Origin of the sequence: Streptomyces sp. NPDC126497 (genome assembly GCF_040302425.1) — a bacterium.
GTDB lineage: Bacteria > Actinomycetota > Actinomycetes > Streptomycetales > Streptomycetaceae > Streptomyces.
Map to the genome: position 1 here is coordinate 1 of NZ_JBEORT010000010.1, position 57,671 is coordinate 57,671.

Here is a 57,671-nt window from a genome sequence, read left to right on the forward strand (position 1 = left end):
CGGCCGTCCGCGAGGGGGGCGGGGGCCGGCCGCCACACGACGTCGTGCAGCAGACCCGGCGCGGTGGGCCCGGGCCAGTACCGGCGCCGGCGGTACGGGTAGGGCGGGAGCGGCGTCCGGGGGTGCGCCCCGGCGTGCGAAGGGCGGTCCAGCGGCACGCCCCGGACCCACAGACGTGCCACCGTCTCCATCAACTGCCGCGCACCGCCCGGCGCTTCGACGGCGGGCAGGACGAACGCGCCGGCGGTGGGCGGGACCGTCCGGGTCGGGCCGAGTTCCACGAACGTGTCGTAGCCCTCCTCCACCAGGCGCGCCACCGCGCGGTCGAACCGCACCGGACGCAGGGCGTGTTCGCGCAGGTGTTCCGGGGTCATAGGCGGCTGCCACGCGGCGGTGAGCGTGCTCATCACCGGCGTCGTGGGCGCCGTCGGGGCCAGCGCGCGGGCCGCGTCCGCCAGGGCCTGTGCGACCGGCTCCATCAGCGGCGAGTGGAAGGCGCGCGCCACCCGCAACGGGCGGACCGTCGCGCCCTGTCCGGTCAGCCGCCGCGACGCCCGGCCGACCGCCTCCGGGGTGCCGGAGATCACCAGCCGGCCCGGCCCGTTGTACGCCGCGACCGCCAGTTCGCCGCCGGAGGCGTCCACCAGGGCGGACACCTCCGGCTCCGCGGCGCCCAGCACGGCCGCCATGGCGCCCGGTGCGGTCGACCCGCCCATGAGCCGGCCCCGTTCCGCAGCGAACGTGACCGCCTCGCGCAGGGACAGCGTCCCGCCCACGCAGGCGGCCGCCAGTTCGCCGACGCTGTGCCCGACGACCGCGTCGGGCCGTACGCCCCAGGCGGTCAGCTGCCGGGCGAGCGCGACCCCGTGCGCGACCAGCAGCGGCTGCGCCACCTCCGTCGCGGCCAGGTCGTCCTCGGTCACGTCGCCCTCGACGCACCAGTCCGTCAGCTTCCGTCCGCACACCTCCCCGACGGCCGCCGACGCCTCGTCGAGCGTGGCGCGGTACACCGGCGCCGTGGCGTACAGCTCCCGGCCCGGCCCCGGTCGCAACCCGCCCTGGCCGGGCAGGACGAAGACGGTCCGGGGCCGGTGCGTCACCGTCCCGGTGACCGCGCCCCGCCTCGCGGCGAGCCGCTCCCGCAGGTCGCCGTCGACGACGAGCGCGAGACGACGGGGCCGCTCGTCCCGCGCCGCGCCCACCGCCGCGCAGACGCCGGCCTCGTCCGGCTCCGGGTGGTCGCGCAGGTGCTCCGCGAGGCGCGACGCCCACGCCGCCAGCCCTTCCGCGCTGTCCGCCGAGAGGGTCAGCAGGTGGGGCCCCTCGCCCGCCCGGCGCGCGGTGCGCTCCGGTGCGGGCGGCGCCTCCTCCAGGACGGCGTGCGCGTTGGTGCCGCCGAAGCCGAAGGCGTTGACGCCCGCCCTGCGCGGCCCGTCCGACTCCCACTCGGTCTCCTCGGGGACCAGCGCGAACCCGGCCCGCTCCACCGCGGGGGACGGCGGGGTGTGGTGCAGGGAGGCGGGCAGCCGGCCGTGGCCGAGGGCCAGGACGACCTTCACCAGCGAGGGCAGCGCGGCCGCGTTCAGCAGGTGCCCGATGTTGGTCTTCACCGAGCCGAGCAGCCGGGGCCGGCCGTCCGGACGGGGCGGGAAGGCGTGTGCCAGGGACCGCAGTTCGACCGGGTCGCCGACGGCCGTGCCGGTGCCGTGCGCCTCGACGTAGGTCACCGACGCGGGATCGACACCGCAGTCCCGGTACGCCCGGGTGATCACCTCCCGCTGGCGCAGCGGATTGGGCGCCATCAGGCTCAGCGACGTGCCGTCGTTGTTGACGGCCGTGCCGCGTACGACGGCCAGCACGGCGTCGTCGTCACGGCGGGCCTCCGCCAGGCGCCGTACGACGAGCGCCGCTCCGCCCTCGCCGGGCACGAACCCGTCGGCCGCCGCGCCGAAGGCGCGGCTGCGCCCGGTGGGCGACAGGGCCTGTGCCGCCTCCAGGGACCGGTGCGCGGCCGGGGTCAGGTGCAGGTTGACGCCGCCGACGACCGCGATGTCGCACTCGCCGTCCGCGAGGCTGCGCCGGGCCAGGTGCAGGGCCACCAGGCCCGAGGAGCAGGCGGTGTCCACCGCCAGCGCCGGGCCGTCCAGGTCGAGGCAGTGTGCCACGCGGGCGGCGACGAGGTTGGGCAGGTTGCCGGTCAGGGCGGCCCCGGACGACGGCGCGCCACCGGGGGAGGCTTCGGCGAGGACCTGCCGGTAGCCGCTGTCGCCGACGGCGGCGAAGACGCCGATCCGCAGGCCGCGGCGGCGCGGACCGGCGTATCCGGCCCGTTCCAGCGCCTCGTGGGCGAGTTCGAGGAAGATCCGTGCCTGCGGGTCGAGCGCGCGCGCCTCCTCGGCGCCGATCCCGAAGTGCCCGGCGTCGAAGGCGGCGGGATCGTCCAGGAAGGCGCCCCACCGTCCGTCCTCCTCCCCGGCCGTGCCCCAGCGGCCCGCGGGGACCGTCGTCACGGCGTCGCGGCCGGCGGTGAGCAGCTCCCAGAACTCCTCCGGCGTACCGGCGCCGGGGAACCGGCAGGCCAGACCCACCACGGCGGTCTCCGGGCCCCGGGGGGACGTGCCGCCCGGGGTCCCCCGGTGCTCGGGCGCCCGCTGCCCCGCCGCGTCCAGGAGGTGGTCGGTGAGGGCGGCCACCGTGTCGTGGCGCATCACGGCCGGCCCGAGCGTCACGTCCAGCGCCCGTTCCAGTTCGGCGAGCGCCTCCATCGCCTTGAGCGAGCCGCCGCCCAGCTCGGCGAACCGGTCCCGGTCCCCGAACGACGGCTCCGGCACCCCCAGCACCTTCGCCCAGACCTCCCGCACCACGCCCCGCACCCGCGCGCGGGAACGGGGCGCCGGGGCCGGGTCCCCGGACGGCCGCGGCGGTTCCCGGCGCGCCGGGGCCGCCCCGGAGGCGGCCGTCGGCCGGTACGTCCCCGCCTCGAACCGTGACCGCATCCGCTGCCGCTGCACCTTGCCGCTGGTCGTGCGGGGAAAGGCGGACGGCGGCAGCGCGAACACCCGCACGTCGTCGTGGCCCAGCGCCGCCCGCACCCGCCCCGCCACCCGGTCCAGCACCCCGGCCGCGGAGCGCGGCGGCCGGGCCCAGGCCACGAACACCACCACCCGCTCCCCGCCGGTCACCGGGTCGGTCGACCCGACCACCACCGCCGTCCCCGGCGGCACCCCCGGGGTGGCCGCCGCGACCTCCTCCATGTCCGGGGCGTGGAAGGTGCGGCCGTTGACGAAGAGCACGTCCTTGTGGCGGCCGCTGACGCACAGCCGGCCGTCCCGCAGGAAGCCGAGGTCACCGGTGCGCAGCCAGCCGTCGGCGAAGGCGGCCGCCGTCGCCTCCGGCAGACCGTGGTACCCCCGGGCCACCTGTGGACCGCGCACCTCGACGTGACCCACCCGCCGGTCGCCCAGCGGGCGGCCGCGGTCGTCGGTGACCCGTACCGAGCATCCCGGCACCGGCAGTCCCACGTCCAGCAACTCCACGGCGTCACCGCCCGGTTCGCATTCCACCACCCGTCCCCGGCTGAGCGCGGCACGCTCCAGGACCACGGGCACGGCCACCTCGCCCGGCGGCGGGAACGTGACGGCCAGGGTCGCCTCGGCCAGTCCGTACACGGGCGTCGCCGCGCGGGGGTCGAGGCCGGACGGCCGGGTCCGGGCGGCGAAGTCCCGCCACACCGTCGCCGAGATCGGCTCGGCGCCCACCAGGATCCGCCGTACCGTGCTCAGGTCGAGCCCGGCGAACACCTCCTCGGGGACCCGGCGGACGGTCAGCGCCAGCGCGAAGTTGGCGGCGGACAGCAGGGTGGCCCGGTGCGCGGCGGCCACCTCGAACCACAGCCGGGGGTTCTTCGCGAACGACAGCGGGGCGATCCGCACCTGCTTGGCCCGCGCGGCGAGCGGCGCCAGATGGGTGCCGATGAGCCCCATGTCGTGGAAGTACGGCATCCAGCCGACCACCACGTCCCGGTCGGTGAGCCCGGCGGCCCCGATCAGCTGGCGGAGGTTGGCCAGCACGGCGGCGTGGGTCAGCTCCACGCCCTTGGGCGCCCCGGTGCTGCCGGAGGAGAACTGCAGGAACGCCAGGTCGTCGGGGGCGGCGGTGGCGGGGGACTCCACGGCGGAGGACGTCCGCAGCTCCTCCAGCCGCAGGACACGGGCGCCGTCCAGCCGGTCGGCCACGCCCGCGCAGGCCTCGTCCACCGCGACCGGAGGGCGTCCGAGGTGCTCCCACACGGGGCGGACCCGCCGCACGTCGGGCGCCAGCGGCACCGGCACCAGGCCGGCCGCGAGCGCGCCCCAGAACAGGGGCTGGAAGTCCTCACCGCGGTCCGCGACCACCGGCACGCAGGTACCCGGCACGACTCCCGCGTCACGGTAACCGCCCGCCACGCGCAGGGACTCCTCCAGCAGCTCCCGGAAGGTGACGGACAGTTCGGAGCCGTCGCCCCGGACGTGGACGACCACGTGGTCGGGGTCACGGTGGGCGGCGTCCAGCAGGACGTCCAGCAGCGTTGCGGCGTTCATGGGTCCGTTCGTTCATGCGCGGGCGACAGGGCGACAGGGCGACAGGGCGACAGGGCGACAGGGCGACAGGGCGACAGGGCGACAGGGCGACAGGGCGACCGACCCCATTGTCAGTGGCTGCGCCTACGGTTCGAACAGTAGGACCCGGTGGAACGGCCCCGGGTTCAGTCCGGGGAGGCTTTGTCATGTCCGCTGGTGCCACGGTGACGACGACGTATCTGGAGCTGTCGCAGGAGGACGGCGCCGCGCACAAGTTCTACGAAGTGACGGTGGACGGCCAGTCCGTGACGGTGCGCTACGGCCGGATCGGCGCGGCGGGGCAGACCCAGACGACGACGTTCCCCACGGCGGCGAAGGCGCAGGCCGCCGCGGCGAAGAAGGTGGGGGAGAAGGTCCGCAAGGGCTACGCGCCCGCGGTGCCCGGTCAGCGGGCCCCGCGCGCGGTGACCCGCCGCCAGGTGGCCTCGGCCCCGTCCACCGCGCGTGCCGTGGCTCCCGTGCTGTGGCGTTTCGGCACCGGTTCCTCGGCGTTCGGCATCCACGTCGACGACGAGCACTGCTGGGTCGGCAACCAGTCCGGCGACGTCTTCACCCTGGACCACGAAGGCCGGACACTGGCCCGCTTCAGCCTGCCGGACGGTGTGAAGTGCCTGGTCGCGGACGACTTCTGGATCTACGCGGGCTGTGACGACGGCCGGGTCTACGACCTCTCCTCGAAGCTGCCGTTCGCCGCCTACGACATCGCCGCGGACGTCGACATCTTCTGGCTGGACATCCACGAGGGCGTGCTGAACGTCTCGGACCGCGCCGGCCGCCTCACCGTCATCGACCACGAGGACGAGCACCAGTGGACCCGCCGCAGCCAGGGCGAGCACGCGTGGATGGTCCGCGCCGACGACCGGGCCGTCTACCACGGCCACCACGGGGGCGTCACGGCCTACGCGCCCGACGGCGGCGGCGAGTTGTGGCACACCCCCACCCGCGGCGGGGTGCTGTTCGGCTGGCAGGAGGACGACACCGTCTACGCCGGCACGGCGCACCGCGTGGTGCAGCGGCTGTCGAAGGCGACCGGCGCCGTCGAGGCCACCTACGCCTGCGACAGCGCCGTGTACTCCTGCGCCACCTCCCCGGGCGGGCGGTTCGTCTTCGCCGGCGACGCCGCGTCGTCCGTCTACTGCTTCGACCGGGACGGCACGCGCCTGTGGAAGCTCGGCACCGGAGGCGGGTCGGCGCTGTCCATGCAGTACCGCGACGAGCGGCTCTACCTGGTGACCACGGACGGTTCGCTGGTGTGCGTGGACGCGAGCGAGGCGGCCGTCGCCGCGGCGCAGCAGGGCACGGTGCCGGTCGCGCGGGACGTCAAGCTCGCCGCGGCCCTGCCGACCTACGCGCCGGCCACGGCCCCGACCGCGGTGGCGACCGTCGCGCAGGCCCCCTCCGGCGCCGTCGTCGTCGAATGCGTCCAGCACAACGGCAGGCTGCGCGTCCACGTGGTCTCCGACGGCTACGACGGCTCCTGGAACGTGCAGTTCCCGCGGGCGATACGGGTGCCCGGCGCCCGCTACGTGGTGGACGCGCTGCACCCGGCGGCCGGCGGCTTCTACCGGGTGCGCGGCGAGATCCGCCGGCTGCGGTGACCGCCGGCGGGCGCACCCGGCGAACCCGTGAGCCCTGTGTGCGCCCCTGCGGGGGCGAGGACAATGCAGTGCCCGTGACCACCCCGTGAAGTGCCGTGCTCCCCGCTCCCGTCGAGGAAAGCAGGTCGATCGCCGTGCTGTTGCGTCTGCCCACGTCCCTGTCCGAAGCCCGGCGGTGTCTGGCCGAGGGAGCGGTGCCCGTCGGCGGAGCCACCCTCGTGTGGGCCCTCTGGCAGCGCGACGGCTTCCCCGAGCAGGCCATGTCCCTGCGCAGGCTCCCCCAGGCCACCCGCATAGGACGCGAGGCGCTGGGCGCCGCCGTGCTGCTGCACCAGGTGGACGACCGGGTGCCGGAGGTGCTGCGCCGCGCGGCCTCCACGGTGGGCACCGGGGCCGTGCGCCGGACGGCCACCGTCGGCGGCAACATCGTGGGCAGCACCCTGCGCTGTCTGCTGCCCGCGGCGCTGGTCCTGGACGCGCGGGCGACCGTGCTGGACCGGGACGGCGCCTACGAGACCGACCTGCCCGAGGTCGTGGCCAAGCGCCACCTGCTGCTCGGCATCCGCTGGCGCGACCCCGTGGCCAGCGGGTACTACAAGGCGGCCGGTGCGGCGGGCGGGCCGCCGCCCCTCGTCGTCGCCACCGCCGTGCACGCCGACGGCGACGGCGCCCGCCGCCTCCTCGTCGCCGTCCGGGACGGCTACGAGGTGATCAGCGGGACCACGCCCTGCGGCGCCGGAGCCGACGAGGCGCTCCGCACCCTGGACGCCACGGACCTGGGGTCACTCCCCGCGGAGGTCCGGGACGAGGTGCGCCGCGAGGTGACCGCGGTCCTGGACCGGACCGCCGGCCGCTGACGGCGGCGCGCCGCCCGGACCACCCCGGGCGGCGCACCGGCGCGTCCCGCTCAGCGGATCCGCGGCAGCCGTCCCCCATCGGCACCTCCACCACCCGGGTGCCCCCGGGCCCGGCCCGCGCGACGACCGTGCCCGGATGCTCCGCGGCCGCCTCACCGATGACGGCGGCGTCGGCACCCGGGTGGTGCGCCCTCATCGCGGCCAGGACCGCGTCCGCGTGCTCCCGCGGCACCAGGGCGACGAGCTTCCCCTCGTCGGCCGCGTGCATCGGGCCGGGACCCGGCATCGCGCAGGCCCGGAGCGACCGCCGGCATCGCCTTCACGAGCCCGCCGGGCGGCGCGCGGCCGCTCCCGGCCACCGTCTCGGACCGCGGGTCCTCCCGCTCGCCCATGAGGGCCACGCCGTGCACGCCGATGGCGCCGCCCACCAGGACCACGGCGCCGGGAACCACCCGGTCAGTCGACGGGCCAGGTGTGGACCGGGGCGTTGAGGTGCATGTAGTCGATGTACTGCTGCGTCATGCGCCGCAGCGCCTCGTGGCGGCCGCAGTGCGCCAGGTCCTCGATGCGGTGGAACATCTCCTTCTGCCACACCGCCCCGTTGCGGCCGGTGACACAGCGCTGCTCGATGACGCCGAGCAGCGGCTCGCGCCAGGCGTCGTCCATGCCGGAGCGCTCCAGCCCGCGGTGCGCCAGCGGCAGCAGCCGCCGCAGGACCAGTTCGGACGCGGGCACCTCGCCCATCCCGGGCCAGTACAGCCGGGCGTCGATGCCGTACCGCGCCGCCGTCCGCAGATTCTCCTCGGCGGCCGAGAAGGACATCCGTGACCACACCGGCCGGTCCTCCTCCACCAGGGCACGGGTCAGTCCGTAGTAGAAGGCGCCGTTGGCGAGGGTGTCGGCGACGGTCGGCCCGGCGGGCAGCACCCGGTTCTCCACCCGCACGTGCGGTTTGTCGTGGGCGACGGCGTAGACCGGGCGGTTCCAGCGGTAGATGGTGCCGTTGTGCAGGGTCAGCTCGGCGAGCTCGGGGATGTCGCCGCCCTCCAGCGTCTCCGCCGGGTCCTGGTCGTCGCACAGCGGGAGCAGGGCCGGGAAGTAGCGCAGGTTCTCCTCGAAGAGGTCGAAGACACTGGTGATCCAGCGTTCCCCGAACCACACCCGGGGCCGCACGCCCTGCACCTTGATCTCCTGCGGACGGGTGTCGGTGGCCTGCTCGAACAGCGGGATCCGGGTCTCGTGCCACAGCTCCTTGCCGAACAGGAAGGGCGAGTTGGCGGCGAGCGCGACCTGGACCCCGGCGATCGCCTGCGCCGCGTTCCAGTAGTCGGCGAACTGCTCGGGGGACACCTGGAGGTGGAACTGCGTGCTGGTGCAGGCGGCCTCCGGGGTGATCGTGTCCGCGTAGGTCCGCAGCCGGTCGATGCCGGTCACCTCGATGTGCAGGTCCTCCCCGCGCGCCGCGAAGATCTGGTCGTTGAGCAGCCGGTAGCGCGGGTTCTCCGAGAGCGCTCCCTCGCCGACGTCCTCCTGGCGCAGGGTGGGGAGGATGCCCGTCATGATCAGCCGGGCGCCGATCGACCCGGCGCGCTCCTCCGCGTGGTTCAGCGCGGCGCGGATCTCGGACTCCCAGGAGTCGGGGCCGCCCGCCGTGAGCCGCCGCGGCGCGATGTTGACCTCGAGGTTGAACCGGCCCAGCTCCGTCGCCCAGGCCGGGTCCGCGATCGCCTCCAGCACATCGGTGTTGCGCATCGCGGGCTCGGCCCGGTCGTCGACCAGGTTCAGCTCGATCTCCAGCCCCACCTGGGGCCGCTCGGCCTCGAAGCGCGAGTCGCGCAGCATCTGCGCGAACGTGTCGAGGCACTCCTGCATCTTGATCCGGTAGCGGCGGCGGTCCTCGCGGGTGAAGGTGAGCGCCGGGACGTCCCGTCCCATCGGTCTCCCTCCGGTTCTCGTCCTGGGAACCTGTCCACCCCAGCGTCGCACCAGCGGACGGGTCCGACCACGCGAGCCCGGCGGGCCGTCAGGCGTCCTCGGCCAGGAAGGCGGTCAGACTGTCGAGGAGCATGGTGCTGCCCTGCTCGGCCGTGTCGCGCTCCTGTGCCGTGTCGCACGTCTGGCGGAGCGCGATCCGCGTGCGGCCGCCCTCCTCGTCGAGCTCCACGGCCATCACCGACGGCCCGGTCCTCCCGGGCACGTCCATCCCCACCACCAGCAGACGGTTCTCGGCGACGTCGAGGTAGGACCCGGTCAATGGTGGTGCCCCTCCGTTCTGTGCCCCGGCGGGCGGGCGGGTCCGTCGCAGGGGTGGGCGGGCGGGGGCGCGCGAAGTCATCGGCCACGCGTGGAAAATTTTCCGTTGACAACGAGATGTTCATCCAGTGATGCTCGTGCCATGCCTTCGACCACCCCCGCACAGCCCGACGACCCCTTCACACCGCCGAGTTCCGACGCGGCGCGAGCGCGACGGGCGCACGCCTCCCTGTTCCGCATCGCCGAGCGGCACGCGGCCACGGACGCCCAGCGCCGCCGCCAGATGCACCCCGGTGTGCTCGGCCCGCACGAGGCGGTCAGGCTCGTGGCCTTCCTGCTCAGCGGCGCCGCGCTCCCCGAGGACGGCGAACCCGAGGTGGACCGCGCGGACATCACCGCCGCGCTGAGCCTCATGCCCCGCGCCCGCGCGGAGATGGACGAACTGGAGGTCGGCCTCCTGCAGATGGCACGCGGACGCGGCATGACCTGGCCCGAGATCGCCTTCGGCCTCGGCCTGCGCAGCCCACAGGCCGCCCGGCAGCGCTACGAACGCCTGGCCGGCCGCACCGACACGGACGACCGGTAGCCCCCGGTCAGCCGCCGCGGACCGGCTCGCCCACGGCCCGGGCGGCCCGCCGCCAGGCGGCGCTCACCGCCCGGTGCGCCGTCTCCGTGCCGGCCGCCGTGCCCGGCGGCAGGAGCAGGGGACGGCCGATGTGGACGTGGAGGCGCGGCCGGCGCAACGGAGCGGTGAGCACGCCGGCCAGTTGCTTCGCGACCGGTCCGGAGGCCAGCCGCCGGGCCCCCGCCTGCCCCACGGGGACGACCGCGGCGCCGGTCGCGGCCGAGAGCCGCGCCAGACCGGTGCGGAACGGCCGGGGCGCGGCACATCCCGCGTCCCGGCGCGACGGCAGGCCCCCTTCCGCGTAGAGGAGCACATGGCGTCCCGACCGGACCGCCTCCGCCGCGGCCTCCAGCGCGTCCGCCGCGCGGGCCGACCCCCGGTGGACGGGCACGTGTCCCCCCTCCGACAGGGCGCGCCCCAGCACCGGCACCCGCCACAGCCCCGCCGTCGCCAGCACGACCGGTGTCACGCCCGCCCCGCGCAGGGCGGCCAGCACGAGCGCCGGATCGGCCGTCGAATCGTGGTTGGCGACGAAGACGCTGCCCGCGGAGAACGGCCCGCCGGTCTCACGGGTGACGGTGAGCCGCCCGAACAACGGCAGCAGGGCGGCGGCGGCACGGCTGAGCAAGGGACGTCCTTCCGGCAGACGGGGTTCCTGCCGGCCAGCTTCGGGCACGCGGGGCCCCCGCGCCTGAGTACGCGTACCCGGGCCGGGTGGGTGGTGCCGCCCACCCGGCCCGGGACCGGGACCACGGCTGAATCGCCCCCGGGCGCCCTGGGTACCCGCCAGGTCCTCGCGCGGACACGCCGCGCCGCCCCACCACGGGAGGCTGCCATGGCCGACCTCAGCCCGATCGACCTGCAGAAGGCCCTCAAGGGCGCCGACTACCCCGCCGGCCGGGACGACCTCGTCTCGGTGGCGAAGGACAACGGCGCGGACGACAGCCTCGTCGAGAAGCTGGCGCAGACCGGCGCCCAGCGGTTCGACGGCCCCAACGAGGTGCAGAAGGCGGTCTTCGGCAACGAATAGCGCCCTGTCCCGGGGCTGCCCGCACGGCGGCCCCGGCCCTGTCGGACAACCGAAACGAGGGACGGTACCGCGATGACCGAGTACGAGCGTTCACGCACGATGCCCGCAGCACCCGAGCACGTCTTCGACCAGGCGGCCAACATCGACCAGATGGGTGACTGGCTGCCCGAGGACCTGCACGTGCGCGCCGAGGAGCTGCCCGCCGTCACCGTGCACGAGGACCACTCCGGCGAGGACACCTCCGCCCAGCTGCGCGCCCGGCGGGACCAGATGCGGCTCGAGTGGGGCACGCGCGAGCAGGGCGGCTACGCCGGCTGGCTGCAGGTCGCCGGCATCGGCAGCGGGGCCAGCGAGGTCACGGTGCACCTGTCCTTCTTCGGCGACGACCACGACCCGGGTGAGAAGGCCGTGGGCGACGCCCTGGACACCAGCCTGCGGCACCTGGAGGAACAGGTGCGGCTCCGTGTCGACGACGCCGCCGGCTGACCGCCCGCCCGTCCGGGGCCACCCCGCCATGAGCGGTGAACCCGCCCCCGGGCACCGCTGGGACACCGCACTCGGGGCCGCCGCAAGGCCGTACACCCTCCGCCTCGGCCCCCGGCGGGTCCTGCGGGACGTCCTGCGCGAGGCCTCGGCCCCACCGGGGCCGAGAAGGGCTGCGGCCACGGCCGGGGACGGGACCTTCGTCGTCCGCGTCCACGCCACGGGCACGGGCGCCGGGGCCCGCGCCTACCAGTGGGCGGGGCGGCCGAGGGCGGGAGGCAGTGCGGTGGCCGCGTCGCCCCGGGCCGCGTTCAGCTGCGCCTGGGTGAGGAAGAGCGCGCCGGTGAGGTCGGCGCCGCGCAGGTCGGCGTCGCGCAGGTCCGCCCCGCCGAGGTCGGCGGCGACGAGGAGGGCGCCGCGCAGGCTCGCCCCGCGCAGGTCGGCGCCGGACAGGTTCGCGCCGATCAGATCTGCTCCGCGGTGGTTCCTCCTGCGGCCCGGGACCCGGGCGCGGGCGAGTTCGCTGGCCCGCAGCAGCAGCGGGTTGACCTCGCCGCGCAGCGCGTTCACGTCCAGGGCGGTGATCGACTCGGCGCTGCCGCGGGTCAGGCCGTCGATCCGGGCCAGCGCCTTGCGCAGCTCCTTGTGGACGGGACGGGCCGCCGCGAGCCCGAGGGCCTCGGTGACGTAGTGGAGCAGCTCGTGCAGCTGCCGCATCACGGGGAAGACCTCGAACATGGCGCGCGCCGTCTGCGGCGCCCGGCGCCAGTCGGTGCCACCGAAGGTGACCTGTGACACCTTCTGTCCGGCGCCGAAGCAGTCGAAGACGGTGCAGCCGGGGTAGCCCTCGTCGCGCAGCCGGGCGTGGATGCCGCAGCGGAAGTCCTGCCGGAGGTTCGAGCACGGCCGGCCGGCGGGCTTGTCGACGGCGAAGTCGGCCGAGCGGGCGAAGGGCAGGGCCACGCAGCACAGGCCGAAGCAGGCGGTGCAGTCGGCCCGGAGGTCCGTGCGGCCCCCGGAGGAGAGGGGCGCTTCGTGCTGTGGCGACACCGTGCGTACTCCAGTCGTGCGGCGGGCTCCGCGCGTCCGCGGAACCCGGGGGCCGGTCCTCATTCTCGCAGACGGGTCCACGAGGCCCGTCCTCGCCCTTCTCGCGCGATCATTGGGATGTCCGGCCTGTCGTCGACAGCGAAGTTGAAAGCAAAGCTTTCATGGGTGGTGGAGGGACCAGCGCATGAGCAACACGGAGACGCACCCGACGGAGACGGTCTGCGGCGCGGACGCTGACGGACCGCCCCCGCCGGGCATCGAGGTCCTCACCCCGAGGGACGTACCTCTCGGCGGCCCCCGGGCCATGCGGGTGCGGCGGACGCTGCCCCAGCGGGCGCGCACCCTCATCGGAGCCTGGTGCTTCGCCGACCACTACGGCCCCGACGACATCACCGAGTCCGGCGGCATGCGCGTACCCCCGCACCCGCACACCGGCCTGCAGACGGTCAGCTGGCTGTTCAGCGGCGAGATCGAACACCGCGACAGCCTCGGCAGCCACGCCCACGTTCGGCCCGGCGAACTCAACCTCATGACCGGCGGCCACGGCATCAGTCACTCCGAGGTCTCCACCAGCAGCACCCGGATCCTGCACGGCGCGCAGCTGTGGGTGGCGCTGCCCGGCGAACACCGCGACGCGGCCAGGGACTTCCAGCACCACGTTCCCGCCCCGGTCGCGCTGGACGGCGGCGAGGCGCGCGTCTTCCTGGGCACGCTCGCCGGCGACACCTCACCAGTGCGCACCTTCACCCCCCTGCTCGGCGCCGAGATCATCCTGGACCCGGGCGCCCGGGTGACCCTCGACGTGGACCCCGGCTTCGAACACGGGGTCCTCGTCGACACCGGTGACGTCCTCCTCGCCGACACGCCCCTGAAGCCGGCCGAACTCGGCTACGCGCCCCCCGGGCGCACCGCCCTCACTCTGGCCAACCGGGTGAGCGGGCCGGCCCGCCTGCTGCTCCTGGGTGGACCGCCCTTCGAGGAGCAGATCGTCATGTGGTGGAACTTCATCGGCCGGTCGCACGACGACATAGTCCGCGCGCGCGAGGACTGGATGACGGGAACCCGTTTCGGCGAAGTCCACGGGTACGAAGGGGCTCCACTGCCCGCGCCGGAGCTGCCGAACGCGCCCTTGAAGCCGCGAGGAAGGGTGCGCTGACCTGCGGATACGGTGCGCTGTACGCCAACAGGACAGGATCGCTGCTGCGCCTGTCCGGCAACGCGCGAATCCCGCAGCGCCCGCGTCGGCTCCAGCCGCATACGTGCCTCTGAAGCTGCCTGCGACTCCCAATGTATGGGCGTCTGTGGGCAGCTCCAGCCGAACACTTGCTGACCTTTTGCTGACTTTACTGACGAGCCATCAGGTTCGGCTGACGCGGTGCGCTCTCTGCTTGTGTCCCTCGCGAGGCGTGGCCCCAACCAACTGGCGATCAGCTACCCGCAGTTGCTCAAGGTCAAAGGCCGAGACCTCCTGGTCGCCGATCTCGACGCCGTAGACGGAACGCCAGTGATCGACCTGGCCCCGTACTTCGAACAGATGGGACCTCGAGGCCCCATCCGTCAGCCCGCTTGGCCCGGCGAGATGCTTGAACCGAACTACTGGGCGAAGGTAAGTGAACGGCCGTCGGAGCGCCCCATGTAACGAGAGTGACTGAGCCGTGCTGCTCGTCACTCGCATGGTCGGGGACCAGGTGGAGGTCTGACTCAAGCCGCAGCCCTCACGTCCCGAAACTCACACCAGGTTTCCTCGCCGCTGCTCTCCCATGCGTCTGAGAGGCTGTTAAGTCCCGTTCCTGATGATGTGACGCCGCTCGTTCGTGAGGGATGAGACGGTTCCACGCTCGCCTTATGTCGTGTGCATGGTGGGACCGCGGGCATGGAGCGGATGCCGTACGCGACCGACTTGCCCGACGAGCAGTGGGCGTTGATCGAGTCGCTGGTCACCGCGTGGAAACAAGAGCAGGTGGCGCGGTCGACGGTGTTCTGCTGCTTCACTCCGTGGCGCCAGGACGGCCTTGACTGACGAATCCAAGAGGTCCTGCGCTGCCAGGTGCGGGAGCGGTCCAGGCGATGAGAGGACCCGCCCCTGGTGGTCATCGACACCAGTCCGTCCGTGTGTCGGCCGGGGTGCCCAAGGGGCGACGGGACTGGACGCGAGCAAGAAGACGCCCGGCAGGAAGCGGGAACTCGCCGTCGACGTGCTGGGCCTGACCATTGAGTTAGTGGCCCGACGCAACCCCGACGATGATGGCAAGGGCTTCGCTCCGCAACCGAAGCGGTGGGTGGTCGAGTAGGTCAACGGCACCCTTATGCTGCAGCGGCGCCTCGCCCGTGCCTACGATCACCGGCCCGACAATGCGGCTTCCCGCGTCTGCTGGGCCTCCACCGTCGGCATGCTCCGCCGCCTGGCGGGACGACGTGGAGCTGGCCGCGTGAACGTCAGTGAACTCCTGCGGCTGCTGCAGGCCGAACACGACGAGACCGCCGAACGAGTCGGCAACCTGCGCGAGCAGATTGAGCAGCTCACCACCGCCCTCGCCGAGACCGAAGTCTGCCTGGCCGAACCCGCCGACCCCCGCAGAGTCATTGACGGCCTCACCCCTCCCGACCATGAACCGACCTCCGCGGAGACCGCCACCACCGTCTACCAGCGCATCGTGACCACGTTCAACGAGCACCGCGGGAAGGTGTTCCGTGTTCGCGACCTGCACGAGCACCTCAGGCTGCCCATCGACGAGCCCTCGATCAACGTCACCCGCTCCCGCCTGGGACGACTCGTCCGCCAGGGATTCCTCTAACCTCCCGGACGCGGCCGCTACCAGAAACGAACTTAACGCTCTCTCAGTGCTCTGGATCCCATGGCTCTGGTGTAACGGTTTACGCTCCACCATTCGGGCGTCGGCGAGTCCTTCATGCTCTACCTGGGTGTTACTGGCCCGCGTCTTGACGGCTGCTCGGTCGAAGTGCAGGGTGTTGTTCACTCACTGTAGAGAACGTTTTACGCGTTCTCCTCGTGCTGTTCGCCGGGCCTGTTCATTGCCCCGGCGCTGCCTGCCCGTCACTTCGCCTTCTTCTGCAACACCACCTGGGAGTCTTCCGTGTCCATTCGTACGCCTCGTACGCGGCTGAGCCTGTTTGCCGCTGGGACCACCTCGCTGGCGCTGTTCGCCACCGCCTGCGGCGGTAACGGAAGCGGTTCCTCGGCCGCACCCGGGGACTTCAGCTACCTGAGCGCCACTGAGAACACCACCATCAAGAGCACTTTGGCCACGCTGTCGAAGGGGGAGTGCAAGGCGGCGAACGATGCGCTGCCGCTGAAGGTGGAGAATGTTCCGCAGGCGAGCCTGGACCAGAAGCTGCAGCTGCTGGCCGGACAGGACGCGCTGCCGGTGCAGTTCGCGGCGGGCAACGCTCCTACTCTGACCCAACAGTTGGCCGAGTCGGGCAAGGTCGCCGACCTGGAGGAGCAGCTCAGCCTCAAAGCCATCAGCCAGCTGGAGCCGGCCGCCGTCTCCACGGTCAAGGCGCTGTACGGCGGTGAGCTGCAGGTGCTGCCGTACGAGTACAATATCGAGGGGATCTTCTACAACAAGAAGCTCTTCCAGGAGAACGACCTGAAGGTGCCCGGCACCTGGGAGGAGCTGGTGTCGGTCGCGGCGAAGCTGAAGGACCTGGGTGTTCAGCCGTTCTCCGCCTCCGGTCAGCAGGGCTGGCCGTTGACCCGTCTGATCAGCGGCTACCTGTACCGCAGCCTTGGCCCGTACGCTCTGGAGGACGTTGCCGACGGCGGGGCGAAGCTGACCGACCCCGAGTACGTGAAGGCGGCCGAGGAGGTCGCCGAGCTCGGTGAGAAGGGTTACTTCGGCAAGGGCGTCGGCTCCATCGACTACGACACCGCGATGAACGAGTTCCTCAACGGCGAGGCCGCCATGTTCTACATGGGCAGCTGGGCGCTGGCGAACATATCCGACGAGAAGCAGAACAAGGTCGGCGTCGACAACGTCGGCTTCATGCCCTTCCCGGCCGTCCCCGGCGGCAAGGGCTCGGTCGACCAGTACCCCTCCAACGTCGGCCTGGGCATTGCCCTGTCCGCCAAGTCCTTCGACGACAAGACCGGTGACTGGGTGTCCTGCATCGTGGAGAACTACGGTGCCACGGCGCTGAAGGACCATGGCTCCATCTCCGGTTTCAAGGTGAACACGGAGGTGAAGGACGCCAACGAGGTCACCACCCAGGTCCGCGACACCATCAGTGCCTCGAAGCAGAACGTGCTGTGGTTCGAGGCCCTGTTCAGCACCAAGGCCACCACCGTGTCCCAGACCAACGTGGCGAGCCTGGTGAGCGGGAGCATGAAGCCCGAGCAGTTCATGAAGACCGTCCAGGACGCGCTCGATGCCCAGTGACCGGCCGGGGGCGGCCCACGAGCCTCCTCGCGTATCACCGTGAGCCGCCTCCGCCGATAGCCAGGTCTTCTCAACGGAAACGAACGGGACACCCCTATACGCGGCGTACTCGGTGACCGCAGGGCGATCGTGCTCCTGCTCGGTTCCGCCCTTCTCGCCCTTCGTCGATCAAGTTGGTTCCCATGGTGCGGCCTTCACCTCCTCATGCAGACACTTGCGGCCTACGCGACCGGATTCAGGCTGAAACGGCATCTGACTAGCAGACGGAGCCCGCCGGCTTCGTGGTGAGTGCGGCTCCTGCCGTCGGGTGCTTCGGACCCATGGCGAACAGAAGCAGTGCCGCTGCGGCGAAGACGACGCCCGTGGTCACGTACAGGGCCAGTGGTGTCCAGTCGGCGTCCAGCAGCCACCCGGCTGCGGACGGGGCGATGATCGCGCCCACGCGGCCGACGCTGATGGCCGCTCCGACGCCGGTGGCGCGCAGGCGCGCCGAGTAGACGCCGGGTGTGAGCGCGTAGAGGCCGGCGATGCATCCGTTCACGGCCACTCCGATGACCGCGCCGATGCAGAAGGCCAGCGCCAGCGTGTCGGTGGAGGCCGCGAACGCCACTATCAGCGCTCCGGCCAGGAAGAGGTAGGTACGCAGCACGCCGATGAGCGCGTAGCGTGCGGCCAGTGCGCCCAGGAGCGCGGTCCCGAAGACGCCGCCCAGGTTGAGCAGGGTGCCGCCGGTCAGCCCCTGAGTGGATGACATGCCGGCTTCGACCAGGAGGGTCGGCGTCCAGCTGGTGACGAAGTAGAAGGCCGCCATCACCAGGAAGAAGGCCCCCCACAGTACGAGCGTGGGACGGCGCAGGTCCGGTGTCAGCAGGCTGCGCAGCCCGCGGTCTGCCGTGCGTTCCGTTTCGTCGAAGTGGGGCAGTTCGGTGAGCACGGGCTGTCCCATGCGGCGGGCGAGTGAGTTGACCCGCTCAAGGGCGTTCGCGGGTCTGCGGGTGAGGAGGAAGTCGAGCGACTCGGGCAGGAACCAGAAGGCGAAGGGAATGACGGCCAGGGTGGCCAGCCCGCCGGCGAGGAACACCGACCGCCATCCGCAGTGGTCGATGAGGGCGACCGAAGAGACGCCACCGACCGTCGCACCCACGGCGTATCCGGTGGAGTTGAGACTGACGGCCAGGCCGCGCCAGCGGCGTGAGGCGAACTCACCGGCGATGACGTTGCTGCACGCCAGGACCGCTCCGATGCCGATCCCGGTCACCAGGCGAAGCGTCGCGAGCTGCTGCCAGTTCTGGCTTGCCGAGGAGAGCAACATGCCACCTGCGGCAACGGTCAGACCGGCCAGGATGACGGGCCTTCTGCCGACCCGGTCTGCCCGGGGAGCGACGAGGAGAGCACCCAGGGCCATGCCGGCCAGTCCGCTGCTGAGGAGGAGCCCCAGCGTGCCGGAGTCCAGGTCCCATTCGCCGGAGACCGTCTTTCCGGTGAAGGACATGACGAGCACGTCGAACCCGTCAAGGGTGTTGAGGAGTACGCAGATGGCGATCGCGCTCCACTGGAAGCGGCTCATGGGCCCGTTGTCCAGGGCCTCTCTCAAGGGGGCGCTCATCGGTCACCTCGTCGGGGGACACGGCGATCGGGGAACTGGTACATGGCAGCACTCCGTTGTCGACTGCGGTGTAGCCGACGGGGCCCGCAGCGGGACGGACGCTTCGGCCGCCGGCGCAGTCATAGTGCGAGCGACGAGGTGCGGTGACCAGGTGCTTTCCCGCATGCCGGGAAACGAATTGTCGCCGACGGACGCCGCTCAGGCGACGGACGGGTCGAGTGCCCGGGAGATGGCCCGGCCGGTACGGCGAACCAGGTCGGCCAGTGTTCCCACGGACGTCGATCCGTGCCGGACGACGACGGAAACGGCTGCCGCCGCCTCGCCTGCCGCGGTGGTGACCGGTGCCGCCACGGACAGTGTGTCGACGGACAGCTGGCGATCGCTCACCGAGTACCCGTAGGTGCGTACCTGGGCGAGGACCCGCCGGAGCAGAGTGCTGTCGGTCAGTGTGAAGTCGGTGTGGCGCCGGATGGGGACGCGCAGAACGTCGTCCTGCACCGGGGCCGGGGCATGGGCGAGCAGGACCAGCCCTGCGGCGGACGCCGTGACGGCGAGCCGTCCGCCCACGCGGGTCAGCGTGGGCACGGCACCGCCGGCACGGATGTGTTCCACGAAGACGACTTCGGAGCCGTCACGGACGGCCAGCTGCACGTTCTCGCGCGTGAGAGCGGAGAGAGCCTCCAGGTGGGGCAGTGCCCGTTCACGCAGCCCCTGGGTGCGCGGGGCCAGGACTCCGACCTCCCACAGCCGCAGGCCCACCCGGTAACGCCCCTGCGCGTCCCGTTCCAGTGCTCCCCAGGCGAGGAGTTCTCCCAGCATGCGGTGCACGGTGGAGACGGGCAGGCCCGCCCTGCGGGCCAGGTCGCTCAAGGACAGGTGCGAGTGCTGGGCGGTGAAGGCTCCGAGGATCTGCAGGGCCCGGCCGATGACGGGACCGGTTCCGGGGCCCGGGGGATTGGGATGCTGCCGTTGCCCGGGCGGAGCCGGGGCGGGGAGGGGGTGGTGAGTCAAGGCGTGACTCCTTCGTCGATCCTGGACCGGCGGCCAGGTGTGCTCTGGTGCCGCAGGGCGGCAAGGGGCAGGACCGGCCGAGTTCGGCCCGGACCGGTTCACTGCCCGAGCCGTCACGCCTCGCCGTCGAGCGATTCGTCGTCCATGGAGGCGATCTTGCGGAGGATGTCCGTGACCAGAGGTCGCTCGCTCTCCGACAGTGACTCCAGGAGCTGCTCGTTGATCCGTTTCGCCGGAGGGATCAGGGCGTCGAGCAGTTCGGCTCCTTCATCGGTCAACTCCAGCAGCGTCCGCCTGCGGTCCGCCTCGTCCCGTACCTGGCTGACGTAGTGCTGCTCGGTCAGTCGGCGGACCATCTGGTTGACCGTGGAACGGTCCAGTGACGTCCGGCCGGCGAGGGTGCGCTGGTCGATGCCGGGTTCCTGGCAGAGGGCGTTAAGGACGGCGAACTGTTGGGAGGTGATCTCCCGGGAGACGTGCCGGAACCACAGCGCGGTGTGCACCTGTTCCGCGCGCCGGATCAGATGTCCGACGTAGTTGTGCAGGTCCAGTGCGCGCGCCACAGTGCTCCGTTCGTCCGTGGCCCAGGTGCTGCCTCCCGGGTGGGCCGGTCGGCCCACCCGGGAGTTTATGAGTGCGCGGCGCCACCGCGTGCCGTGGGGCCGTCAGCGGGCCCGGCGTCCGGGGCGCTGCTCGTAGGGGACGGCCCGGGAACCGTCGACGCCCACTTCCAGCCGGCCGACCCGCTCGATCTCCAGGACGACGCGGTCGCCGTGGCTGAGCGGTCCCACCCCGGCCGGCGTACCGGTGGCGATCACGTCACCGGGGTGCAGCGTCATGACGGAGGAGGTGTAGGCGATCAGCTCGCGGACGCCGAAGATCAGGTCCGCCGTATTGGTCTCCTGGCGGGTGGCGCCTCCGACGTCGCAGCGCAGACCGAGGGTGTCCGGGTCGGGTATTTCGTCCGCGGTGACGATCCACGGGCCGATGGGGGTGAAGGTGTCGAACGATTTGCGGGTGGAGCGGTCCTCACCGGAGCGGACGGTGATGTCCAGCACGCAGGTGTAGCCGAAGACGTGGTCCAGCGCGTCGTCCGTGCTGACGTGGGAGGCCGTACGGCCGATCACCACGCCCAGTTCGCCTTCCTGGTCGGTGCGCTTGTCGGTGTAGGGCAGCAGGATGTCCTGGCCCGGGCCGATGACCGACGAGTTGGCCTTGAGGAAGACGCCGAGATCGGCAATGGAGGTGGTGTACTCCATCTCGGCTTTGTGATCGAGGTAGTTGACCGGCGCACCGATGATCTTGCCCGGGCGGGGGAGCGGGGCCTCCAGATCCGCCTCGGCGAGCGGGACGCGCGGACAGCCGGTGAGGTCGAGGTGCCCGACGCCGTCACGGACCGTTGTCTCGATGTACCGCTGGAGTGCTCCGGCCGGGCCGGGAGCGCCGGGGCCGGCGAGTTGTTCGGTCACGTCGACGAGGGCGTCGCCGTCGACGAGCCCGAGGCGCCCCTTGTTGAACAGGGCCAGACGCATCTTGGCCTCCTTGTGAGGTGTCGGGGGAAGTGGCGGATCAGGCGCCGGGGTCGGCGTCTTCCGTGCGGTAGAGGCCGAGGGAGCGCATGACCGGCTCGTCGCTGTAGGAGAAGAGCACGGCGTCGTGCGAGGACGAGGTGTTCAGGTGCCGGTAGGACGCCCAGCCGGGCACGGCGAAGGTGTCGTGCTCGGACCACTCCAGCCGCTCGCCGTCGACGATTGTGGCGCCCTCGCCGCGGACGACGCTGAAGATGGTCGAGGCCGTGTGCCGACGCCCCGCGCCCTGGAAACCGGGGCGCAACCGCTGGACGCGGCAGCCGATGGTGGGCATGACCGGCCCGCCCGTCCACGGATTGGTGTACTCCAGGACGATGCCGTCGACGTCGCTGCCCTCTGCGGTGTCGGCGACCGCGTCCAGGGCGCGCCGGGTCTCCTCCCAGGTGTAACGCGTCACGGGGGAGTTCGGTCCGTCCTGGCTGAGCCAGACGGGGTTGAGCCGGCCGTGCAGGAACTGCCGGCTGCCCGCATCGTCGGGCCGGGTGACCGGCTGGAGGCGCTGCGGGTACTGCTCGTAGAAGCCCGCTTCCAGGGCGTTGACGAGCGGGTAGTCGAGCGCGTCGAGCCAGATCATCGGCGCGTCGCCTTCGTGGGTGTGGTCATGCCAGTGCCAGCCGGGGGTGAGCAGCAGGTCGCCCGGGGCCATGAAGACCCGCTCTCCGTTGACGGTCGTCCACGCGCCGTCGCCCTCGAGGATGAAGCGGAAGGCGTTGGAAGTGTGCCGGTGGGCCTGCGCGGTCTCACCGGGCAGGATGATCTGCAGTCCGGCGTACAGGGTGTTGACGGAGGCCGGCGGGTCGGTCAGACCGGGGTTGACCAGCATGAGCACACGGCGTTCGGCCTCCTCCAGCGAGAGCGTCTCGGAGAAGTGCAGCAGGTGCGGACGCAGCTCCCGCCAACTCCAGCGGTAGGGCACGGCGCGGCTCTTGGGCTGGGCGGGGAACAGATTGCCGTAGAAGCGCCACAGCGGCGCCGCCCCCGCACCCTCCAGGGCCTTGTAGGCGAGGTCGTCGGTCGTCAAGATGTCCTCCTTGGTCGCGGTCTCAGAGGGCGGGAACAGCGGCCGTGGCTGGCGTCCACACCCAGGAGATGTCGGCGAAGTCGTCGGCCTTGCGGGACGAGAGCAGCATGTTGCGCAGGGTGGCTCCCATGCCCTCCAGATGACAGATCTCGCCGAAGCGGCGGGCGTTGGCCTGGATCCGCGTCGCCCGTTCCCGGCGCCGGTCGGCGTACGCGTGGAAGGCTTCGGCGGGGTCGGTGAACTGACCCAGCGCGTCCCCCAGAGCCACCGCGTCCTCCAGAGCCTGGCAGGCACCCTGAGCCAGGTACTGCAACATGGGATGGGCGGCATCGCCGAGCAGCACGATCCGGCCGTGCACCCAGTCGGCGACGGGCAGCCGGTCGTACAGCGGCCAGCGCCGGTCGCGAGCGACCAGCGGGAGGGCGTCGCGCACGGCCTGGCAGGTTCCGGCGAAGCGTTCCTCCAGTTCCGCCTCGGTGCCCCAGTCGTCGGAGTCCGGCGTGTAATGGTCGCTCTCGAACACGGCGACCTGGTTGTACAGCTCGCCGCGGCGCACGGGGTACTGCACCAGGTGCATGCGCGGACCTGCCCAGACCATCACCGCTTCCGAGGCGGCGTGCTGGGACATACGACCGGTCATCTTCTCGGTGGGCAGCGCCCCCCGGAACGCCACGTAGCGGGAGCAGACCGGATCACCGTCGCCCACCAGTATCTGGCGCAGGCGTGAGTGGAGGCCGTCCGCGGCCACGACCGCGCCCGCGGTCAGGACCGACGGGGACTCGGCGAAGTGCAATCGGACGCCGGACGTGTCCTGGTCGACGTGGGTGACGGTGTGTCCGGTGTGCAGCGTGACGGAGGGCTGTTCCTGGCAGGCGGCCAGGAGCACGGAGTGGAGATCCGTCCGGTGCGTGACCAGGTAAGGATGGGTGAAACGCTCGGTGTAGACCTCGCTGCGGAGGTCCAGCGACGTGATCTGGTTCCCGGTCAGCGCGTCCATCATCACCAGGGCGGGCGGTGCGACCGCGGTGCGCTGGACGGCCTGAAGGACGCCGAGCTCCTCGAGGGCGAGGGAGGCGTTCGGGGCGAGTTGCAGCCCGGCACCGATCTCACCGAACCGGGAGGCCTGTTCCACGAGCGTCACGCTGTGCCCGGAGCGGGCGACCGCCAGAGCCGCGGCCAGCCCGCCGATGCCGCCGCCGACCACGGCGATGTGAAGAGGGTCAGTAGTCACGGGCATTTGGCCTCCTGGTGTGGAAGGGAGTGGAGGACACCGGGGAGCGAGGGCGGCGGACACCGGCACGACCCTGATGGTCAGTAGACCAATCATTGGTGTGCTGATTATGTTGCGGGGGTGTCACCTCGATGTCAATGGTCTGCGTCGCGCAAAGAGCCGGCACAGCGCGTCGACTTCGTGGAGCGCCGGGGCACGTGTTCAGCAGGCGGCCGTGCGACTGTCCAGGCGCAGGGGTGCGTCGGTACGGGCGGTGATGTCCTCGACGGTGGTGCCCGGGGCGGTCTCGACGAGGGCGAGGCCGTCGGTGGTGACGTCGAGGACGCCGAGGTCGGTGATGATCCGGTGGACGCACCGCTCGCCGGTGAGGGGGAGGGTGCACTCCTCGAGGATCTTCGGGGAGCCGTCCTTGGCGGTGTGTTCCATCAGGACGATGACGCGGCGGGCGCCGTGCACCAGGTCCATGGCGCCGCCCATGCCCTTGACCATCTTCCCGGGGATCATCCAGTTGGCCAGGTCGCCGGTCGCGGAGACCTGCATGGCGCCGAGCACGGCGGTGTCGATGTGGCCGCCGCGGATCATGCCGAAGGAGAGCGCGGAGTCGAAGAAGCTCGCGCCGGGCAGCACGGTGACGGTCTCCTTGCCCGCGTTGATCAGGTCGGGGTCGACCTCGTCCTCGCGCGGGTAGGGGCCGGTACCGAGGATACCGTTCTCCGAGTGTAGGACGACGTGCACGCCGGGCGGGAGGTGGCCGGGTACGAGGGTGGGCAGACCGATGCCGAGGTTGACGTAGGAGCCGTCGGCGAGTTCGGCGGCGGCGCGGGCGGCCATCTGGTCGCGGGTCCAGGCCATCAGTTGCTTACCGTCCTCTTCTCGATGGGTTTGTCGGCGGCTTGCTCGGGACTGAGCGGTACGACCCGCTGGACGTAGACGCCGGGCAGGTGGATTTCGTCCGGGGCCAGTTCGCCGGGTTCGACGAGTTCCTCCACCTCGGCGATCGTGACGCGGCCGGCCATGGCGGCGAGCGGGTTGAAGTTGGCAGCGGCCTTGCGGAACACGAGGTTGCCGTGGTGGTCGCCGCGCCAGGCCCGTACGAGGGCGTAGTCGGTGGTGATGCCGTGCTCCAGGACGTGCGTGCGGCCCGCGAAGTCTCGGGTCTCCTTGGGCGGGGAGGCGACGGCGACCGTCCCGTCGGGCGCGTACCGCCAGGGCAGCCCGCCCGTCGCCACCTGGGTGCCGACACCGGCCGGCGTGTAGAAGGCGGGGACGCCCGCGCCGCCGGCCCGCAGCCGTTCGGCCAGCGTGCCCTGCGGCGTCAGTTCCACCTCCAGCTCCCCGTTGAGGTACTGGCGGGCGAACTCCTTGTTCTCGCCGACGTAGGAGCCGGTGACGCGGGCGATGCGGCCGACGGCGAGCAGGACGCCCAGGCCGCGGCCGTCCACGCCGCAGTTGTTGGAGACGACCTCCAGACCGGTCGTGCCCTGCGCGTACACGGCGTCGATGAGGGCGGCGGGGACGCCGGAGAGACCGAAGCCGCCGACGGCGAGCGAGGCGCCGTCGGAAATGTCGGCTACAGCCTCGGCGGCGTCGGCGCGGACCTTGTTCACGTGAGGGTGTCCTTTCAGGTGGGGACGCCGGGCAGAACGGTGGACCACCCGCCGTCGACGACGAGGTTGGCGCCGGTGATGTAGGCGGCCTCGTCGGAGGTCAGAAAAACGGCGGCGTTGACCACGTCGTCGGGAAGCCCGACCCGGCCGAGCGGGATGTGACGGCCGACGGCGCACATCGGACGGTCGTCGGCGAGCAGGTTGGCGCGCGAGCCGTCGGTGTCGATCATTCCGGGGCTGACGCAGTTGGCGCGTACGCCGTACGGGGCGCCCTCCGCGGCGAGCTGCCTGGTCAGCGCGATCACCGTGCCCTTGGACGCCGAGTGCGCGGTGCGCGGGGCGGCGAGGGAGCCGGTCAGACCAGCGGTCGAGCCGACGGTCAGTACGCAGCCGCGACTGCGTACCAGATGCGGCCAGGCCGCCTTGACGGTCAGCCACACCGAGTCCAGTTCGGCGCGCACCGTGAAGACGAAGTCCTCGTAGGGCTGGGAACCGATTGCGCCGAAGCGGACGGCACCGGCGTTGGCGTAGACGATGTCGACGCCGCCGAAGGCGTCGACGGCCTCCGCCACCCAGGAACGCACGGACTCCTCGTCGGTGACGTCGAGGGGCCGGGAGTCAGAGCGGTGCCGCCCTCACGGGCGATCAGCCGCTGGGTCTCCACGGCCTCCTCGTGCAGCAGGTCGCCGCCGACGACCAGCGCGCCTTCGGCGGCGAAGCGCAGGGCCGCCGCCCGGCCCTGGCCGCGGGCGGTGCCGGAGATCAGGGCCACCTTGCCGTCGAGCCGCTTCATCCGTCGGCCTCGGCGGCGAGCAGGGCGTCGGACACCGACTTGACCCCGCCGTGCGCGGTCAGACCGCCGTCCACGGGGATCTCGGCACCGGTGATGAACGACGCGTCGTCCGACAGCAGGAAGACGACCAGTGGCGCCACCTCGTCGGCGGTGCCGGTGCGCCCGAGCGGGGTCTCCCGGAGGTTGGCCGCACGGAACGCGGGCGCGGCGGAGGCCGTCATCTCCGTCTCGATGTAACCGGGGTGGACGGTGTTCACCCGGATGCCACGGGGCCCGAGTTCGAGCGCGGCGGTCTTCGACAGGCCCCGCAGGCCCCACTTGCTCGCGGTGTAGGCGACCGGGTAGTGGGCGGTGAGCGCGGCCGATGAGCCGACGTTGACGATCGAGGAGCCCGGCTGCATCAGCGGGCTCAGGTGCTGGATGCCGAGGAGCGGACCGGTGACGTTGACCGAGTGCACCCGCTCGAAGTCCTCGGCCCGGACGTCACCGATCCGTGCGCGCCAGGTGATGCCCGCGTTGTTCACCAGGCCGTGGACCTGCCCGTATGTCTCCCTCAACTCGGCGGCCAACTCCGCCCATTCCTCGTCGCTGCTGACGTCGAGGCGGCGGCAACCCCCGTCGGGGGCCACGTCGGTGGCGATGACCCGGGCGCCCTCGCGGGTGAGCGCCTCCGCCTCGGCGGCGCCCTGCCCACGAGCCGCCCCGGTCACGACGACGACCTTGCCGAGCAGCCTCTTGGGGTGCAGGTCGCTCACGGCCGCTCCCGGCTGCGACGTCGGCCGGACGGCAGGGGGACGGGCTCCACGCCGGGGACGACGGTGTTGGTGAGGGTGCCGAGGCCTTCGACGGTGAGGGTGACGGTGTCGCCGGGCTTCAGCGGGGGCGGTGTCTGCTCGCCGCGCCGGCCCCAGAGTTCGGCGAGGCAGCCGCCGTTGCCGCAGGTGCCCGAGCCGAGGACGTCACCGGGGACGACGCGGGTGCCGCGGGAGGCGTAGGCGGTCATCTCCTCGAAGGTCCAGCTCATGTTGGACAGCAGATCCTCGCCGACCTTTTCGCCGTTGACCTCGGCGGTCAGCGCCAGGCGCAGGAAACCGTCGTCGTCCCGGTACGGCTCCAGCTCGTCCGCGGTGACGAGACAGGGGCCGAGGGTGGTGGCGGTGTCCTTGCCCTTGCAGGGGCCGAGGCCGACCTTCATCTCCGCGCCCTGCAGGTCGCGCGCGGACCAGTCGTTGAACACGGTGTAGCCGACGATGTGGTCGCGGGCCTGCTCGGGCGTGAGGTCACGGCCCTCGCGGCCGATCACCGCGCCCACCTCCAGCTCGAAGTCCAGCACGGCCGAACCGGGCGGCACCGGGATGTCGTCCCCGTGGCCGTAGACCGCGTGCGGGTTGGTGAAGTAGAAGGTCGGCGCCGCGTACCACTGCTCGGGGACGCCGCCGGTCCCCTCCACGGCGCGGCGCACGCCTTCGACGTGCTCCTCGAAGGTGACGAAGTCCCGTACCGACGTGGGCCGGATCGGAGGCAGCAGCCGCACCTCGGAGACGTGCGGACCGGGCGGGACGTCGAGCGCCGCCCGGCCGGCGGCGAGCAGCCCGGGTAGGCCGTCGGTCTCGGCGAGCAGCGCGGTGAGCGAGATGACGCCCGGCAGCGGGAAGAGAGTGCCGTCATCCTCCACGACGGCCACACGGTGGCGGTGTCGGTGTTCGTAAGCGGCGAAACGCATGGTGCGGCTCCTGGTGGAGGGGGGTCAGTCGAGGGGAATGCGTATGAGGTCGTGGCCCACGGTGACGCGGCCCTGGTAGCCGGCCGCCCGGGCGGAGGCGCGGGCCGCCGCGGCCTACTCACGTGCGGGGAACCGGGTCGGACCGGTCGGCGCGAGGTGGCTGAGGACCAGCCGGCGCGCCCCCCGCGGCGGCGGCGATGCCCATGCGCTCGCCGTACGGCGGGGGACCGCCCGCCGTACCCGACAGATGCACCACCGTGCGGCTCTTCGGCCGGGATCCCTTCCATGCCTCGGTGTGGGGTGCCGCGGCGGCGGCCTGCGGAGTGACCGCGAGGGCGGTGGCGGCCGCGCCACCAGCCAGTAGACCGCGGCGGGACAGCGGGGTCGTACGAGGGAGGGGGCATCGGACGGTTCCTTCGATCGTCGTTGATGCGGAGCCGTGGGGGAGGGAGGGGCCGGGGGCGCGGCGGCGCGAGTCAGGGCGTGGACACCGCCGCCGCGTCCCCGGGGCGAGGGGGATGGATCAGACGGGCGGGGCGACGAAGACGCCGCGGTCGGGGTCGTTGAAGGACTCCTTGGCGATGAGTTCGTTCATGGGGTTGGCGGTGCCCCACTGGTCGGTGACCTCCGGCTGGGAGAAGTCGTAGACGTGGGGGTGCCAGGTGTCCTCGTCGAGGAGTTCCAGCTCGGTGGTGTACTCGACGGTGTTGCCGTGCGGGTCGAGGAAGTAGGTGAAGGTGTTGTCGCCGGCCATGTGTCGGCCGGGGCCCCAGATCTTCTTGTAGCCGGCGCGGATGACGCGTCCGGAGCCGCGCATGTACTCGTCGATGCCGCGCATCTCGAAGGAGATGTGGTGCAGTGCGGTGTGCGGGCCCTTGGCCAGGGCCATGGAGTGGTGCTGGTTGCTGATCCGCATGAAGTGCATGACCTCGCCCATGTGCGGCGAGCTGAGGGTGTCCGACAGCGCGAAGCCGAGGTGACGCTCGTACCACTCGCGGGTGCGGTTGAGGTCGGGGGAGTTGAGGACGACGTGGGAGAGCTTGACCGGGATGGACTCCTTCTCCTCGATCCTGCGGTGCCGCCTGACTTCGACGTCGGCGGAGACCTCGATGGTGCGGCCGTCGACGTCGAAGAAGCGGAAGCCGTAGCCGCCGCCGGGGGTGTCGACCTTGCCCGGCCGGGTGATCAACTGCACGCCGCCGGCAAGGAGTCGCTCGGCGAGGGTGTCGACGTCGGCCGCGTTCGCTGCGCCGTAGGAGACGAGGTCGAGGCGCTTCTCGTCGGCCTTGCGCAGCCGCACGACGTACTGCTCGGGGGAGCCCTCGGCGGCGAGGAAGGAGATGCCGGAGTCCTCGGCGACCTTGGTCAGGCCCCAGACGCCGGCGTAGAAGTCGAGCTGCTTGTCGTAGTCAGGCACGGCGAGGTCGACGTGGCGCAGGTGGGTGAGCAGACGCATGGTGTCAGTCCTTCCGGAGGAGGGCGGCGGCGTTCGCGCCGCGGACGGCGTCGAAGTCGGCCTCGGGCAGTCGTGCGGCGCGCAGGGCGCCGACGGGGTCCTCGGTGCCCATGTCGAAGGGGAAGTCCGAGCCGAGCAGCACCCGGTCGGCCCCGGCGACGCGCACCAGTTCGCGCAGGACGTGCGGGTCGTGGACGAGGGAGTCGAAGTACAGGCGCTTCAGGTAGCTGCTGGGCAGGTGGGCGCAGCCGGCGCTCGCGTCGGAGCGGGTCGACCAGGCGTGGTCGGAGCGGCCGATGTGGGTGGGCAGGTAACCGCCGCCGTGCGCGGCGATCACCTTCAGGCCGGGGTGGCGGTCGAGAACCCCGGAGAAGATCAGGTGGGAGAGGGCGACGGCGTTCTCCACCGGCTGGCCGACGGTGTTGGACAGGTACCAGCGGTCCAGCCGCTCGTCCAGGGTGCAGCCGAAGGGGTGCAGGAAGAGGAGCGCGCCGGTCTCCTCGGCCCGTGTCCAGAACGGCTCGTACGCGGAGTCGGACAGCTCCCGGCCGGGGGCGTGGCTGGAGATCTCCACCCCGGCCAGTTCCTGCTCCAGGGCGTGGTCCAGGGCACGGACCGCCAGGTCCGGGTGCTGGAGCGGCACCAGGCCGAGCCCGCGCAGCCGGTCCGGGGCGGCCGAACAGTGCGCCGCCGTCGCCTCGTTGGCGGTCCGGTACACCTTCTCGGCCGTCTCCTCGTCCGCCCAGTAGTGGTAGTGCGAGGGCGAAGGGCTGACCAGTTGGACGTCCACGCCCTGGGCGTCCATCGCGGCCAGCCGCACGGTGACGTCGGTCAGCTTCAGGATGCGCTCGCGGACCATGGGGCCGTTGACGGCGAGGGCTTCGGGGCCGTTGCGCCGGGCGTCCAGGACCTTCGCTTCCGCGTGTCCCGGGAGGCCGGCCACCAGCGCCTCGATCTCGGGGAGCAGGATGTGGGCGTGCACGTCGACAGTGGGGGAGAGGCGGGTGGTCACGGCAGCTCCCGGAGCATGGTCATGGTGCGGCCCATCAGGCCAAGCACGTCGGCGTTGCGGACGCCGTCGAGCTGCCACTGCCCGATCTGCACGGACGCCTCCACGACCGGGCGGACGCGGGCGATCCTTCGCTCGTAGTAGGCCTGGAGCAGTGCGTCGTCCCAGGTGTCCGCGGTGGTCAGCATCTGGGCCAGCACCCAGGCGTCCTCCATCGACAGGGCGGCGCCCTGGGCGAGGGTGGGTGGGCAGCAGTGGGCGGCGTCGCCGATGAGCACGACCCGGCCGCGGTGCCAGGAGCCCTCGACCAGCATGCGGTCGAACCAGGTGTAGTTGACCTTCGCCGGGTCGGTGATGTGCTCGGTGATCTCCGGCCAGTGGCCGCCGTAGGAGGAGGCGAGGCGGCGCATCTCGTCGGCGTACGACTCCGGGGGTATGGAGGCGCGGTCGCGGTTGGCCTCGACGACGTACGCGTACAGGGTGGTCTCGCTGGTTGGGCAGTAGCCGGCGATGTAGGCCGGGCCGCCGTAGGCCAGGTCCGTGCGGGTCACGCCGGCGGGCCGCGGTGCGGCGACGCGCCAGATGGCCATGCCGGTCGGTTCGGGCTTCGCCGTGATGCCGATCGCCGCCCGGGTGGTGGAGCCCAGGCCGTCGGCGGCGATCACCAGGTCGTAGCGGCCCTCGGTGCCGTCGCTGAGGCGGACGGAGACACCCTCGCCGTCTTGGTCCAGGATTTCGGCGGTGGTGCCCAGGCGGACCGACGCGCCACTGCCCCGCACGGCCTCGATGAGGATCTGCTGAAGTTGTGGGCGCTGCATGCCGACGGTGGCGGGGAGGTCGTCGCCGCCGGTGCGCAGGTCGTCCTGCGCGTGCAGGACGGTGCCGTCGGGGGCGGTGATGCCGACGGAGCCGAAGCCGTAGCCGGATTCCTCCACCTGTTCCCACACGCCGAGTTCGCGCAGGACGCGCAGGGCGTTGCCCTGGAGGGTGATGCCCGAGCCGGCGGTGGCGTTCCAGTCGGCCTTGGCCTCGATCAGGTCCACGGTCAGACCGGCCCGGCGCAGCAGGACGGTGACGGCGTTGCCGGCCGCGCCGCCGCCGACGACGAGAACCGTGCGGGGTGTGATCATAGGGGAACTCCTTCGTTCCGCTGGTTACTTGACGGCGATCGGGTTGACGGGGGAGCCGACCGCGCCGGTGATGGGCAGGGGTGCGGCGGTGAGCCAGAAGTCGTACCTGCCGTCCTCGGCGCAGTCCTCGGCGAGCGCCTCCAGGTCCCACATCTCGCCGATCAGCAGGCCGATGTGCGGGATGGCCACCTGGTGCAGCGGCTGGAAGGCGTGCTCGAACTCGTTCGGCCGGACCTCGAAGCCCCAGGTGTCGGTGGCGATCGCGGCGATCTCCGTACGGTGCAGCCAGCTGGCCGTGGTGAACGACAGTCCCGGGGCGGGCCCGCCCGCGTACTCGCCCCAGCCCTCGCGGCGCGCCCGGGTGAGCTGGCCGGTGCGGACGAGGACGATGTCGCCGCGACCCACCCGCACACCGTGCGCCTCGGCGGTCGCGGCCAGGTGCTCCTCGGTGATCGCGAACCCGTCGGGCAGTTCCCCGTCCTCACCGACCGTGCGGCCCACGTCCAGTAGGACGCCGCGTCCGGCGACGTGCGGGGCCATGTGCTCGATGCCGGTGACCAGGTCGCCGTCGGAGGTGACGACCTTCTGGGCGGGGCGGCCGTTCCACGCCTTGCCGTGGTCGAAGATGTGCCCGAGCCCGTCCCACTGGGTGGAGCACTGCAGCGGCATCGCGATGACGTCGTCGGCGCCGCCGATGCCGTGCGGGAAGCCCTGGTTGCCGAGGGCCGCGTCGGTGCCGGTGTCCAGCATGGTGTGCACCGGGTTGGTGCGGCGGCGCCAGCCCTTCTGCGGGCCGTTCATGTCGAACCGCTGGGACAGCGAGAAGCTGACGCCCCGCCGCACCAGCGCCGCGCCCTCACGGCGCTTGCCCTCGTCCAGGAAGTTGAGGGTGCCGAGCCGGTCGTCCTCGCCCCAGCGGCCCCAGTTCGAACACGTCTTGGCGGACTCGGCGATCGCGCCCTCCGGGTCGGTGCGGTCCGGGGTCACCGGGTCGCCTCCGCCACGCAGCGGGTGCGCTGGGCACCGAGTCCGGTGATGGCGGCGTCCATGACGTCGCCGTCGCGCAGCAGCCGGCCCCAGTGCATGCCGTTGCCGGCCGGGGAGCCGGTGAGCACCAGGTCGCCGGGGAGGAGGCGGGCGGTCTGCGAGGCGTAGGAGACCATCCGCGCCACATCGAAGATCATGTCCTTGGTGGACTCGTCCTGCATGGTCTCGCCGTTCAGCTTCAGCGTGAGGCGCAGGTCGCCGGGGTGGGCGATCGACTCGGCGGGCACGATCCAGGGGCCGAGCGGGGTGAAGCCGGGCGCGTTCTTGCTGCGCAGCCAGTCGGTGCCGATCTGCGGCATGTCCCGGCGGAAGACGGTGGCGCGGTCGGTGAGGTCGTTGGCGATCGTGTACCCCGCCACGTGGTCCAACGCCGCCTCCACGGAGACCCGGTGGGCGGGCCGGCCGATCACGGCCGCCAGCTCCAGCTCCCAGTCCGGCTGCTCGGCCCAGGCGGGCAGTACGACGTCGTCGTAGGGGCCGGTGATCGCGCTCGGCAGGCCGATGAACACGTACGGCAGGTCCTCCGCCGCCCGCCGGTCCATGACCTCCGCAGCCTCGGCCCGCCGCTCCTCCTCCGGGCGGTCGTCACCCGGAGCCCGGTGCGCGACATGGAGGTCGATCACGTGCTGCCGGTAGTTCGCCCCCGACTGCAGCACCTGACGCGGCTCGACCGGCGCGTGCACCCGGAAGTCCGCCAGCGGCTTCCGCCCCGGCCCGCCGTCGGCGGCCAGCGTCCGCAGCCGCGGCAGCGCCGACTCCCAACTCGCCAAGAGGCTCCGGGTGGTCGATCGGTCGTCGCCGAAGGCGACGCGCAGGTCGACTACCTGGGCGTCAGGCGTGACGAGGGCAGGGAAGGCCGGCCCGTCCGGGGCCGACAGGGTGCCGAGGGCGAAGGGTCCTGCGAACAGCGCGGACGAGGGTGCAGGTTTCACGGACATGTCCTCCTGATTGCGGTGCGACTAATCTGGACCCGCCATCCGAGATCAGGGAAATTGCTTCTATGGATGGCTGCCATCCATGGCGTCGATTAGTCCTGGTCAGCGCCATACCGCAAAGGGAAGACCCGTGAATCTGGCCCGCCTCGACCTCAACCTCGTCGTCGCCCTGCGTGCGCTGCTGGAGGAGCGCAACGTCACTCGCGCCGGACAGCGCGTCGGTCTCAGCCAGCCCGCCATGAGCGCCGCCCTGGCCAGGCTCCGCCGTCACTTCGACGACGAGCTGCTCGCCCGCGTCGGCGGCCACTACGAGCTCACCGCCCTCGGCCAGGTCCTCCTCGACCGCACCTCCACCGCCTACGACCTGCTGGAACGCCTCTTCGCCAGCCAGGCCGCCTTCGACCCCGCCAAGGAGACCCGCGAGTTCAAGCTGATCGCCTCCGACTACGCTGTGGCCGTCTTCGGAGCCGAACTCGCCCGCGTCGTCCACGAAGAGGCCCCCGGCATCCGCCTGCGGTTCGCACAGACTCCGACCACGGTGGTGGACGCCACGGACACGCTGCTGAGCACCACCGACGGACTGCTCATGCCGCACGGCGTCATCAGCGACTTCCCCGCCACCGACCTCTACGACGACCGCTGGGTCTTCCTCGTCGCCGACGACCACCCCAGCGTCGACGACCGCCTCACCCACCAGGACCTCGCCCGGCTGCCCTGGGTCACCTACCAGCGCACCTACGACGCCCCGGCGGTGCGCCAGCTGGGCATGCTCGGCATCGAACCCCGGGTCGAGGTGTCCGTCGACAGCTTCCAGATCATGCCGCTGCTGGTGGCCGGCACCCGGCGCATCGCCCTGGTCCAGGCCCGCCTGGCCCGACTCCTCGCACCGCTCACCGCCGTACGCGTCATGGAGCCGCCGTACGAGGCGGTGCCGCTGCGGGAGGCGCTGTGGTGGCACCCCGTGCACACCCATGACGCGGCCCACATCTGGCTGCGGGAGACGGCCGCCCGGGTCGGCAGACGACTGGGTGAGGCTCCCGGGAGGTGACCACGGCCCGGCGGACGCAGCGTCCGGGAGCCCTCCGGCGGCCTCACGGCAGGCCGTCACCGCCGCTATCCACGGCCTGGATCGACGTCATTCAAAACGCGGATCGCCGCAGGGGTGGGCAGGTCGGTGCCCGGCCCGCATAGTCGTGGCACGTCCCCCGCCCATGCGCCGAGTTCCCTGAAAGCGGGACCCGTCCGCGTCGAGGTGCCGCCTTCCCGCCGTCTGCCCCGGAGCGCCGCCATGCCTGTTTCCGCCGTCTCGCCCTCCCTCGACCGCGGTGAGACCCCCACCGCGCGGGGCGGGCTGCCCGCCGTCCTGCTGATGGCCGGCAGCTGTCTACCCGTCCTCGGCGCGGTGTTGCTCGCTCCGGTCCTGCCGCGCATGCAGGAGCATTTCGAGACCGCGCCCGGTCACGTGGCGCTGGTCCTCCTGGTGCTGACCGTCCCGGCGCTGTCACTGGCCCTGCTCGCGCCCTTCGCGGGTGTCGTCGTCGACCGGCTCGGCCGCAAGCGGCTGCTGGTCGCGGCCACGGTCCTGTACGCGCTGTTCGGCACGGTGCCGCTGTGGCTGGACTCGCTGTACGGCATCCTGGCGAGTCGCGTACTGGTGGGCGTTGCCGAAGCAGCGATCATGACCTGTTGCACCACTCTGATCGGTGACTACTACACCGGCAGGCTCCGTGACCGGTACCTCGCTCTGCAGACGATGTGTGCATCGGTGTCCGCCACGGTCTTCTTCCTGCTCGGCGGTGCCCTCGGGGCGGCCGACTGGCGTGCGCCCTTCTGGCTGTACGCGGTGGGTCTGCTGCTCGCCCCTGCCATGGCACGGGTGCTGCCGGTCCCAGCACCCGCAGCCGGGCGCCCGTCGAGCGAGGAGGACGCCGCAAGCGAACGGGGCCCTTCCCGGTGCGGCGCATGGCCGGCATCTGCCTGCTGACCGTGTTCGGCGCGGTCGTCTTCTACACCGTGCCGGTGCAGATGTCGTACCTCCTCGACGACCTGGGTGTGCACTCCACCGGTGTGATAGGCGCGGTCACGGCGGCTGCCAGCGCCGCCACCGTGCTCGGCTCCGTTCTTTTCACCCGGCTCACCGACCGGCCACGCCGCCGGCTGCCGGCTCTCTTCCTGCTGTGTGCTGTTGGCTTCCTCGTCATGGGCGTCGCCGACAGTCTGCCCCTGCTGATCGCGGGGGTTGTGGTGAACTGCGTGGGCACGGGGCTGCTTCTGCCGTCGCTGCTGACGCTGGCCATGTCCCGCCTCGGCTTCGCCGACCGGGGGCGCGGTACCGGCCTGTGGATGGCGGCCTTCTTCCTCGGCGAGTTCGTCTGCCCGCTGGTCCTGCTCGTTGGCAAGGGAGCCCTTGGCTCGTTGGCCTGGGCCGTCGGACTGCTCGGCCTGGCCGCTCTGCTGGTCTCGGTCCTGCTGGTACTCCTCACCAGCCGCGCTTCGCGAGCCCTGCCCCACCATGTTCCCGAACGGCTTTGACCGGCCCGCGTCACCGCGCCGGCGTCCCCATGGACGACCGGCGCACGACCAGTTCCGGTTGCAGCACGACGTGGACGTGCTCGTGAACGGTGCCGCGGCCGGTGTCCTCGACGAGCAGGCGGCCGGCCTGCCGGCCCATGGCGGCGGCGGGCCGTCGCACCGAGGTGAGCGGGACGACGGCGGACGCCGCGAACTCGATGTCGTCGTAGCCGACGACCGCGATGTCGTCCGGCACCCGCAGCCCGGCCTCGTACAGGGCCTGCATCACCCCCAGGGCGAGCAGGTCGTTGGCGCAGAAGACGGCGGTCGGCCGGGTGGGCAGGCCGAGGATGCGGTGTCCGGCGTCCCTGCCGGCGTTCACGGTGAGGGCCGGGCACGGCACGTCCCGCAGCGAGGCCGCCGGAAGGCCGGCCGCAGCGACGGCGCCGAGGGCACCCCGACGCCGGTCCCGTACCTGCTGGAGACGGTCGGGGCCGCTGACGTGGGCGATGGAGCGGTGTCCTCGCTCGATCAGGTGGCGGATCGCCGCGTGGCCTCCCGCGACGTCGTCGATCCCGACGGAGCAGGCGCCGGGCTGGGACGCGTTCTGGTCGGCCACGACGAAGGGGACCGCGTTGCGGCGGAAGGCGGCCACGGTGCGACCGACCCCCTCACCCGAGGTCAGCACGGCGCCGCGGACCTGGTGGGAGGTGATCAGCGCCAGGTGGCGTGCGGCTTCCGCGGGATCGCGGGCGCCGGTGCAGACCATCACGCCGAGATCGGCTTCGCGCGCGGCCTGTTCCACGCCGGTGGCCAGGGCGGTGAAGAACGGGTTGGCCAGGTCGTGGACCAGGACGGCGATGACGCGCGAGGTCCAGCCGCGCAGTTGACGTGCCCCTTCGGCGCGTATGTAACCCAGCGAGTCGATCACGTCGAGGACCCGTGTCCGCGTGGACTCGGCCACGATCTCGGGACGGTTGAGCACGTTGGAGACGGTGCCGAGCGAGACACCGGCCTCTCGGGCGACGTCCTTGATGCCTACTCTGCGGCGCGCAGTGCCGTCCCGGGCCATGACGGTGTCACGACCGTGTCCCGCCCCGCGAGTCGCGGCGGGTGCATGCCGGCCCATGGGTCAACGGGCCCGCGGGGCCGTGGTGCTGCCGCGCTCCACCAGCCGCGGCGTCATCGTCGTCTGCATGGCCCGGTCCCGCCGGCCTTCCACGCGTTCGATGAGCATGCGGGCGGCGGCGGAGCCCATGGTGTGGCCGGCCTGGTCGACACTGGTGAGCTGGACGGGGGCCAGGGCGGCCAGCGCGGTGTTGTTGTAGCCGACGAGCGACAGGTCGTCCGGAATGCGCAGGCCGAGTTCGTGGGCCGCGCGGTAGATGCCCAGGGCGGCGACATCGGCGCCGGTCATGACGGCGGTCGGCGGGCGGTCGGCCGTCAGCAGGGTCATGCCCACCTTGAACCCGCCGTCGTCGGAGTACGCGGCATGGTGCACGCGCGCGTACTCCGTCAGGCCGTGCCGTTGCATGGCGTCCAGGTAGCCGTCGCTGAGCACGATCTCGGGAGTGCGCTTCCACCGGTTGGCCTTGGTGCCGGGGGCCGACACCAGGGCGATGTCCCGGTGGCCGAGCGAGACGAGGTGGTCGACGACCAGACCGGCGCCGATGTCGTCGGCGTCGACGACCGAGTCGTGGCTGTCCGCGGCGTCGTGGTGGCCGATGACCACGGTCGGTGTCGAGGCGGCCGTGGTGAGGATCTCGTCGCGCGGGGTTCCCGGCGCGATGAGGACCAGTCCGTCCATCTGGCGGTCGACCATGGACCGGATGGTTCTGGCCTGTTCCTCCGGCTCGAATCCGGCTGCGCCGATCAGCACGGTGTACTCGCTGGTGCGCAGTTCGTCCTGGATGCCGTCGAGGATGTCGGCGAAGAAGGCGTTGCGGACGTTGTCCAGCAGGACGCCGATCGTGTACGTCCGGCCGCGCATGCCGCGCGCCGCCGCGTGCGGCCGGTACCCGAGCTCGGTGATGGCTGCTGTTACCTTCTCCCGCATGGCCGGGCTCACACCGTAGGCGTTGCGCAGCACCTTGGAGACGGCGGCGGTGGACACGCCCGCGTGCCGGGCGACATCGGTGATGGTCACACGTCTGTTCTGTCGGGGTGCCATAGCCCGGTCCATCGTCAGCGCTCCGGTTCTTGTAGGCGTAGGTGTAACGGTCTACATGGTAGCCCCCGAGCGTCGTCAAGTCTCCTCGCGTGTGACTCCAGCGTTACGTGGCTGTGTCTTGACGGAACTGAAGGAGAGGTGCAGGGTGTTGCCCACTTGCTCGTAGAGAACGTTTTACACATTCTCCGCCCGCCTTCCGTCGGGCCTGCTCGTCGCCCCTGGCACCGCACTTCACTCCTCTGCTTTTCTCTCCAAGATCCCTGGGAGTCTTCCGTGTCCGTACGTTTGCCCCGTGCCCGTCGTGCGCGCCTGAGCCTGCTCACCGCCGGCACCGCTTCCCTCGCGCTGCTCGCCACCGCCTGCGGCGGCAGCGGCGGCGGTTCCTCGGCCGCGCCGGAGGACTTCAGCTACCTGAGCGTCACCGAGAACACCACCGTGAAGACGGCTCTGACCACCATGTCCAAGGGTGCGTGCAAGACGGCGGACGAGGCCCTGCCGCTGAAGGTGGAGACCGTTCCGCAGGCGAGCCTGGACCAGAAGCTGCAACTGCTGGCCGGCCAGGACGCCCTGCCGGTGCAGTTCGCGGCGGGCAACGCTCCCGCGCTCACCCAGCAGCTGGCGAAGTCGGGCAAGGTCGCCGACCTGGAGAAGGAGCTGAAGGGCCTCGGCGTCCTCGACCAGCTGGAGCCGGCCGCCGTCTCCACGATCAAGGCGCTGTACGGCGGTGAGCTGCAGGTGCTGCCGTACGAGTACAACATCGAGGGGATCTTCTACAACAAGAAGCTCTTCCAGGAGAACGGCCTGAAGGTGCCCGGCACATGGGAGGAGCTGGTGTCGGCCGCGGCGAAGCTGGAGTCGAAGGGCGTCCAGCCGTTCTCCGCCTCCGGTCAGCAGGGCTGGCCGCTGACCCGTCTGATCAGCGGCTACCTGTACCGCAGCCTCGGCCCGGACGCGCTGCAGAAGGTGGCCGACGGCAAGGCGAAGCTGACCGACCCCGAGTACGTGAAGGCGGCCGAGGAGGTCGCCGAACTCGGCGGGAAGGGCTACTTCGGCAAGGGCGTCGGCTCCATCGACTACGACACCGCGATGAACGAGTTCCTCAACGGCGAGGCCGCCATGTTCTACATGGGCAGCTGGGCGCTGGCGAATATATCCGACGAGAAGCAGAACAAGGTCGGCGCCGAGAACGTCGGCTTCATGCCCTTCCCGGCCGTCCCCGGCGGCAAGGGCTCGGTCGACCAGTACCCCTCCAACGTCGGTCTCGGCATCACCCTCGGCGCCAAGTCCTTCGACAAGAAGACCGGCGACTGGGTCTCCTGCATCGCGGAGAACTACGGCAGCACCGCCCTGAAGGACCACGGCTCCATCTCCGGCTTCAAGGTCAACACCGAGGTGAAGGACGCCAACGAGGTCACCACCCAGGTCCGCGACACCATCAGTGCCTCGAAGCAGAACGTGCTGTGGTTCGAGGCCCTGTTCAGCACCAAGGCCACCACCGTGTCCCAGACCAACGCGGCGAGCCTGGTGAGCGGGAGCATGAAGCCCGAGCAGTTCATGAAGACCGTCCAGGACGCGCTCGCCGCCCAGTGACCGGCCGGGGCGGCGCACGCGGCCTCCTGACGCACGCAGCGTGCGCCGCGCCCGCCACCACCAGGCCGGTCTCTTCAACGGAAACGAAGTGGACACCACCCATGCACCGCGTACTCGGTGACCGCAGGGCCATCGCGATCCTGCTCGGTCCCGCCTTCTTCGTCTACTCCCTGATCATGCTCGTCCCGATGGTGTGGTCACTCGGGTACTCCTTCACCAAGGGCAACACCATCGAAGGCTTCACCGGCAACGGCGTCGCCAACTTCTCCCGCCTCCTCGACGACCCGGCCGTCCACGACGCCCTGTGGTTCACCCTCAAGTACGCCGTCGTGGTCACCGCCGGGCAGGTCGTCGCCGGGTACCTGCTGGCGCTGCTGTACGTCTTCTTCCTCAAGCGTGCCTCGGCGCTCATCCGTACGCTGGTGTTCTTCCCCGTGGTGCTGCCCACGGTCGCCGTCGGCCTGCTCTTCCAGAAGTTCTTCCAGGTCGCGCCGCAGACCGGACCCGTCAACTCCCTGCTGAACGCCGTCGGTATCGACTCGATCGACTTCTTCGGCAGCGCCGGAAGCGCCTTCTGGGTGCTGATCGTCATGGACATCTGGCGCTCCATGGGCTTCTACGCCGTCCTGCTCTTCGCCGGCCTGGTCGACATCCCCGACGAGGTCCTCGAGTCCGCCCGCCTGGACGGGGCGACGGGCCTGCGGCTGGTACGCCACATCGTCCTGCCGCTGTCGCTGCCGGTGCTGATGTCGTCCCTGATCTTCAGCATCAACGGCACCCTGAAGGTCTTCGACTCCATCGTCGCCCTCACCAACGGTGGTCCCGGCACCGGCACCACCCCGCTGACCCTGTACATGTTCCAGACGTCGTTCACCTACAGCGACTACGGCTACGGCAGCACCATCGCCCTGCTGCTCACCGTCGTCTGCCTGCTGGTGAGCCTGGTCGTCTACCGCGTCTCGCGGCGCGACCCCACGGAGGGCTGATCCCATGGCCATCGACACATCTGTGAAGGGCTCCGCGAGCCGCCTCGGGCGCCGGCCGTCCGGTGCCGCCGCACGCACCCGCGGGCGCCGGCCCGGAAGCCGGCTGTGGGTGAAGGCCGTCGTCGGCCTGCTGCTGGTCGTCGAGATCTACCCGCTGATCTGGATGTTCCTGACGTCGCTGAAGTCCAACGACGACTATCTGAACAACTCCACCTGGAGCCTGCCTACCACCTGGGAGTGGGGCAACTACACCGATGCCTGGACGACCGGCCACATCGGCCTGTACGTCCAGAACAGCCTGCTCGCCGTCATACCCGCCCTCGCCCTGATGCTGCTCCTCGGTACGGCCGCCGGCTTCGCCCTGCAGATCATGGTGTGGAAGGGCCGCAGCCTCACCCTGCTGATCTTCCTCGCGGGCATGATGGTCCCGCCGCAGATGATCCTGCTGCCGCTGTTCACGGTCTACTTCCAGACCGGCCTGTCCGGCACCCTGTGGCCGCTGATCCTCACCTACACCGGCACCGGTCTGCCGCTGACCGTCTTCATGATGGCCACCTACTACCGCAACGTCCCGCGTGAGCTGTTCGAGGCCGCCACCATCGACGGCGCCGGCATCCTGCGCGCCTTCTGGACCATCAGCGTCCCCCTGGTCCGCAACGCCCTGCTCACCGTCGGCCTGGTGCAGTTCTTCTTCATCTGGAACGACCTGCTCATCGCCCTGACCTTCACCAACGACCAGGACCTGCGCACCATCCAGGTCGGCCTGCTCAACTTCACCGGCGACTTCGGCGCCACCCAGTACGGGCCGCTGTTCGCGGCCATCTGCATCAACGTCTTCGGCACCCTCCTGATCTACCTCTTCCTCAACCAGAAGGTCATGAAGGGACTCACCTCGGGAGCGGTCAAGGGCTGACCACGAGTCAGTCCTACCGCCCCGCGTACGTGACGAAAGGTTTCCCTTGCTGCCCCCTCAGCCTTCTCCGGTGTCCTTCGAACATCTTCCGGACGGACTCGGCATCGGAGTAACCGCTCCCCGCCTCACCTGGACACTGTCCCCGGGTGCCGGCCGCCAGGAGGCGTACGAGCTGCGACTCGACCGCTCTGACGACGTGTACCGCACAGGACGCGTCAACAGCGCCGATCAGGTCCTGGTGGCCTGGCCCGGTGAGCCGCTGGCCTCCCGTGAACGCGTGACGGTCCGCGTCCGCGTCTGGACCCCGGACGCCGACGAGCCGTCGGCGTGGAGTGAACCGAGCACTGCCGAAGCCGGGCTCCTGAGGCCCGCCGACTGGCAAGCCGTCCCGGTGGGCGCCGGCTGGGACGAGGACCCGGAAGCGGAACGCCGCCCGGCCCGGGTCCGTAAGGACTTCCGCCTCGAGAGGCCCGTCACCCGCGCCCGCCTCTACGTCACGGCCCACGGCCTGTACGAGGTGGAGATCAACGGCCACCGCGTCGGCGACGAGATCCTGGCCCCCGGCTGGACGGTCTACCCGCACCGGCTGCGCTACCGCACCCACGACGTCACCGGCCAGCTCACCACCGGTGCCAACACCATCGGCGCGTGGCTGGGCGACGGCTGGTACCGCGGCAAGTACGGCTTCGACGGCGGCACCCGCAACATCTACGGCACCGACCAGTCCCTCATTGCCCAACTGGAGGTGACCTACGACGACGGCACCACCACCGTCGTCGCCACCGACGGTTCCTGGACCGCCGCCCCCGGACCGATCCTCACCAGTGGTCTGTACGAGGGGGAGACCTTCGACGCCCGGCTCGACGATCCCCGCTGGGCGACACCACAGGCATCCGATGCCGGATGGACCCCCGTGCGCACCGGCATCCGTGACCCGGCCACTCTCGTCGCCCCGCTGGGACCACCGGTGCGCTGCACCCAGGAGATCACCCCGGTCACCGTCACCCGCACCGGCGACGGCCGCCACCTGCTCGACTTCGGGCAGAACCTGGTCGGCAGGCTCCGCGTCACCGTCGACGGCCCGGAGGGCGCGGAGATCACGATCCGGCACGCCGAGGTCCTGCAGGACGGTGAGCTTGCCACCGGGCCGCTGCGGGAGGCGTATGCGACCGACACCTTGATCCTCTCCGGAGGGGGCCCGCTCACCTGGGAGCCCCGCTTCACCCTCCACGGTTTCCGCTATGCCGAAGTCACCGGATGGCCGGGTGAGTTGACTCCGGAGGCGGTCACGGCCCGGGTCCACCACACCGACATGCGCCGCACCGGCTGGTTCGAGTGCAGCGACCCGATGGTCAACCGCCTGCACGAGAACGTCGTGTGGAGCATGCGCGGCAACTTCGTCGACCTGCCCACCGACTGTCCGCAGCGCGACGAACGCCTCGGCTGGACCGGCGACATCCAGGTCTTCGCCCCCACCGCGAGCTACCTCTACGACTGCGCCGGCATGCTCGACTCCTGGCTCACCGACGTCGGTCTGGAACAACTGCCCGACGGCACGATCCCCTGGTACGTGCCCGTCATCCCGGGCGAGCCAATGTGGACGCCGATCCATCCCGGAGCCGCCTGGGGCGACGTGGCGACCCTCACCCCCTGGACGCTCTACCAGCGTTTCGGCGACCTCGGCCTGCTGCGCCGCCACTACCCGATGGCCAGGGCGTGGGTCGACCTCGTCGAGCGTCTCGCCGGCCCGAGCCGCCTGTGGGACACCGGCTTCCAGCTGGGCGATTGGCTCGACCCGGCCGCCCCGCCCGACGACCCGGCCGCCGGCCGCACCGACCGCTACCTCGTCGCCACCGCCTACTTCGCCTACTCCGCCCGCCACCTCGCCCTGATCGCCGCAGAGTTGGCGAACAGCGCCGACGCGACGCGGTACGCTGCGCTGGCCGACGAAGTGGCCGACGCCTTCCGGCGCCGGTACGTCCTGCCCTCCGGGCGCATGACGAGTGACAGTGCCACCGCCTATGCCATCGCCCTCGCCTTCGGCCTGCTGACACCGCAGCAACGGCAGGCGGCCGGCGATCGCCTGGCCCAGTTGATCGCCGAGGACGACGCCCGCATCGCCACCGGCTTCGTCGGCACCCCGCTCATCTGCGACGCCCTCACCGGCACCGGCCACCTCGACGTCGCCTACCGCCTGCTCCTCCAGACCGAGTGCCCTTCGTGGCTCTATCCCGTGGCGATGGGCGCCACCACCATCTGGGAGCGCTGGGACAGCATGCGCCCCGACGGCACCCTCAACCCCGGCGGCATGACCTCCTTCAACCACTACGCCCTCGGTGCGGTCGCCGACTGGCTGCACCGCGTCGTCGGCGGCATCACCGCCACCGCGCCCGGCTACCGCTCCATCGCCTTCCGGCCGCGTCCCGGTGGCGGCATCACCTGGGCCCGCACCCGGCACGACACGCCCTACGGAACGGCGTCGCTGTCCTGGGAACTCCGGGCCACCGGACTGACGGCCCGTATCACGGTGCCGGAAGGCTGCACAGCCATCGCCGAACTCCCCGGCTGCGCCCCGGTCGACCTGGGGCCGGGCGAGCACCTCCTGGACACGGTGGAACTCGCCACAGAGGCTGCCTGAGCGGCCGTTCCACCCGACAGCAGAGCCCGGCGCGTGACTGAACGCGCCGGGCTCTGCTGTTTTCAAGAGGAATACGGGAGCTTCCGTATTCGTCCAGTGAATGACTCCCATCCATTGCGTCGATAAAAGGGTGCCTTGCGTGGTCGTTCAATTGAAATTTCAAAACGCCTTTCAACTTGAATCGGCCGATATTCGCTGGTCATGGAGGTTGCCTGGGAGAGTGCTGTACGAGGGTTGACCTGTGACACGACAAGCCATAGTTTTCCCGTTCGTTGGATGAAACGCTTCGCGAGACGGTGCCAACGGGCACTGGAACCGTTGCCGTGGGACGCGGCAGCCGTTGTCTCGAAAGAAGTGAAAAAGAGGGTGCGTCCTTTTGGGTGCGCACCGTGCGTCACCGTATTCAAAGCCTCATCGAACTGAGGCCGGCCGTGTACCTGACCCCTCGGCCGGCCTCGCCTCCCCCACTCCCGCGACGGCGCGTCGAGCAGCCGTCATCTTCGTCCGGAGAGCCGCTGTGAACAGACGAACATTTCTCTCTGCCGCCACCTTCACCGCCCTGGCCGTGAGCATGGCCCCGGCCATGGGCAACCAGGCGGCCGCCGCCTCCGGCCCCGGCCCGCAAGACCGGGCGGACGCGCTGCTCGCCCGGATGACGGCCGCCGAGAAGGAGGCCCTCGTCCGGTGCGACTTCGCCGCCGTCGCCCACCTGGGCATCCCGGCCCTCGCCATGGTCGACGCCTCGGCGGGGCTGCGCGGCGAGAAGGGTGTGACCGCCTTCCCCGTGCCCGTGGCACAGGCGGCCACCTTCGACGAGGACCTGGCGGGCCGCATCGGGCGCGCCATCGGCGTGGAGGGCCGCGCCAAGGGCTACAACAACCTCCTCGGCCCCACCGTCGACATCACCCGCACCTGGCACTTCGGCCGCCAGGCCGAAGCCATGGGGGAGGACCCCTTGCTGGCCGGCCGCCTCGGCGCGGCCCTCACCGTCGCCATGCAGAGCCAGAACGTGGCGGCCACCGTCAAGCACTTCGCCGCCTACACCCAGGAGACCAACCGCTTCTTCACCGATACCGAAGTCTCCGACCGCGCCCTGCACGAGATCTACCAGGCGCCCTTCCGCCGTGTCATCGCAGCCGCACCGGTCACCTCCGTGATGATGGCCTACCCGAAGATCAACGGCACCTTCGCAACCGAACATCCCGCCCTGTTCGACGACTTGAAGAACCGGATCGGTCTCCAGGGCTACACCGTGCCGGACTTCTGGGCGGGCGCCGACCAGGTCGCCGCCGCCCGCGCCGGCATGGACCTCGCAGGACTCGGTCCCGGCGCAGTCAAGATTCCGGCGGGCTCCCTCACCGGCGGCGCGATTCCCGGCACACGTCTCGACGACGCGGCCCGCCGCATCCTCGTCACGATGTTCGGATGCGGCCTCATCGACCACCCCGTCCCCACCCCCGCCGACGACGTCAGCACCGAGGAGCACAAAAACCTCGCCCACGAGGCCGCGGTCGCCTCCACCGTGCTGCTCGCCAACCGTTCCTCGGCACTGCCGCTCCCCGCGTCGCTGAAGTCCCTGGCCGTCATCGGCCCCGCCGGCACCGACGCCTTCCCCGGCGTGGCCGGCTCCACCTTCGTCGACCCCGGGACCTGGAGCACGCCTCTGCAGGCGATCCGCACCCGCGCCGGCGGCTCTGTCGAGGTCACCCACGCACAGGGCACCAAGGGCGACGTCCCCCTCGCCACGATCCCCCCGAGCGTGCTGCGCACCGCCACCGGAGCAGCAGGCCTGACCGGCGCTTACCACGCGGGCGCAGACGCCAGCGGCACACCGGTCACGACCCGGACCGACGCGACCGTCGACTTCACCACCGCGCCGGTCGAGGGCCTGCCCGAGGTGTGGTCGGCGAAGTGGACCGGCACCCTGGTGCCGACCGTCACGGGCCTGCACCGCTTCTCCCTGCTGCCCGCTGGAACCGCGTCGCTGAAGATCGACGGCAGGACGGTCGTCTCCGGTACCCGGCAGATGCGCCGCTTCTTCCTCGGTCCTTATGACTATCCGCTCCAGGGCATCGCCGAACTGACCGCGGGCCGCCCCGTCACCGTGGAGCTGACCTATACCAACGCCACCGCAGAGCCCGGCACCTGCGGCCTCACCCTCGGCTGGCAGCCCGACTCGCTCATCCCCGCAGCCGTGGCCGCGGCCCGCGCCGCCGACACCGCGGTCGTCTTCGTCAACCGGGTCGCCGGCGAGGCCATGGACCACGACCGTCTCGAACTCCCCGGCGACCAGAACCAGCTGATCTCAGCCGTTGCGGCCGCCAACCCCCGCACGATCGTCGTGCTCAACACCGACGGACCCGCCGCCACCCCCTGGCTGGACGACGTGGAGGCCGTGATCCAGGCGTGGTACGGCGGCCGCGGCATGGGCACCGCCCTCGCCGCCGTCCTCTTCGGCGACAGCGACCCCTCCGGCCGCCTGCCTGTCACCTTCCCCGCCGACGCCGGCCAAGGACCGGGCACCACGACCGCTTCCTACCCCGGCACGAACGGCACCGTCTCCTACGACGAGGGCATCGCCGTGGGCTACCGCTACTACGACGCCAAGAGGCAGCAGCCCCGCTTCCCCTTCGGCCACGGGCTGTCCTACACCACCTTCGCCCACGGCTCCCTCGAAGCCTCCTACGACCCGGCGGCCGGGAACGTCACGCTCACCGTCACCGTCACCAACACCGGACGGCGCCGGGGCACCGACGTCGTCCAGGTGTACGCCACCCTGCCGACAGCGGCATCGGCGGAACCGCGCCGCCTGGTCGCCTTCCAGAAGGTCACGCTTCCGCCGGCGGGATCCCGGAAGCTCCGCATCACCGTCCCCGCGCAGGACCTCACCGTCTGGAAGGCGGGCACTTGGACGCTCGTACCCGGGCCGTATGCCTTTGAGGCGGCGCGTTCGTCCCGCGATGTCATCGCACGCCGAGTCCTCACCATCCGCTGAACCGGACTCTACGCACACGCGTGACGCTCCCCTCCCGCGGCGGGAGCGTCACGCGGCCGGTATGAGGGTGCCTGCCGGGTGACCGTCGGCGTGCAAGAAAACCATGGCGTTATTGGAGTTGACGCCTTCGGCGCAGTCGGAAGACGACACGTGCGACGGTGGCCGGCGGTACGTCAACGGTGAGGGTCGGCTCATCACCGGAGGTCGGCACCACCGCCCGGGAGTCCTCGAGGTCGTGCCCGCCCCGCACCTGTCACTGACATGGGTCCCGGGCACGTACGAGTCCCGCAGGGCACAACCACCGGGCAGCGGCGGGGCATCAATCAGGCGGGTGTGCGCCGGGCTCGTTCCCCGCGCCCGCTCGACGGGAGTGCGGTGGACTCGCGGGGTACGAGCCGGCACTCGATGACCGTGCTGCCCTTCACGACATCGTCTCCTCGGATGGCGCGGACCATCTGGACCGCCGCTTTCCTTCCGACTTCCGGGAGGCAGAGGTCGATGGTCGACAGGCGGGGGCGGTTGCCCTCGGCCATGACGCTCCAGTTGTCGAAACCGATGACGCCGATGTCGTCGGGGACCGTCATGCCGAGGGCCTGCAGTGTGCTGGTGACGCCGCGGGCGATCATGTTGTTGCCGCAGACGATGCCGTCGGTCTCGACGCCGTTGTGGGCCAGTTGGAGAGCGGCTTGTCGTCCCCACTCCTCGCTCCATTCTCCGTACAGCGGTTCGGCCACCAGTTCGAGCCCGCTCTCGGCCGGAACCTCCTGCGTCGCGGCCGTCTTGAGCTTGGCGGCCTCTTCGCGCTGCGGGCCGAAGATGCAGGCGATGCGTTGCCTGCCGGTCGGCAGCAGGTGGCGGACGGCGAGTTCGGCTCCACCGCAGTTGTCCGGGGGCCGCGGTGTTCGTGAAGGAAGTCGCACTGCGCGCGACAGGCCCGACGACGAGGGTTCCACCGGGCAACCGTCGGCTGTCTGGCCGCTCACGAAGCCCTGTGCGGCGGTGCGCAGACCCCACTGCCCCATCAACCCATCGATCCGGCAATCCGTCGATCCCGCCCGGAGGGGTTCCCCGCCATGAAAATGCTCATCCTCGGAGCGACAGGCCCCACCGGCCGCCACCTCCTCGACCACGGTGACGAGGTCACGGCCCTTGTGCGAAACCCAGCGGCCCTGGCCGGCCTGGCCACCGGTCGTACACGCGGGGCAAATCCTGGGGGGCGATGCCCGGCCCGGAGTCGGCGACCCGCAGGACGGCCCGGCCGTCGCGACCGCCGGGGAGGGTGACGTCGATCGCGGCGTCGGCCGGGGTGTGCTGGAGGGCGTTGCCGATCAGGTTGTTGAGGACCTGCTGCAGCCGGGGCGCGTCCCCGGTGACGTGCACGGGGTCGGGGGCGGGCAGCCGGATGGTGCGGCCGGGGGCGATGACCTGGGCGTCCTGGACGACGTCCGTCGCGAGCCGGCGCAGGTCGATGGGGTCGCCCGCCAGGGGACGGCCGGCGTCCAGGCGGGCCAGCAGGGGGAGTTCCTCGACCAGCAGGCGCATCCGGCCGACCTCGCCGTCCACGCGTTCCAGGGCCCGCTGGAGCCGGGCCGGGTCGTCGAGGGCGCCCTGGTGGTAGAGGTCCAGCCAGCCGGAGACGGTGGCCAGCGGGGTGCGCAGTTCGTGCGAGGCGTCGGCTGCGAAGTTGCGGATGTTCTCCTCCGCGCGCCGCTGCACGTCGAAGGCGTTGTTGACCGCGACGGCGAGGCGGTCGGTCTCGTTGTGCCTGCCGTAGGTGGGCAGCCGTTCCTGCCGGGCACCGGAGGCGATGGAGTCGGCCGCGTCGGCCAGCCGGAACAGCGCCGTCTGTACGGCGGCGGCCAGCTCGTCGTCGGTGAGGATGGCGTGGCTCAGGGCCGCGTAGAGCCTGCTGTCCTCCGTCGCATGCTGAGCCAGGCGCTCGGCCACAGTGATCATGTCGCCCCACAGGCTTCCGGTGTCCACCTCTGCGGGACGTCCCGGACCGCTGCTGCGGATCGCCGCGGAGACCGGACCGGCCTTGTTGTGCCAGAGCCGGTAGAGCGTCGCCTTGCTGCAGTGGGCGCGCGCGGCCACGTCCTCCATGGACAGGGCTTTGTAACCGGTGTCGCTGAGCGCCTGGAGGGTGGCGGCCAGCACCTCCCGCTCGCGCTCCGCGGTGACCCGCGGCCACTTGACGGGGCGGCGGCCTCGTCCGTGGCCACAGACGCATCCTGAATGAAGTGAAACGGTCCCGCACGGGAACTAGGGCGGTAGTCGATGAAACGCAAGTGTTTCATCGACTACCGCCCATGGCCGCGTCGAGTCACGGACAGCACGCGGCGCAGGACCGTTCCACGGTGCGTCCCGCCTGCGAGGCCATCTCGCGCAGGTGGACGGGTCCGGGCACCCGTACCGACCGCCGCGAAGTCGGCGGCCAGTACATGATGCGTCGCCGTGGCGCCGCCCGGATCAGATGGCCAGCGCCACCAGGAAGCGGGAGACCATGTTGTACGCCGCGACCGTGGCGACCGCCTCCACCGTCCGGGCCTCGCCGAACAGACGCTTGAGGTGTTCGATGACGTCGGCGTCCACCTCGACCCGACGTGTGGACTGGTCGGTGAGGGTGATCAGAGCCCGCTCCTCCTCGTTGAAGAGCGCGCTGTCCGCGTCCTCTTCCCGAAGGGCCTTGCTCTTTTCATCGGTTCCGCCCGCCTTCAGGTACGCGGGGTAGTGCACGCCCCATTCGAACTCCGCCCTGTTCAGGGCGGCCACCCGGAGCATGATCAGCTCGCGGTACTCCAGACTGAGGTCGAACCCGGCGCGGACCCGGCCCAGCAGGCCGTTCCATCCTGTGGCGAGCGGAACGCTCCGCAGCAGTACGCGGTCGATACCGATCAGCTCGCCATCGGGGCGGCGGCCTCGCATGCCCGCGAGCAGCTCGGACGGGGGAGACGGAACGTCGTCTTCCTGCCAGGGGGTGACTCGCACGGTGCTCACACTGTGCTCCTTACACAGAACGGGGATGTCAGACGGTGTCGTAGACCCGTACGTCCGGGTCGGCCGACAGCAGGGGGGCGAGTTCACCCACGACGTCCCGTGTGAAGAGTTCGCTGTCCAGGTACGCGCGGGCGTCCGCCACCGATCGGAAGCCGTGGAGCACCTGGACATCCTCGTCCCGGATCAGGAGCTCCTTGCTGGTGGCGCCGGTGACGCCGTCAAGGAACTGCTGCTTGTACTTCTCGTAGACGGCTGCCGCCGCAGGACGGTTGGCGGGGTCCACGGAAAGCGTGATTTCAAGATAGGCCACGATTATGTATGCCTTTCCAACTCGACGTAGTCGCTGTACACCGCCAAGTTAGGCAGGCGTTATGGCATCCGGTAGGGGAGACTGTTGAATCCTCACATAAGCAATCTGTATGGGTCACCGGGGTGCGTCGAGCTGCTGGGCGAGCAGGGTGAGGTCCGTGTGCAGGGCCGAGTCCGGGTTCCACACGGCCTCGAAGGAGATCTGCACCTCCCGGCCCGCGTTCAGCAGCGGGCGGTGAGGGACGGCCGGGGAAGTGAGCCGGGACTGGGGGAGCATGGCCGAGCCCAGTCCGAGAGCGGCCCATTCCTCCAGGACCCGATAGCTGGCCGCTTCCCCGGGATAGGTGTGCAGCGGTACCTCGTTGGCGTGGAAGAGCTGGGTGGTGAACGTGGTCAGTCCGCAGGCGTCCGGCACGAGGATGAACTGTTCGTTCCCGGCATCGGTGAGTTCGAGCGAGGTGCCGTCGTCGGCGGCCGTGCCGACGATGACGATGGGCTCGACATCGATGACCCGGTGCTCGAAGCGTGGCATCGCGGTCACGGCCGGAATCAGGATCAGGTCGAGCTGACCGGCCAGCAGTCCGTCGCGCAGGTCCTGCATGTTGGCCTCGCGCAGGACGAGATCGCGGGGCGTGGGCAGGTCGCGGACGGCGCTGAACGCGCGGGCCACCAGGTGCGGGCCGATGAGCGGTGAGACGCCCATGCGGATCTTCTGGTCGTTCGGTTCGGTGAGCCGTCGGGCCTCCGCGGTGACGGCGTCGAGGGCGGTGACAGCACGTTCGATGAGCGGCAGGACCCGGCTGCCGAACGCGGTCTGTGTCACGCCCCGCGGGGACCGGTCGAAGAGCCTCTCCCCGAGTCGTTCCTCCAGTTTCGCGATGCCGTTGGACAGGGCCGGCTGAGTGACGCCGTACGCCCGCGCCGCCGCGCTGAAGGAACGGGTCTCGGCGACCGCCTGCGCGTAGCGGAGACCTTCGACATTCAGTCGTTCCATCATAGCCATCGCTTATCGCCTCATTCACTGAAGTCGCCTACCGCTGCGGCTCACCACCGTTTACGGTGGGCCGCCGATGACCTCGTCATCATTCACCCTTATAACACTCATCTGCGTTCTTCCAGGAAGTGCACTGTGTCGGATCCCGCTGTCGCCATGGTCGTGACCGAGCCGGACGGGCCGTTGGTTCCGTCCGCCGTCGCCGCTGTCCCACTGGAAGGGCATCAGGTCCGGGTGTCCGTCCTGGCCAGTGGCGTGTGCCACGCTGACATTGGCACGGCCAGGGCCCCGAAGGCGCACGCGGACGCACCGGTGACGCCCGGGCACGAGGTCGCCGGCGTCGTCACCGAGGTCGGTGACCGGGTGCGCGGCTGGCCGGTCGGGGAGCGGGTGGCCGTCGGCTGGTTCGGCGGCAGCTGCGGGCACTGCGCCTTCTGCCGTGACGGTGACGTCTTGTACTGCCCCGAGCGGAAGGTGCCCGGGTTGTCCTACCCCGGCGGCTGGGCGCAGAGCATCATCGTGCCGGCCGACGCGTTGGCGCGCGTCCCCGATGGCCTGGACCTCTTCGACGCGGCGGTGTTCGGTTGCGCGGGTGTGACCAGTTTCAACGCCGTGCGCAACGCCGGTACGCGGACCGGGGGCAGGGTCGCCGTCTTCGGACTGGGCGGGCTGGGGCACCTCGCCGTACAGTTCGCGGCCCGGCTCGGATACGAGACGGTTGCCGTCGCCCGCGGCGCCGACCGCGAGGAACTGGCGCGCGGACTCGGCACCCGGCACTACGTCGACAGCACGCGCGAGGCACCCGGTGCGGTCCTCGCGGCCCTCGGCGGTGCCGACCACATCATCTGCACCGCCTCCACCACCGACGCGCTGGGCGAACTGGTCACCGGACTGCGGCCGCACGGCCGGCTGACGCTGGTGGGCGTGGACGACGGTTCCCTGTGCCTCCCGGTGAGCCAGCTGGTGGGGCAGGGAGTGAGCGTGACCGGGCACCTGACCGGCAGCGCACGGGACACGGAGGAGGCCATGGCCTTCGCCGTCGCCAACGGAGTCCGGCCCATGATCGAGCGGATGCCGCTGCGGGAGGTCGGCGCGGCCGTCGCACGCCTGCGCTCCGCGGCACCCCGGTTCCGTATCGTGTTGGACCCGTCCCAGGTGTCCTGACCTCACCGGACCTCTCCCGTCCGCCCGTCGCGCAGGCAGCGTGCCGGGCGGTCCCCCACCGTCCCGAAGGGAACCCGCCATGCTCAGCAGCGGCACTCATGACGTCATCGTGGTCGGCGCCGGCCCGGCCGGGCTGACCACCGCGACCGTATTGCACGAAGCCGGGCACAGGGTCCTGTGCCTGGAAGCACGGACGCGGGTAGGTGGCCGACTGCTCAGCGAGCCCGTCGACGGCGGCGCCCTGGACCTTGGGGCCACCTGGTTCTGGCCGGGGGAGCGGCGCGTCGCCACGCTGGCCGCCCGCACCGGGGCCGAGGTCTTCGACCAGCACCTGGCAGGGGACGCCGTCCTGCACGACCGGTCGGGAGCCCACCGGTACCCCGGCAACATGATCGACGTTCCGTCCTACCGCTTCGCGGCCGGCGCGCAGCATCTCACCTCGGCACTCGCGACGAGCCTGCCCCCGGACGCCGTACTACTGGACACGCCCGTCACCGCGATCCGTCCCGCCGGTGCGGACGGAGTCGACGTCCACACCCCGGAGCGGGCCTTCCGCGCCGCGCAGGTTGTCCTGGCCGTACCCCCCGCGCTGGCACTGGAGCGCATCGACTTCGCCGGCGCCCTGCCCGACGACCTCGTCCGCCTGGCCCGCTCCACTCCCGTGTGGATGGGGGCCGTCGCCAAAGTCGTCGCCCGCTACTCCACCGCCTTCTGGCGCGAGGACGGGCTCGCCGGCGCGGCCTTCAGCAGGATCGGACCGCTCCAGGAGATCCACGACATGTCCGGCGCCGACGGACGTCCCGCGGCGCTTTTCGGCTTCGCGCACGCCCGGACCGTCCGGCCGGGCTTCGAGAGCGCGGTGGCCGCGCAACTCGGTGCGTGCTTCGGGCCCGCCGCGGCCTCACCCGAGGCCGTGTACGTACAGGACTGGAGCCGCGAGACCTGGACGGCCCCGCGTTCCGTGCACGCCCTCGGCGACTATTCCGTCTTCGGTCACGACCTCTACCAGTGGCCGGCACTCGACGGCCGGCTGCACTGGGCCTCGACCGAGACGGCCACCGACCACGCCGGGCACATCGAGGGCGCTCTGCACTCCGGCGAGCGCGCGGCCCGTGCCGTCCTGACCTCGGCCGCCCACGGCCGCGGCCTTCCCCTGGGCTGACCCGGACAACGCGCGGCCAGCGCCTCGACTCCGTTCCCTCGACGCGGGTGTGTACGGTGCGGCGGCTCTCTCACGCGTTGGCGCCCGGGGTCACCTCGGACATGGGGCTGTTCTCCCAGTTTCGTCGTCTGCGGGACGCGGAGATGTCAAGCCGGTCGTCCCGGGCCCGAATCCATTGCTTCCTCAACTGTCCGCGCGGTCCGTCGCCGAACCCGGCGTTCCACCCGGCAGTACGACCGCGACGACTTGTCTTTCGGCCTCCGGCACCGCAGGGAGGAGTCGTTGCCCAAAGGGCAGCGGTACACGGCTCAGGTGACGTCCGGAGCGCACCGCCTCGGAGAGAAGGAAGTGAGCAGCAGGTGCTACCTGCCGTAAGTGCCCTCGCGGGGCAGGGGGCTGATGTGGGCGTGGCGGCCGGAGTGCAGGACGTCGATGACGAGTTCCCTCCGGGGCCAGGTGGGTGGCAGGGCGCCCACGCCGGTGGCGTTCTCGAGGATCTGGTCGTTTGTGAGGCGCACCACGGTGAACTTCGCAGAGGCTACCGGTCCGCGAAGGTCGGCCGGGGCCATGACCGAGCGCAGGACGCCGAGGAGCGCGGCCTGGCCGAAGTGCATGACCCAGTTCGCCGGCACGGGCTGCTTGCCGGCATGTTCGGGCAGGCCGGTCAGGCGCTGGAGAATTTGTGCGAGGACATGGGAGTCGGGCCGTTGAGTGACGGTCTGTTCGAATTTCTCGCCGAGGGTCATCACCAAGCCTCGGCGGCGTCGGCGAGGAGCCCCTGCCACAGTGTGCGCTTCATCATGCCGTCGCGGGTACCCGTCGGCCGGCATCGCGATCCTCCTCGTCCCGCGGCTCTCACCCTGATGCGGTGAGCGGCGGGCTCGTGTCCGGTGCGACGGGTAGGTGTACGAAGCAGCAGACGTGTCCGTGTCAGGAGGCAGCCTCATGAGCGCACCGGCCCACCCGCCCGCGATGCACGAAGCGCGGCCCGAGCCGCGCAGGTCGATGGTGGTGTGCGGGGTGATCGGGATCGCGGTGATGGCCGCGGTCGACGAGATCGTCTTCCACCAGATCCTGGGCTGGCACCACTTCTACGACCGTTCCACTCTCAGCGTCGGACTGCTCTCGGACGGGCTGTTGCACACCGCCGAGCTGATTGCCCTGGTCGCGGGGTTCTTCCTCTTCGCCGATCTGCGCCGCCGCCGGGCCCTGGCCCCGGCCCACGCCTGGGCCGGCTTCTTCCTGGGCCTGAGCGCCTTCCAGCTGTACGACGGGATCGTGGACCACAAACTGCTGCGCCTGCACCAGATCCGTTACGGCGTGGACGTCACCCCCTACGACTGGGCGTGGAATCTCGCCGGACTGTTGCTGCTGCTGATCGGAGTGGGGCTGGCTGTCCGTGCGGCCCGCCACGGCCGGGCCTCGACGGCATCGTGATCCTCGCGCACGTCCACGCCGACCCGGGGACGGGGCCTGGCCCAGTGGCACTGCTCACCGCAGCGGCCTCGCTGTTGGCGGCCGTCCTCTACGTGGCCGCTGCATCCCGCTTGCGGCGCCGTGGTGATGCCTGGCCCTGGTGGCGCGACGCGTCGTTCTCGGCCGGGGGCACGGGCCTGGCCTGGGCGGTGGTGGGCTCGCTGCCGGGCGGTGCGTTCACCGCCCACATGGTCCAGCACCTGGTCGTCGGTATGACGGCTCCCCTCCTGTTCGTCCTGGCCCGTCCCCTCACCTTGGCCTTGCGCTCCCTGGCTCCCGGAATCGCGCGTCGGGGGCTGCTGACGCTGGCCCACTCCCGTGCCGCGGGCTGGCTTCTCTTCCCTCCGCTGGCAGCCCTGCTCGACATCGGAGGGCTGTGGCTGCTGTACCGGACCGGCATGTTCGCCGGCATGCAGCACCATGCGTGGCTGCACGCGGCGGTGCACCTGCATGTCCTGGCGGCCGGACTGCTGTTCACCTTCGCGGTCTGCCGGCTCGACCCGGTACGCCGCCGCTGGAGCCCGACCGCGCGCGGGACGACCCTGCTGGCCGCCGGCGCCGCGCACGCCGTCCTCGCCAAGTCCCTGTACGCGGTCGAGCCGCCCGGCACCACCTTCGCGACCGCTGACCTCCACACCGGAGCCCAAGTCATGTACTACGGCGGTGACCTGGTCGAAGCCGCTCTCGCCGTAGTGCTGGCCGCCTCCTGGTACCAGGCGACCGGCCGCGTCCGGGCCGCACGCGGCCGGGCGAAGGCGCGGCGGAGGCCGCCCGCGGACGCGGTGCCATCCGGACGCTGACGCCCGTGGCCGATTCAGCGTGCGCGCACGAGGACGGACCAGAAGGCGAGCACAGGCAGGACCAGGACGGCGGCGACGGCGTTCAGAACGCCGAAGCCGGCCCAGCCCATCAAGGGCCCGGCGAGGCCGGCGCCCACGGCCGCGACGACGTTCATCGCGGTGTCCGTGGTGCCCTGTACGCCGGGCAGAAGGACGACGGGCGTGGTCTCGCCGAGCATGGCCGAGCCGGCCACCAGGCTGAAGGACCAGCCCAGTCCCAAGAGGAACAGCCCTGCCATCATCATGCCGACCGAGTTGTGGCCCATGCCCGACAGCGCGGCGGACACGAGGAAGACCGCCTGCCCGGCCACGATGGTCGGCATGTGACCGATCCGGTCGGAGAGCCGGCCGACGACCGGGGAGAACGCGTACATGCCCAGCAGGTGACCACTTATGGTGACGCCGACAACGGTGAGCCCATGGCCGTGCTCGGACATGCTGACCGGGGTCATCGTCATGACCGCTGCCATGACCGTGTGGGCCACGACGATGGTCACGAACGCGAAGGCCGCCTGCGGGGTGTGGCGAAGGTGCCGCAGGCCCGCGCGCACAGTCCCGTTCTGCGAATCCTTCTTCCGCACGGCGGTTCCGGCTCGTGCCGCCGGGATGGCCGTGTCCTCTTCCACGGGTGCGTCGGCGTCCTGGTAACGGCGGGACAGCGTGAGCGGGTCGGGACGCATCAGGCCCCACAGCAGAGCCGATGCCGCTGCCGTGCAGACGGTGGCCAGGACGAACGCCCCCGCCAGGCGCGGAAGGTGGAGAGCCGACGCCACGGCGGCACCGGGATCGGCGAGGTTGGGTCCGATCACCGAGCCGATCGTCGTGGACCACAGCACGATGGACAGCGCGCGGGCCCGCCGGTGCGGCGCTGCCAGGTCCGCGGCCGCGTAGCGGCTCTGCTGGTTGGTGGCGCTGCCGACGCCGAACAGCAGCATGCCCACGACCAGCAGAGGGATCGACCTGTTCACCGCTGAGGCGATGAGCAGGCCCCCGCCGGCTGCGGCGACGAGCCATCCTGCCCCGAGAGAGGTCCGGCGACCGCGTCTGTGGGCGAGGAGGGCGAGCGGTATGCCGACCAGGGCGGCGCCCGCTGTGGTCGCCGTGCGCGCCAGTCCGGCGTAAGTCTCACTCCGGGCCACGGACTCCGCGAGCAGGGGGCCGGCCGACACCGAGACACCCACCCCGACCCCGCCGACGATCTGTGCCGCGGACAGGACCCGGACCGTGCGCTTCTGCACCGCGCGCACTCGGGCCTGCTCCTGCCACGGCGTCGGGGCTATGTCCTGTGGCGTGCTCACGTGTCGGCGCTCCTTGGCGGGTTCGGCTGAGTGGGGGGTGTCGAGAGGGGAGAAGGGCGTGCGGGGTGGACGGGCCGGGTTCAGAGGTCGTGCCGGGACGGTTCGGAAGGGGATTTCGGCCGGGGGCCGTCCCGGCGTGCCAGCAGGACGACGGCGGTGAGCGCCGCGGTCGCGGCCAGGACGAACAGCAGAACGCGGTCCGGTACGGAGCTCCCCAGGCGTGCGAGGTGTTCTTCCAGTCCTGCTTCCGTCTCCACGCTGACCGGGGAAGGCAGGGCCGCCGTGCCGTCGAACAGCAGGAAGACCACGCCGAGCAGAACGAAGAGGGTGCCGCCGGCGAAGGAGGTGGTGTGCCAGGAGAAGCGGCCCAGCCGCAAGGTGCGGCCGCGTAGCCAGCGTTTGTGTCCGAGGTCGAAGCGGTCCCAGAGCAGGGCCAGGGCGAACAGTGGTACGGCCATGCCGAGGGCGTAGACCGCGAGCAGCAGGCCCCCGTGGGCGGGCCGGCCGCCCAGGGCGGCGAGGGTGAGGATGGAGCCGAGGATGGGGCCGGCACAGA

At 71.3% G+C, this 57,671-nt stretch carries 51 protein-coding genes and 3 pseudogenes (1 of these 54 running past the window's edge); 22 read left to right on the forward strand and 32 right to left on the reverse strand.

Translation table 11 applies throughout. The features are described from left to right. Positions 1-4,580: beta-ketoacyl synthase N-terminal-like domain-containing protein (locus ABTY20_RS07830; protein ID WP_351996083.1), on the reverse strand; the 4,580-nt coding region annotated here is incomplete at its 3' end. Between the two features lie 185 nt (positions 4,581-4,765). On the opposite strand from ABTY20_RS07830, the gene ABTY20_RS07835 reads away from it, so the two are divergent. Together ABTY20_RS07835 and ABTY20_RS07840 are read left to right on the forward strand one after the other, a co-directional pair. After that, on the forward strand, positions 4,766-6,217 hold the full coding sequence (locus ABTY20_RS07835; protein WP_351996084.1) for a WGR domain-containing protein: 1,452 nt from the start codon (positions 4,766-4,768) through the stop codon (positions 6,215-6,217). 134 nt (positions 6,218-6,351) lie between these two features. Next, positions 6,352-7,074: an FAD binding domain-containing protein gene (locus tag ABTY20_RS07840; protein ID WP_351996180.1), complete on the forward strand. Its 723-nt coding sequence runs from the start codon at positions 6,352-6,354 to the stop codon at positions 7,072-7,074. A 70-nt stretch (positions 7,075-7,144) separates the two neighbouring features. On the opposite strand, the pseudogene ABTY20_RS07845 reads toward ABTY20_RS07840, so the two are convergent. The 3 genes and pseudogenes from ABTY20_RS07845 to ABTY20_RS07855 form a co-directional block, all read right to left on the reverse strand. Further along, positions 7,145-7,529, reverse strand: a pseudogene (locus ABTY20_RS07845) (AIR synthase-related protein); the annotation flags it as partial. 1 nt (position 7,530) lies between these two features. Then, positions 7,531-9,009, reverse strand: a complete 1,479-nt coding sequence (locus tag ABTY20_RS07850; RefSeq protein WP_351996085.1) for a glutamate-cysteine ligase family protein — start codon at positions 9,007-9,009, stop codon at positions 7,531-7,533. Positions 9,010-9,097: 88 nt separating this feature from the next. Then, a pseudogene (locus ABTY20_RS07855) lies at positions 9,098-9,346 on the reverse strand (SRPBCC family protein); the annotation flags it as partial. 123 nt (positions 9,347-9,469) lie between these two features. On the opposite strand from ABTY20_RS07855, the gene ABTY20_RS07860 reads away from it, so the two are divergent. Continuing rightward, positions 9,470-9,913 carry a DNA-binding protein gene (locus tag ABTY20_RS07860; protein ID WP_351996086.1) on the forward strand — a complete coding sequence of 148 codons (444 nt, stop codon included), beginning with the start codon at positions 9,470-9,472 and terminating at the stop codon, positions 9,911-9,913. A gap of 7 nt (positions 9,914-9,920) precedes the next feature. Here the strand turns inward: ABTY20_RS07860 and ABTY20_RS07865 are convergent, their stop codons facing one another. Next, positions 9,921-10,580, reverse strand: a complete 660-nt coding sequence (locus ABTY20_RS07865; RefSeq protein WP_351996087.1) for a lysophospholipid acyltransferase family protein — start codon at positions 10,578-10,580, stop codon at positions 9,921-9,923. 207 nt (positions 10,581-10,787) lie between these two features. Between ABTY20_RS07865 and ABTY20_RS07870 the strand changes: the two genes are divergently transcribed. Both ABTY20_RS07870 and ABTY20_RS07875 read left to right on the forward strand, forming a co-directional pair. Beyond that, on the forward strand, positions 10,788-10,982 hold the full coding sequence (locus ABTY20_RS07870; RefSeq protein ID WP_351996088.1) for a DUF2795 domain-containing protein: 195 nt from the start codon (positions 10,788-10,790) through the stop codon (positions 10,980-10,982). Between the two features lie 72 nt (positions 10,983-11,054). After that, a complete protein-coding gene (locus tag ABTY20_RS07875; RefSeq protein WP_351996089.1) occupies positions 11,055-11,468 on the forward strand; it encodes an SRPBCC family protein in 414 nt (137 codons plus the stop codon). A 243-nt stretch (positions 11,469-11,711) separates the two neighbouring features. Here the strand turns inward: ABTY20_RS07875 and ABTY20_RS07880 are convergent, their stop codons facing one another. Then, positions 11,712-12,515, reverse strand: coding sequence for a pentapeptide repeat-containing protein (locus ABTY20_RS07880; protein ID WP_351996090.1), 804 nt, complete (start codon positions 12,513-12,515; stop codon positions 11,712-11,714). Between the two features lie 184 nt (positions 12,516-12,699). Between ABTY20_RS07880 and ABTY20_RS07885 the strand changes: the two genes are divergently transcribed. From ABTY20_RS07885 to ABTY20_RS07905, 5 genes and pseudogenes are all read left to right on the forward strand, one after another. Continuing rightward, on the forward strand, positions 12,700-13,671 hold the full coding sequence (locus tag ABTY20_RS07885; protein ID WP_351996091.1) for a pirin family protein: 972 nt from the start codon (positions 12,700-12,702) through the stop codon (positions 13,669-13,671). Positions 13,672-13,920: 249 nt separating this feature from the next. Then, positions 13,921-14,154, forward strand: a pseudogene (locus tag ABTY20_RS07890) (TrmO family methyltransferase domain-containing protein); the annotation flags it as partial. 213 nt (positions 14,155-14,367) lie between these two features. Continuing rightward, complete coding sequence (locus ABTY20_RS07895; protein ID WP_351996092.1) at positions 14,368-14,535, forward strand: hypothetical protein; 168 nt, start codon at positions 14,368-14,370, stop codon at positions 14,533-14,535. A gap of 409 nt (positions 14,536-14,944) precedes the next feature. Beyond that, entirely contained in the window at positions 14,945-15,310 is a 366-nt protein-coding gene (locus tag ABTY20_RS07900) for a hypothetical protein (RefSeq protein WP_351996093.1), read from the forward strand. 300 nt (positions 15,311-15,610) lie between these two features. After that, positions 15,611-16,915, forward strand: coding sequence for an ABC transporter substrate-binding protein (locus tag ABTY20_RS07905; protein ID WP_351996094.1), 1,305 nt, complete (start codon positions 15,611-15,613; stop codon positions 16,913-16,915). A gap of 256 nt (positions 16,916-17,171) precedes the next feature. Here ABTY20_RS07905 and ABTY20_RS07910 read toward each other — a convergent pair whose 3' ends face one another. The 16 genes from ABTY20_RS07910 to ABTY20_RS07985 form a co-directional block, all read right to left on the reverse strand. Continuing rightward, positions 17,172-18,482 carry an MFS transporter gene (locus ABTY20_RS07910; RefSeq protein WP_351996095.1) on the reverse strand — a complete coding sequence of 437 codons (1,311 nt, stop codon included), beginning with the start codon at positions 18,480-18,482 and terminating at the stop codon, positions 17,172-17,174. A gap of 237 nt (positions 18,483-18,719) precedes the next feature. After that, positions 18,720-19,532, reverse strand: coding sequence for an IclR family transcriptional regulator (locus ABTY20_RS07915; RefSeq protein WP_351996096.1), 813 nt, complete (start codon positions 19,530-19,532; stop codon positions 18,720-18,722). A 113-nt stretch (positions 19,533-19,645) separates the two neighbouring features. Next, positions 19,646-20,095: a MarR family winged helix-turn-helix transcriptional regulator gene (locus ABTY20_RS07920; RefSeq protein WP_351996097.1), complete on the reverse strand. Its 450-nt coding sequence runs from the start codon at positions 20,093-20,095 to the stop codon at positions 19,646-19,648. A gap of 102 nt (positions 20,096-20,197) precedes the next feature. Then, positions 20,198-21,064 carry a fumarylacetoacetate hydrolase family protein gene (locus ABTY20_RS07925; protein WP_351996098.1) on the reverse strand — a complete coding sequence of 289 codons (867 nt, stop codon included), beginning with the start codon at positions 21,062-21,064 and terminating at the stop codon, positions 20,198-20,200. A 37-nt stretch (positions 21,065-21,101) separates the two neighbouring features. After that, positions 21,102-22,142 carry a cupin domain-containing protein gene (locus tag ABTY20_RS07930; protein WP_351996099.1) on the reverse strand — a complete coding sequence of 347 codons (1,041 nt, stop codon included), beginning with the start codon at positions 22,140-22,142 and terminating at the stop codon, positions 21,102-21,104. Positions 22,143-22,164: 22 nt separating this feature from the next. Next, on the reverse strand, positions 22,165-23,379 hold the full coding sequence (locus ABTY20_RS07935) for an FAD-dependent monooxygenase (RefSeq protein ID WP_351996100.1): 1,215 nt from the start codon (positions 23,377-23,379) through the stop codon (positions 22,165-22,167). A 195-nt stretch (positions 23,380-23,574) separates the two neighbouring features. Beyond that, positions 23,575-24,225: a CoA transferase subunit B gene (locus tag ABTY20_RS07940; RefSeq protein ID WP_351996101.1), complete on the reverse strand. Its 651-nt coding sequence runs from the start codon at positions 24,223-24,225 to the stop codon at positions 23,575-23,577. Continuing rightward, entirely contained in the window at positions 24,225-24,980 is a 756-nt protein-coding gene (locus ABTY20_RS07945) for a CoA transferase subunit A (protein ID WP_351996102.1), read from the reverse strand. Before ABTY20_RS07945 ends, ABTY20_RS07940 begins: the two co-directional genes overlap by 1 nt. Positions 24,981-24,994: 14 nt before the next feature. Continuing rightward, positions 24,995-25,564 (reverse strand): SDR family NAD(P)-dependent oxidoreductase, encoded by a 570-nt coding sequence (locus ABTY20_RS07950; RefSeq protein ID WP_351996103.1) that lies wholly within the window; start codon positions 25,562-25,564, stop codon positions 24,995-24,997. Positions 25,565-25,769: 205 nt separating this feature from the next. Next, a complete protein-coding gene (locus ABTY20_RS07955) occupies positions 25,770-26,528 on the reverse strand; it encodes an SDR family NAD(P)-dependent oxidoreductase (RefSeq protein WP_351996104.1) in 759 nt (252 codons plus the stop codon). Further along, positions 26,525-27,496 carry a fumarylacetoacetate hydrolase family protein gene (locus ABTY20_RS07960; protein WP_351996105.1) on the reverse strand — a complete coding sequence of 324 codons (972 nt, stop codon included), beginning with the start codon at positions 27,494-27,496 and terminating at the stop codon, positions 26,525-26,527. The genes ABTY20_RS07955 and ABTY20_RS07960 overlap by 4 nt, the downstream gene beginning before the upstream one ends. A 523-nt stretch (positions 27,497-28,019) precedes the next feature. Further along, the gene (locus ABTY20_RS07965; protein WP_351996106.1) at positions 28,020-28,952 is read right to left on the reverse strand and encodes a VOC family protein; all 933 of its coding nucleotides are present in this window, start codon (positions 28,950-28,952) and stop codon (positions 28,020-28,022) included. A 4-nt stretch (positions 28,953-28,956) separates the two neighbouring features. Beyond that, complete coding sequence (locus ABTY20_RS07970) at positions 28,957-29,964, reverse strand: amidohydrolase family protein (protein WP_351996107.1); 1,008 nt, start codon at positions 29,962-29,964, stop codon at positions 28,957-28,959. Continuing rightward, entirely contained in the window at positions 29,961-31,091 is a 1,131-nt protein-coding gene (locus tag ABTY20_RS07975) for an FAD-dependent oxidoreductase (protein ID WP_351996108.1), read from the reverse strand. The genes ABTY20_RS07970 and ABTY20_RS07975 overlap by 4 nt, the downstream gene beginning before the upstream one ends. 24 nt (positions 31,092-31,115) lie before the next feature. Then, the gene (locus ABTY20_RS07980; protein ID WP_351996109.1) at positions 31,116-32,078 is read right to left on the reverse strand and encodes a cyclase family protein; all 963 of its coding nucleotides are present in this window, start codon (positions 32,076-32,078) and stop codon (positions 31,116-31,118) included. Further along, positions 32,075-33,076, reverse strand: coding sequence for a fumarylacetoacetate hydrolase family protein (locus ABTY20_RS07985; protein ID WP_351996110.1), 1,002 nt, complete (start codon positions 33,074-33,076; stop codon positions 32,075-32,077). The genes ABTY20_RS07980 and ABTY20_RS07985 overlap by 4 nt, the downstream gene beginning before the upstream one ends. A 127-nt stretch (positions 33,077-33,203) precedes the next feature. Between ABTY20_RS07985 and ABTY20_RS07990 the strand changes: the two genes are divergently transcribed. From ABTY20_RS07990 to ABTY20_RS35345, 3 genes are all read left to right on the forward strand, one after another. Then, positions 33,204-34,121 (forward strand): LysR family transcriptional regulator, encoded by a 918-nt coding sequence (locus ABTY20_RS07990; RefSeq protein WP_351996111.1) that lies wholly within the window; start codon positions 33,204-33,206, stop codon positions 34,119-34,121. 240 nt (positions 34,122-34,361) lie between these two features. Next, positions 34,362-35,057, forward strand: coding sequence for an MFS transporter (locus ABTY20_RS35340; protein WP_502991763.1), 696 nt, complete (start codon positions 34,362-34,364; stop codon positions 35,055-35,057). After that, positions 35,036-35,605 (forward strand): MFS transporter, encoded by a 570-nt coding sequence (locus ABTY20_RS35345; protein ID WP_502991764.1) that lies wholly within the window; start codon positions 35,036-35,038, stop codon positions 35,603-35,605. The genes ABTY20_RS35340 and ABTY20_RS35345 overlap by 22 nt, the downstream gene beginning before the upstream one ends. A gap of 10 nt (positions 35,606-35,615) precedes the next feature. Here the strand turns inward: ABTY20_RS35345 and ABTY20_RS08000 are convergent, their stop codons facing one another. Together ABTY20_RS08000 and ABTY20_RS08005 are read right to left on the reverse strand one after the other, a co-directional pair. Next, a complete protein-coding gene (locus ABTY20_RS08000; protein ID WP_351996112.1) occupies positions 35,616-36,656 on the reverse strand; it encodes a LacI family DNA-binding transcriptional regulator in 1,041 nt (346 codons plus the stop codon). A 60-nt stretch (positions 36,657-36,716) separates the two neighbouring features. After that, positions 36,717-37,730 (reverse strand): LacI family DNA-binding transcriptional regulator, encoded by a 1,014-nt coding sequence (locus tag ABTY20_RS08005; protein ID WP_351996113.1) that lies wholly within the window; start codon positions 37,728-37,730, stop codon positions 36,717-36,719. A gap of 297 nt (positions 37,731-38,027) precedes the next feature. Between ABTY20_RS08005 and ABTY20_RS08010 the strand changes: the two genes are divergently transcribed. The 5 genes from ABTY20_RS08010 (at position 38,028) to ABTY20_RS08030 (ending at position 46,876) form a co-directional block, all read left to right on the forward strand. Next, a complete protein-coding gene (locus ABTY20_RS08010) occupies positions 38,028-39,344 on the forward strand; it encodes an ABC transporter substrate-binding protein (protein ID WP_351996114.1) in 1,317 nt (438 codons plus the stop codon). 101 nt (positions 39,345-39,445) lie between these two features. Beyond that, positions 39,446-40,330: a carbohydrate ABC transporter permease gene (locus ABTY20_RS08015; protein ID WP_351996115.1), complete on the forward strand. Its 885-nt coding sequence runs from the start codon at positions 39,446-39,448 to the stop codon at positions 40,328-40,330. A gap of 4 nt (positions 40,331-40,334) precedes the next feature. After that, a complete protein-coding gene (locus ABTY20_RS08020) occupies positions 40,335-41,243 on the forward strand; it encodes a carbohydrate ABC transporter permease (protein ID WP_351996116.1) in 909 nt (302 codons plus the stop codon). Positions 41,244-41,313: 70 nt separating this feature from the next. Further along, entirely contained in the window at positions 41,314-43,881 is a 2,568-nt protein-coding gene (locus ABTY20_RS08025; RefSeq protein WP_351996117.1) for a family 78 glycoside hydrolase catalytic domain, read from the forward strand. A 517-nt stretch (positions 43,882-44,398) separates the two neighbouring features. Continuing rightward, positions 44,399-46,876: a glycoside hydrolase family 3 protein gene (locus tag ABTY20_RS08030; RefSeq protein ID WP_351996118.1), complete on the forward strand. Its 2,478-nt coding sequence runs from the start codon at positions 44,399-44,401 to the stop codon at positions 46,874-46,876. A gap of 323 nt (positions 46,877-47,199) precedes the next feature. Here ABTY20_RS08030 and ABTY20_RS08035 read toward each other — a convergent pair whose 3' ends face one another. The 5 genes from ABTY20_RS08035 to ABTY20_RS08055 form a co-directional block, all read right to left on the reverse strand. Next, positions 47,200-48,006, reverse strand: coding sequence for a substrate-binding domain-containing protein (locus tag ABTY20_RS08035; RefSeq protein WP_351996119.1), 807 nt, complete (start codon positions 48,004-48,006; stop codon positions 47,200-47,202). 10 nt (positions 48,007-48,016) lie between these two features. Then, positions 48,017-49,033, reverse strand: coding sequence for a histidine kinase dimerization/phospho-acceptor domain-containing protein (locus tag ABTY20_RS08040; RefSeq protein WP_351996120.1), 1,017 nt, complete (start codon positions 49,031-49,033; stop codon positions 48,017-48,019). Between the two features lie 312 nt (positions 49,034-49,345). Continuing rightward, positions 49,346-49,873, reverse strand: a complete 528-nt coding sequence (locus tag ABTY20_RS08045; RefSeq protein ID WP_351996121.1) for a carboxymuconolactone decarboxylase family protein — start codon at positions 49,871-49,873, stop codon at positions 49,346-49,348. Positions 49,874-49,901: 28 nt separating this feature from the next. After that, on the reverse strand, positions 49,902-50,183 hold the full coding sequence (locus tag ABTY20_RS08050; protein ID WP_351996122.1) for a hypothetical protein: 282 nt from the start codon (positions 50,181-50,183) through the stop codon (positions 49,902-49,904). Between the two features lie 114 nt (positions 50,184-50,297). Then, entirely contained in the window at positions 50,298-51,179 is an 882-nt protein-coding gene (locus ABTY20_RS08055; protein WP_351996123.1) for a LysR family transcriptional regulator, read from the reverse strand. Positions 51,180-51,311: 132 nt separating this feature from the next. Between ABTY20_RS08055 and ABTY20_RS08060 the strand changes: the two genes are divergently transcribed. After that, entirely contained in the window at positions 51,312-52,340 is a 1,029-nt protein-coding gene (locus tag ABTY20_RS08060) for an alcohol dehydrogenase catalytic domain-containing protein (protein ID WP_351996124.1), read from the forward strand. 79 nt (positions 52,341-52,419) lie between these two features. Continuing rightward, positions 52,420-53,502 carry a flavin monoamine oxidase family protein gene (locus ABTY20_RS08065; protein ID WP_351996125.1) on the forward strand — a complete coding sequence of 361 codons (1,083 nt, stop codon included), beginning with the start codon at positions 52,420-52,422 and terminating at the stop codon, positions 53,500-53,502. A 362-nt stretch (positions 53,503-53,864) separates the two neighbouring features. Here the strand turns inward: ABTY20_RS08065 and ABTY20_RS08070 are convergent, their stop codons facing one another. Then, entirely contained in the window at positions 53,865-54,248 is a 384-nt protein-coding gene (locus ABTY20_RS08070; RefSeq protein WP_351996126.1) for a hypothetical protein, read from the reverse strand. A 199-nt stretch (positions 54,249-54,447) separates the two neighbouring features. Here ABTY20_RS08070 and ABTY20_RS08075 point away from each other — a divergent pair, with 199 nt between their 5' ends. Next, a complete protein-coding gene (locus ABTY20_RS08075) occupies positions 54,448-54,939 on the forward strand; it encodes a DUF2243 domain-containing protein (RefSeq protein ID WP_351996127.1) in 492 nt (163 codons plus the stop codon). 44 nt (positions 54,940-54,983) lie between these two features. Further along, positions 54,984-55,778, forward strand: coding sequence for a cytochrome c oxidase assembly protein (locus ABTY20_RS08080; RefSeq protein WP_351996128.1), 795 nt, complete (start codon positions 54,984-54,986; stop codon positions 55,776-55,778). Between the two features lie 14 nt (positions 55,779-55,792). Here ABTY20_RS08080 and ABTY20_RS08085 read toward each other — a convergent pair whose 3' ends face one another. After that, positions 55,793-57,115 (reverse strand): MFS transporter, encoded by a 1,323-nt coding sequence (locus ABTY20_RS08085; protein ID WP_351996129.1) that lies wholly within the window; start codon positions 57,113-57,115, stop codon positions 55,793-55,795. Between the two features lie 80 nt (positions 57,116-57,195). After that, positions 57,196-57,671, reverse strand: partial view of a cytochrome c biogenesis CcdA family protein gene (locus tag ABTY20_RS08090; RefSeq protein WP_351996130.1) — the 3' portion only. The gene runs 388 nt beyond the window's last position; only the last 476 of its 864 coding nucleotides appear in the window; its start codon lies off the right edge, out of view — the gene reads right to left on this strand; its stop codon occupies positions 57,196-57,198.

Coding starts and splice junctions, on each gene's coding strand:
- ABTY20_RS07835 (WP_351996084.1), top strand. CDS start 4,766: ATGTCCGCTGGTGCCACGGTGACGACGACGTATCTGGAGCTGTCGCAG.
- ABTY20_RS07850 (WP_351996085.1), bottom strand. CDS start 9,009: ATGGGACGGGACGTCCCGGCGCTCACCTTCACCCGCGAGGACCGCCGC.
- ABTY20_RS07860 (WP_351996086.1), top strand. CDS start 9,470: ATGCCTTCGACCACCCCCGCACAGCCCGACGACCCCTTCACACCGCCG.
- ABTY20_RS07870 (WP_351996088.1), top strand. CDS start 10,788: ATGGCCGACCTCAGCCCGATCGACCTGCAGAAGGCCCTCAAGGGCGCC.
- ABTY20_RS07875 (WP_351996089.1), top strand. CDS start 11,055: ATGACCGAGTACGAGCGTTCACGCACGATGCCCGCAGCACCCGAGCAC.
- ABTY20_RS07885 (WP_351996091.1), top strand. CDS start 12,700: ATGAGCAACACGGAGACGCACCCGACGGAGACGGTCTGCGGCGCGGAC.
- ABTY20_RS07910 (WP_351996095.1), bottom strand. CDS start 18,482: ATGAGCCGCTTCCAGTGGAGCGCGATCGCCATCTGCGTACTCCTCAAC.
- ABTY20_RS07925 (WP_351996098.1), bottom strand. CDS start 21,064: ATGCGTCTGGCCCTGTTCAACAAGGGGCGCCTCGGGCTCGTCGACGGC.
- ABTY20_RS07935 (WP_351996100.1), bottom strand. CDS start 23,379: ATGCCCGTGACTACTGACCCTCTTCACATCGCCGTGGTCGGCGGCGGC.
- ABTY20_RS07940 (WP_351996101.1), bottom strand. CDS start 24,225: ATGGCCTGGACCCGCGACCAGATGGCCGCCCGCGCCGCCGCCGAACTC.
- ABTY20_RS07960 (WP_351996105.1), bottom strand. CDS start 27,496: ATGCGTTTCGCCGCTTACGAACACCGACACCGCCACCGTGTGGCCGTC.
- ABTY20_RS07965 (WP_351996106.1), bottom strand. CDS start 28,952: ATGCGTCTGCTCACCCACCTGCGCCACGTCGACCTCGCCGTGCCTGAC.
- ABTY20_RS07975 (WP_351996108.1), bottom strand. CDS start 31,091: ATGATCACACCCCGCACGGTTCTCGTCGTCGGCGGCGGCGCGGCCGGC.
- ABTY20_RS07985 (WP_351996110.1), bottom strand. CDS start 33,076: ATGTCCGTGAAACCTGCACCCTCGTCCGCGCTGTTCGCAGGACCCTTC.
- ABTY20_RS35340 (WP_502991763.1), top strand. CDS start 34,362: ATGCCTGTTTCCGCCGTCTCGCCCTCCCTCGACCGCGGTGAGACCCCC.
- ABTY20_RS35345 (WP_502991764.1), top strand. CDS start 35,036: ATGGCCGGCATCTGCCTGCTGACCGTGTTCGGCGCGGTCGTCTTCTAC.
- ABTY20_RS08000 (WP_351996112.1), bottom strand. CDS start 36,656: ATGGCCCGGGACGGCACTGCGCGCCGCAGAGTAGGCATCAAGGACGTC.
- ABTY20_RS08015 (WP_351996115.1), top strand. CDS start 39,446: ATGCACCGCGTACTCGGTGACCGCAGGGCCATCGCGATCCTGCTCGGT.
- ABTY20_RS08020 (WP_351996116.1), top strand. CDS start 40,335: ATGGCCATCGACACATCTGTGAAGGGCTCCGCGAGCCGCCTCGGGCGC.
- ABTY20_RS08055 (WP_351996123.1), bottom strand. CDS start 51,179: ATGATGGAACGACTGAATGTCGAAGGTCTCCGCTACGCGCAGGCGGTC.
- ABTY20_RS08065 (WP_351996125.1), top strand. CDS start 52,420: ATGCTCAGCAGCGGCACTCATGACGTCATCGTGGTCGGCGCCGGCCCG.
- ABTY20_RS08070 (WP_351996126.1), bottom strand. CDS start 54,248: ATGACCCTCGGCGAGAAATTCGAACAGACCGTCACTCAACGGCCCGAC.
- ABTY20_RS08075 (WP_351996127.1), top strand. CDS start 54,448: ATGAGCGCACCGGCCCACCCGCCCGCGATGCACGAAGCGCGGCCCGAG.